A 57450-nucleotide genomic window follows, 5' to 3' on the forward strand; every position below is an offset into this window, starting at 1 on the left:
GGTGTGGACACGCATCGGGGGTTGGACAGCGGATCGGTGATGGACACAGGTCGGTGGTTGGACACAGGCCGTCGTAGGAGCGGGTTTACCCGCGAAGAGGCCGGCACAGGTTAGCGGGTCAGGTGCAGGGCCAACTGCACCAGCCCGATCAATACCGCAATGAACACCAGGGTGAACAGCCCCCCCAGCGCAATGAAATGGCTGGCCTTGCCGTGGGTGAAGTCGCGTGCGCGGTTTTTGCCGCTTTGCACGCCGAAGGCGGCAGCGAGGATGCTGTGCAGCATCTGCCAGAAGGTCGGGGGTTTGCCCTGGCTGGAATCGTCCATGGTGGCTCCTGGGGAAATCAGAGGCAATCAGGGACAGTGTAGGCAATGGTTGCGAGGTTGCCTGTGCCGGCCTCTTCACGGGTATACCCGCGAAGAAGCCAGCGCAGTCGTTTAGCTGTCATACCCCAGGTTAGGCGCCAGCCAGCGCTCGCTCACGCTGATGTCCTGGCCTTTGCGCGCGCTGTAACGTTCGATCTGGTCCTTGTCGACCTTGCCGACGGCAAAATACTTCGCCTGCGGGTGGGCGAAGTACCAGCCGCTGACCGCCGCCGCCGGGAACATCGCGAAGTGCTCGGTGAGGTATACCCCGCTCGGCCCGGTTTCACCGATGGCAGTGCCATCGAGCAGGCGGAACAGGGTTTCCTTTTCGGTGTGGTCGGGGCAGGCCGGGTAGCCCGGAGCAGGGCGGATGCCGCTGTACTGTTCCTTGATCAGCGCCTCGTTGTCCAGGTGCTCGTCGCGGGCATAGCCCCAGTGCTCTTTACGCACCTGCTCGTGCAGCCATTCGGCACAGGCTTCGGCCAGGCGGTCGGCCAGGGCCTTGACCATGATCGAGCTGTAGTCGTCGCCCTTGTCCTGGTAAGCCTTGGCCACTTCCTCGGCACCGATGCCGGCGGTGGTGATGAAACCACCTACGTAGTCGGTAACGCCGCTGTCTTTCGGTGCGACGAAATCGGCCAGCGACCAGTTGGGCTTGCCGTCCGGCTTGATGGTCTGCTGGCGCAGGTGGTGCAGGGTGGCCAGTGCCTGGCCGTCTTCGCCGTAGACTTCGATGTCGTCATCGTCCACCTGGTTGGCCGGCCAGAAGCCGAATACCGCGCGGGCGCTGATCAGCTTCTCGTCGATCAGTTTGTCGAGCATCTCGCGGGCATCCTTGTACAGCGCCGTAGCGGCCTCGCCAACCACCTCGTCGGTGAGGATGCGCGGGAACTTGCCGGCCAGGTCCCAGGAGATGAAGAACGGGGTCCAGTCGATGTACTCGGCCAGGGTGCGTAAATCGATGTCCTCCAGCACCTTGACGCCGGTGAAGGAGGGCGCCGTTGGCTGGTAGCCGGCCCAGTCGTACTGCGGCTTGGCGGCGATCGCCTGGGCGTAGCTGAGGCGCTCGGTACGGGCGCTGCGGTTGGCGGTACGCTCGCGCACGTCCACATATTCCAGGCGGGTCTTCTCGACAAAGCCCGGCTTCAGTTCTTTGGACAGCAATTGGGTGGCCACGCCGACCGCGCGCGAAGCGTCGGTGACGTAGATGACTGCGTCGTTGCTGTACTTGGGCTCGATCTTGACCGCCGTGTGCGCCTTGGAGGTGGTGGCGCCACCGATCATCAGCGGCAGTTCGAAGCCCTGGCGCTGCATTTCGCGGGCAACGTGGACCATTTCGTCCAGCGACGGGGTAATCAGGCCGGACAGGCCGATGATGTCGCACTTCTGCTCGCGGGCCGTCTGCAGGATCTTCTCCGCCGGCACCATCACGCCAAGGTCGACGATGTCGTATCCGTTACAACCCAGCACCACGCCGACAATGTTCTTGCCGATGTCGTGCACGTCGCCTTTTACCGTGGCCATCAGGATCTTGCCCTTGGCTTCCGGTTTGTCGCCTTTCTCGGCTTCGATGAACGGGATCAGGTGAGCAACGGCCTGTTTCATCACCCGGGCTGACTTGACCACCTGCGGCAGGAACATCTTGCCCGCACCGAACAGGTCGCCGACCACGTTCATGCCGTTCATCAGCGGGCCTTCGATCACTTCGATGGGGCGCGCGCACTGCTGGCGGCATGCTTCGGTGTCTTCGACGATGAACGCGGTAATGCCTTTTACCAGCGCGTGCTCCAGGCGTTTCTCCACCGGCAGCGAGCGCCACTCTTCGTTTTCCACTTCCTTGGTTGCGCCGCCGCCCTTGTAGTCGTCGGCGATGGCCAGCAGTGCATCGGTGCCATGCGGGGTGCGGTTGAGCACCACATCCTCGACCTTCTCACGCAGCTGGGCCGGGATCTCGTCGTAGATCTCCAGCTGGCCGGCGTTGACGATACCCATGGTCAGGCCGTTCTGGATCGCGTGATACAGGAACACCGAGTGGATCGCCTCACGCACCGGGTTGTTACCACGGAACGAGAACGACACGTTGGACACACCGCCCGAGCTCAGGGCGTGGGGCAGGTGGTCGCGGATATAGGCACAGGCTTCGATGAAGTCGACGGCGTAGTTGTTGTGTTCTTCGATACCGGTGGCGACGGCGAAGATGTTCGGGTCGAAGATGATGTCTTCTGGCGGGAAGCCCACTTCGTTGACCAGGATGTCATAGCTGCGCTGGCAGATTTCCTTCTTGCGCGCTGCAGTGTCGGCCTGGCCGACTTCGTCGAAGGCCATGACCACCACGGCAGCACCATAGCGCTTGCACAGGCGGGCGTGGTGCTTGAACTGCTCGACGCCTTCCTTCATGGAAATGGAGTTGACGATGCCCTTGCCCTGGATGCACTTGAGACCGGCTTCGATCACTTCCCACTTGGACGAGTCGATCATGATCGGTACACGCGAGATGTCCGGTTCACCCGCGATCAGGTTGAGGAACCGGACCATGGCCGCCTGGGAGTCGAGCATCCCTTCGTCCATGTTGATGTCGATTACCTGGGCGCCGGCCTCGACCTGTTGCAGGGCGACTTCCAGGGCTTCGGTATAGTTCTCTTCGCGGATCAGCCGGGCGAACTTGGCGGAACCGGTGATATTGGTGCGCTCACCGACGTTGACGAACAGCGACTGGCGGTCGATGGTGAACGGCTCCAGGCCCGACAGGCGGCAGGCCTTGGCGATTTCCGGAATCTCGCGCGGCTTGTACTTGGCCACGGCTTCGGCAATGGCCTGGATATGCCCCGGCGTGGTACCGCAGCAGCCGCCAATGATGTTGAGGAAGCCGCTGGCAGCGAATTCCTCGACCACCGCAGCCATCTCGGCCGGGGTTTCGTCATACTCGCCAAAGGCGTTCGGCAGGCCGGCATTGGGGTGGGCGGACACATGGGTATCGGCCTTGGTCGCCAGCTCTTCCAGGTACGGGCGCAGGTCCTTGGCGCCCAGGGCGCAGTTCAGGCCCACGGAAATCGGCTTGGCGTGACGCACCGAGTTCCAGAACGCTTCGGTGGTCTGGCCCGACAGGGTACGGCCGGAGGCGTCGGTGATGGTGCCGGAGATCATGATCGGCAGTTCGACGTTGTCGTCCTCGAACACTTGCTGCACGGCGAAGATCGCCGCCTTGGCGTTGAGGGTGTCGAAGATGGTCTCGATCAGGATCAGGTCGGCGCCGCCTTCGATCAGGCCGCGGGTGGCCTCGATGTAGTTTTCTACCAACTCGTCGAAGGTGACGTTGCGGAACCCGGGGTCATTGACGTCCGGGGAAATCGAGCAGGTCCGGCTGGTAGGGCCGAGCACGCCGGCGACGAAGCGCGGCTTGTCCGGCGTCTCCAGGGTCTTGGCATCGGCAACCTGGCGAGCGATGCGCGCGCCTTCGACGTTCAGTTCGTAAACCAGTGACTCCATGCCGTAGTCGGCCTGGGAAATCTGCGTGGCGTTGAAGGTGTTGGTTTCGAGAATATCGGCACCGGCATCCAGGTAGGCCTTCTCGATGGCGGCGATCACGTCCGGGCGGCTGAGCAGCAAAAGGTCGTTGTTTCCCTTCACATCGCTTGGCCAATCGGCAAAACGCGTGCCACGATAGTCGTGTTCCTCTAGACGGTAGCTTTGGATCATAGTACCCATGCCGCCGTCGAGGATCAGGATGCGCTCTTTGAGTGCGTTCTGGAGTGCTTGAAGACGAGCGCTGCGGTCGGACATAGGAACTACCTGGTCGGGCGAATAACAGAAGGTGCCGAATCATAACAAAGCTGCGCGGTTTTTAGGCATGTCGCCCATTTGCATGAAAACTGCTCATGTTGGACGGGCGCTGACAGCGCAAAGCACCCAGGATGACCAGGCAACAAATCGTGATGGCTTTCAAGAACCAGGACTTTCCGCACATGGTGCATCGTATCCTTGCCGGCGCCTTTGCCCTGCTCATCAGCGGCGCGGCATTCGGGCAGGCCCCCCAGTCGAGCCCGGCTATATCCTACACCCGGGACATTCAACCGATCTTTACCGAGAAGTGCGTGGCCTGCCACGCCTGCAACGACGCCGCCTGCCAGCTGAAGCTGGAAAGCCCTGAAGGCGCTGTACGCGGGGCCAGCAAGGTCCCGGTGTACCAAGGCGAGCGGAGCAAGGCGGTGCCCACAACGCGGCTTTTCTACGACGCACACAGCGAAGAGCAATGGCGCAAGAAAGGCTTCTACTCGGTGCTCGACAACCAGGGCGGTCAGGCCGCGCTGATGGCGCGCATGCTGGAGTTGGGCCACAAGACCCCGCTTACGCCCAACGCCAAGCTGCCCGAAGAGATCGTCCTGGGCCTGAGCCGCAACAATATGTGCCCGTTGCCCCATGAGTTCGACGCCTATGCCGGCGCACATCCCAAGGAGGGCATGCCGCTGGCGGTGACCGGGCTGACCGACGACGAGTACACCACCATGCGCCGCTGGCTGGCGGCCGGTGCGCCGGTGGAGTACCAGCCGATCCAGCCGAGCGCGGCCGAAGCCAGGCAAATCGCAGAGTGGGAAGAACTGTTCAACCGCCCGGGTTCCACCGAGGCGCTGGTGGGTCGCTGGCTGTACGAGCACCTGTTCCTGGCGCACATCTACTTCGTTGGCGGTGAGCAGGGCCACTTCTTCCAGTGGGTGCGCTCGCGCACGCCAAGTGGCAAGCCGGTCGATATCATTGCCACCCGCCGCCCCAACGACCCACCGGGCACGGACTTCTACTACCGGTTGATCCCGGTGCAGGGTGTGATCGTGCACAAGACGCATATCACCTACCCGATGGGGCCTCAGAAACTCAAGCGCGTGAAGCAGCTGTTCTACGCCGGCGACTGGCATGCCACCGCGCTTCCGGGTTACGGCCCGCGCCACCGGTCCAACCCGTTTGAAACCTTCGAAGCGATCCCGGCAGTGGCGCGTTACCAGTTCATGCTGGATAACGCCGAGTACTTCGTGCGCACCTTCATCCGTGGCCCGGTGTGCCGCGGGCAGATTGCCACTGACGTGATCCGCGACAACTTCTGGGCGCTGTTCCAGGAGCCGGCCTTCGATCGCTACATCACCGATGCCGAGTACCGGGGCGAGGCCACGCCGTTGCTGGCCATGCCTGGCCAGATCGATGACGTGGGCAGTGTGCTGAGCCTGTGGCACGCCTATCGGGACAAGCGCAACGACTACGAGAAACTGCGCCGTGAAGCCTATGCCGAAATGCCGGCACCGAGATGGTCGACGCTGTGGGCCGGTAACGACAATGCGCTGCTGAGCATCTTCCGCCACTTCGACAGCGCATCGGTGACCAAGGGCCTGGTGGGTGATGTGCCGCTGACCGTGTGGCTGTTCGACTACCCGTTGTTCGAGCGCACGTATTACCAGTTGGCGGTCAACTTCGATGTGTATGGCAACGTTTCGCACCAGTTGCAGACGCGCCTGTACTTCGACCTGATCCGCAATGGTGCCGAGGTCAACTTCCTGCGCCTGATGCCGGCCGACCAGCGCAAGGCGATCCTTGGTGACTGGTATCAGAACAGTGGCAAGGTGAAAATGTGGATGGATTATGAAGACATCGACACCGACACCCCGAGTGGCATCAAGCTCGACCCGCGCAACCCCAAACGCGACTTTGGCCTGAAGCTGCTGCAGCGCACCGGCAGCCTGAATGCCGCGCCGGACCCGATCAATCGCTGCCAGGGCGCGTTCTGCTCACGGCCGCAGATCAGCGAAGAGTTCCGCAATGCCGAGCAGTCGCTCAGCCGGCTGGTGTCGCGCCCGGCGGCTGGGCTGAAGGTGATCAACCAGTTGCCCGAGGCGACCATGCTGCGTATCGAAGGGCAGGACGGCCAGCGTCAGGTGTACAGCTTGCTGCGCAACCGCGCGCACAGCAACGTGGCGTTCCTGCTGGGTGAGGCTTACCGCTACCAGCCGGGGCTGGATACCCTGACCCTGTACCCGGGGGTGCTCACCAGCTACCCGAACTTCATCTTCAACATCCCGACCACGGATGTGCCGGAGTTCGTCGAGGACATGGAGTATGCGAAAGATGACGCGGCGAAGTTCGAGCGCATTGTCATGCGCTGGGGTGTGCGCCGCAGTCACCCGGCGTTCTGGCACTACTTCCACGACCTGAACAGCTATATCAAGGAGACCGAACCGGTCGAGGCGGGCGTGCTGGACATGAACCGCTACGAGAACCTCTGATCGGGTTGGCTGACTTTTCCGAGTACCTTGCGGTCGGAACGGGTGGGTGGTCTTGATCGATTGCAAAGGGGGCTGCTTTGCAGCCCTTCGCGGGTGAACCCGCTCCTACAACAGGTACGGCGCTGCTCTCAAGGCTGGCGCCGGCTTCTGCACTCGATACGGGCCTCAATGCACCGCCTAGCGCAGGGTATTCCATGCTGTATTCGCTTCAGGCACTGCGGGCGTTCGCCGCCTGGGTGGTGGTCTGCCACCATTTCATGCAGATCTTCTTCGACTTCCACGCCACCGGCCCCATCGGCCAACTGCTTGCAGACCGCGGCGCCGTAGGTGTCGACATCTTCTTCGTCATCAGCGGGCTGGTCATCTACCTGTCGACCCGCGACAAAGCCATCGAACCGCGCCAGTTCCTGCTCAATCGGGCGCTGCGCATCGTCCCGGCCTACTGGTTCTACACCGCCCTGATGGCCATGTTGCTGCTGGCATTCAGCCAATGGATGCCACATCAGGCGTTTGCCTGGCCGCACCTGTTCCTGTCGCTGCTGTTCATTCCGGCGGAAAACCCCGGTGGTTATGGCCTGTACCCAACCCTGAACGTGGGCTGGACGCTGAACTTCGAGATGTTCTTCTACCTGCTGTTCGGCCTGGCCTTCCTGGTACGCCAACGGCATCACCTGCTGTTGGTGACTGCCGCACTGTTGCTGGTCAGTGAGGGGCTGGGGCGCATGGGCGTGGTCAGCCGCTTCTACAACAACGACATCATCTACGAGTTTCTGCTGGGCATCGGTGTGGGCGTACTGTATCGCCGCGGACTGATCCGGCAGGGCAGGGTGTTGCCGCTGGCGTTGTTGGGGATGGCGGGCCTGGCGATCTACTATCTGGACGCGTCCCAGCGCTTGCTGTACTGGGGGGTGCCGAGCGCGATGATCGTCCTGGCCTTCGTGGCCATGGAGCCGCTGTTCCAGGGCAATCGGCTGCTCAAGGCCCTTGGCGACTGTTCGTACTCGGTGTACCTGATTCATGTGCTGGTGCTGTATGCCGGTTGGTTCGCCACCCAGCGGCTACAGCTGAACCCGTTCCTGACATTTGCCCTGTGCGTGCCGTCCATTGGACTAATGTCGTGGTTCAGCTACCAGTGGCTGGAGCGTGGCCTGTACCGGCGAATGCAGGCCTGGCTGACGGCGCAACGGGGGCCGGCCCCGGAATATGCGCTTTCCCGAGTCAATTGCTAGGACTTTGTTCAAAGGCCGGGTTGGCGTACACTTGGTCGCAAGTCTGTGAGGAACCTACATGAGCGCTATAACCATTACCGACGCCGCCCATGACTACCTGGCCGATCTGCTCTCCAAGCAGAATACGCCCGGCATCGGCATTCGCATTTTCATCACCCAGCCGGGCACCCAGTACGCCGAAACGTGCATCGCCTACTGCAAGCCGGGCGAAGAGAAGCCTGACGACACCGCCGTGGGTCTGAAAAGCTTCACCGCGTACCTGGATGCAGTCAGCGTGCCGTTCCTGGAAGACGCGCTGGTCGACTACGCCACCGACCGCATGGGCGGCCAGCTGACCATCAAGGCGCCAAACGCCAAGGTGCCGATGGTCAACGAAGACAGCCCGATCAACGAGCGTATCAACTACTACCTGCAGACCGAGATCAACCCCGGCCTGGCCAGCCATGGTGGCCAGGTGAGCCTGGTGGACGTGGTCGATGACGGCATTGCCGTGCTGCAGTTCGGTGGGGGCTGCCAGGGTTGCGGTCAGGCCGATGTCACCCTGAAGGAAGGTATCGAGCGCACCCTGCTCGAGCGTATTCCGGAGCTGAAGGGCGTGCGCGACGTGACTGACCACAGCCAGAAAGAAAACGCCTACTACTGAGTTGAAGGCGGCTCCCTTAGCAACAAAGTGTTACGGTTTCAACCCCTGCGACAACAGGCCGCAGCCCGTATTCAAAGGGCTGCAGGCCATCCCCGCGTTGGTCGGGTAGAACCCCTCTGGGTGTCATGCCAGAATGCCCCGGTTTTTCGACCGGCCCGTCCCGAGGGCCGGCACCTTCCCTGTAAAGGATGGTTTCATGAATGATCTTTTGACCCGGCGTTCGGTTGTCGCCGGCATGGGCGTTCTCGGGCTTGGCCTGCTGGCAGGCTGCAGCCCGGCCCGGGGGCTCGAGTTCAAGTACGGCAAGAACATGAGCAACGATATCCTCGGGCGCAAGTTCAGCCTCAAAGACCCGCAAGGTAACGTGCGCACCCTGTCGAGCTTCTACGGCAGCATGCCGATGGTCTTCTTCGGCTTCACCCAGTGTCCGGCCGTCTGCCCGACCACGCTGGCGCGTGCGGCGCAGATTCGCAAGCTGCTGAGGGGCCGCGACCGCGACCTGTTCCAGGTGGTGTTCATCACCCTGGACCCGGAGCGCGACACGCCCGAGGTGCTCGATGCCTACGTCAAGGCCTTCGACCCGACGTTCACCGCGCTGACCGGCACCCCCGAGGAAATTGCCGCCGTGGCCAAGGAGTTCAAGGTGTTCTACGAGAAGGTTCCGGCCGGAGACACCTACACCATTTCTCACTCGTCCACCAGCTACGTCTACGATACACGTGGCACCCTGCGCCTGAGCCTGGGCCATTCCCTGAACGCCAAGGAATGCGCCGAAGATCTGGTCACCCTGATGGAGATCTGCTGAATGTCGATGCAACCGATCAAACGCGGTTTGACTGCCCTGGTACTGATGGGGCTGGCGCTGCCGGCCCTGGCCCAGACCACCGTGAGTGATGCCTGGGTGCGTGCCAGCGTGCCGCACCAGCAGTCTACCGGTGCTTTCATGGTCCTGACTGCCAGCAGCGACAGCAAGCTGGTGGGCGTGTCTTCGCCCGTGGCCAAGACCGTGCAGGTGCACGAGATGACCATGAACGGTGACGTGATGGGCATGCGTGAGGTCAAGGCTGTCGAGTTGCCAGCCGGCAAGGCAGTGACCCTGGACCCGAATGGCCTGCATGTCATGCTGATGGGCCTGCACAATCAGGTGAAGGAAGGGGAGAAAGTGCCACTGACCCTGACCATCGAGGATGCCAAGGGCGCCAAGGAAACCCTGGAAGTTCAGGCGCAAGTGCGTGCGCTCAACGCCGAAGCGGGTGGTGGGCATGATCACATGCACATGAACCACTGACAGATCAAAGGGCCGCGTTCAGCGGCCCTTTTCTTTTTCAACTGCGCCTTTCAGCTACGAAAGCGCGGTAGCGGTCTGTCGAGGGTCAGTGACGTCAGGGTCTTTCGAACCTGGGCCTCATCGGCCTCCAGTGCCTTCAGGCTAGCGCGGATCTTGCCGGCGGCGGGCACATCGCCCTGCCGGTCGATCCAGTCGGCAATCTCCTTGCAGGCACTGCTCAGACAGGCCTGGCGCTGGTTCATCAGCGACAGAAGGGTGGTGAGCTCTCTTTCGGACATGGCAGGATCCTCCGTTCAGCCTTGTCAGTGTAGCAGAGGGTTGGCCAGGCTCTTGCGGCCTTTGCAAGGCGCGCTGCGGCAGCTGCAAGTGGCTGCTCTTGCGGCGCAGTAACAACTCGTTACTTATAAACAGCATGTTTAAAGTTGATGCTCGTGCCGTGCAAGGGATTCAAGGCTCGGGATCTGAAAGTGCCTGTTGAAGTGCTCAACTGCACAATCTGGTAGCTGCTGGCGGGTCTGCATGCTCGAGAGGGCGCTGCCGCCCTTTCACGCGCGTAGGGCAGAGTGAACGCAGGCTTGCCGATACGCCCCCGGGGTCACCCCATAGGCTTGCTTGAACTGCCGGCTCAAATGGCTCTGGTCAGCAAAGCCGAGGTCGAACGCCACTTGCGAAGCGGCCAGGCCGTGCTTCAGCATTTCGCGGGCGCGGGCCAGGCGGCGTTGCTTCAGCCAGGCGTGGGGTGGCAGTCCGGTGGCCTGGCGGAACACCCGGGCGAAGTGGAACGGCGATAGATTCACCGCGCCCGCCAGCGCTTCCAGTGAAGGCGGGTCGGCCAGTTGGCTTTCCAGCAGTTCGCGGGCGCGGGCTACGGCCAGGGGTTCGTGGCCAGGGGCCGAAGGCTCGGCGCACTGCCCGTGCCGCTGCACCAGGGCCAGCACCGCCTGGCGCCAGGCCGTCTGCTGCTGCAAGGCGCTGGCGCTGGCTTCGGACAACTGATGCAGCTGGCTGAAAGCGATGGCCAGGGCCGGGTCATGGATCACGCTGTCCTTGAAGCTGGGCATGCCGTGGCGGCCCAGTTCCAGTTCGTCGAGCACACCGGTCACCCGCTCGTGCTCGGGATAGAAGCCGCGATAACGCCAGCCGGCTTCATGGGCCGTAGCGCCGGTATGCAGTTCGTCGGGGTTGATCAGCACCATGCTGCCGACCGGTGCCAGGTGCTCGCTGCCGCGGTGCCAGAAGCGCTGGGCGCCCGACTCGATCACGGTGAATACATAGCCCTCGTGCACATGCGGGGCAAAGCGCTGCTGATAGTAGCGAGCGTGCAGCATCTCGACGTCGCCAAGGGCTGGCGCCTGCCAGAGGTGTGTCTGCTCGGGCAAGGGCATGCTCATGCCAGCCAGCTGCGCAGAAGGAAGAAGATCAACATGCTCACCAGCATGCTCAGCAATACGCTGCGGGTCAACAGCACCAGGGCGATGGCCACAAGGGAGCCCAGCAGGTAGGGGTTGAGCAGGCTCAGGTTGAGCTGGTGGTCAGCCATGAAGATGATCGGGCCGCAGATGGCGGTGAGCATGCCCGGCACGGCAAAGCCGAGAAACTGCCGGGCATTCGAGCTCAGGCGCAAGGGCAGGCGTGGCTCCAGGAACGCGTAGCGGTTGAGGAACACGATGGCACCCATGGCGAAAATCAGGATCCAGGTCATGCGCGGGCTCCGGCAAATTTCTGGCAGATGAACCCGGCGCTCATGCCCAGCAGGCCTGCGACCACCAGGGCGGTTTCCCAGTGCCAGTAGCTGAACAGCACCGAACAGAACAGCGACACGGCTACGCACACCACGGTGGCCAGGTTGCGTACCAGCGGCGCGATCAGGGCGACGAAAGTGGCGACAATGGAGAAATCAAGGCCGAATTGGTCCAGGTGTGGAATGTTCTGGCCCAGCAGTATGCCGGCCAGGGTGAACAGGTTCCAGGCGATGTAGAAGGTAAGGCCCACCCCCAGGGCATACCAGCGGTTGAATTGCTGCTGGTCGTACTGGCTGGTCAGGGCGAAGAATTCGTCGGTCAGCAGAAAGCCCAGGCCGAGCCGCCAGCGCAAAGGCTGGCTGGACAGCACTGGGCGCATCGACAGGCCATACAGTAGGTGCTGCGAGGTCAGCAGCAGGGTGGTGAGCAGGATAGATGCCAGGTTGGCACCCCCTTTGAGCATGCCAATGGCCACCAACTGCGCGGCACCGGCGAAGACGATGGCTGACAGCCCTTGCCCTTGCCAGGCACTGAGGTTGGCCTCAATGGCCATGGAGCCGGCCAGCAGGCCCCAAGGGGCAACGGCCAGGGACAACGGGATAATGGCAATGGCGCCGTGAAGAAAGGCTTGGCGGGCGATGTGGGGCATGATGGCTGCATTACGGCTACGTGGCAGGCCAGCATGACAGACGGTGCAGGGGATGGCTTGAACGATCTTGCTGACCGACGTGTGTTCGCCCCAACCTCAGTGGCCACCTGACAACAGGGCCGCAAAGCGGCCCCGAATGAGCCTGGGTTATGGGCGGCTGGTCAGCAGCTGGTGCGCCGTTGCGCAGCCATTGATGTCTACGGCTTTCTGCAGCAGGCTCGTGCGGTGCTGTGGGTCGAGGTCGCCAAGCAGGCGGTACACCTCGGCCTGGTAGTCGCGCTGACGCCCCCACAACATTTCCAGGCCTTGTGGCCGGCTGCGGTTGCAGGCCAGGCGTGTGGCCGGTTGCGGGTAGTAGGGGGCGTACACGGTGGCCATGCTGGGGATGGCCTCCAGCGCTGTACGGTACTCGCTGCTGACGTTGTAGGGCCGGCACCAGGTGGCGATGGCTGGCGCCGGCGCGGCAAACCCCTGTTTGAGGCTGGCTTCGAGCAACGGGCAGGCGGCCTCCGGGATTTGCGCGGCGGGCAGGTACGTCATGTAGTACAACGCCAGGCGGTACTGTGCGACCGGGTGGCCAAGCGCTACCGATTTTTTCAGCAGGGCAACCGCTGTCGGCAAGGTGTGAGCCATGGCCTGGCCCTGGCGGCTAAGCTCAGGGTCACGCCCCACTGCTGTGCGCAGCGTGCTGGCAGCGTCGCTCTGGTCATCGGCCTGCTCCAGCAGCGGCAAGGCCTGCCGGTAGAGCAAGTCGGCATGAGGGTCGATGCGTACCTCCAGCGCTTGTGCGGCCAGCGGCATCAGCGCAGCCAATAGCGGGGGCAGGCGCCGCACAAGGCTCACAGGCAAACCCCATGGATGGCCAGGTACGGAAGGACGGCTTCGGTGGTCATGGCGGTCAAGCGTGCGCCTCGGGCAAATCGTAACGACGACGTATTCTAGCCACCCAAGGGGGGTTGCCGAAAGACCACCCGGCAACTGTCAGACGAGCTTGATCGGCGTGACCTTGCGCTGCGCATGTTTTTCCTGGGCCAGCCCAAGCTTGGCGGTGATCACCTTGGCCAAGGCATTGTTGCCCAGATCGTTCAGGTGCAGGCGGTCGATGAACAGGTCGGCGCTGAACACTGGCGAGCTGTCGAGCATGCAGTTCATGTCGTAGCAGGGCACCGGGTCGGCCTGGCTTTTGATGCGGCGGAAAAATGCCGAATGTAACTGTCTGTCGAATGCGCCCTCCAGCAGCCGGTCGAAGTTCGCCGGTTGTTGCTGCAGCGCGGTCAGCATGGCTTGCTCGCCGGCGGGCAGAGTATCCCGGCACCAGGGCAGCAAGGGTTGCAGGATGAAGGTGAGCGTGGCGTGGCTGTCTGCCAGGAGGCGGTCCCATTGGCGCAAGGTACGGCCGATGTTGTCGGCGGCACGGGCCAGTCGTTTTTCCGGGGGCGACAGTGGCCAACTGACCGGAGCTGCGACCACGGGAGGGGCCAGCGCCTGGCCGATGCGCCGCCACAGCGACTGCCGACGGGGTGGTGCGCAGGGCTGCAGGCCTTCGCTGAAACTGTTGAGAAAGGCCTGGTAGGCCTTGGCGTGCTGCGGGTCGTTGGTCCCCGCGAGGACTTCGCGCAGGGCTTCGTGGGCCAGGCTGTTGAGGCCGCTGAGCACCACCACATGGCCAAGCTGGCCAAGGCGGTGCTGGTGGGTCAGGAACATCATCAATTCCTGGCTGGCATTGAGCCCGCAGCCGGCCAGGCTCAGCCACACTTCGCCCGTGAGCATCGACAGGTGCGAGGCCACGGTGTGTTCGTCGGAGCTGGCGCCGATGCCCAGGGCTGTGGAGCCGCCGACCAGCAGGTTGATGCGCGACGCACCACCGTGCTCGGCCGCTGAAAAGCGCTTGCCGGCGCAATGGCTGTAACGCAAGCCAAGGGCATCGGTGTTGATGGTGCCGGAGCGGTAGCCGGTTTCGTGCACATGCAGGGTATAGGGTGCACGGCGACTGCCCAGCAGGAGAAAACGCTGGTAGTCCTGCTGCAGCGGCGAAGGAGACGGGCGCGTGTCAGTCGTGGTCATGGTCTCTCCTTCGCTGATGCCGGGTGCTTAGCAGCAGGTTCAGGCCGCCAGTTCCTTGAGGTTGTACAGCAGGCCGCCGCCGGCGATCAGCAGCAGGGCGACGCCCGAGGCCAGGCTGATGAGGCGGTTGCTGCGCTGCGAAGCGATCTTGCCGATGGCGAAGATGTACAGGCTGAGCACGGCGAAATCGATGGCCACCCACAGTAGCGACAGCACCACCATGCTCTTGCCGAACGATTCGGTGATCTGGATGAACTGCGGGAAGAAAGCGATGAAGAAAATGATGTCTTTCGGGTTGGAAATGCCCACCATGAAGCCTTGCATCAGCCCGCCGCGCCCAGCCTTGGGGGCCTCGCTCGTCGCGTCTGACGCGGGTGCCTGCAGGGCGTCCCTCAGCGTGCCGATGGCAATGTAGCCGATGAACAGGCAGCCCAGCAGGCTCATGGTGCTGAGCCATGCCTTGTCGATGGCGGCGCTGGTGAGGATGATCCAGGCTGCCGCGCCGATCAGCACCAGTGATGCCCAGTTGGTGCCGACGGCGGTGAACATGGCCTTGCGCGAGCCGGAGGCGGCCGCAGTGTTGACGATCAGTGCCACCACCGGGCCGGGAGTGGCGATCAGTAGCAGCACGGTGAGGGCGTAGGTGGCGGTGAGTGCGGTATTCACGGTCAGTTCTCGATCAGTATGTCGGGTGTCGCCTGGTGTGCGGCATGGGCGTGGAACGGGCAGCGTGACGGGTTGAGCGAGCCTGTCTCCTGCAGTTGATACTGCTTCCACTCGTAGTTGTCGGTATCGCCGAAAAAGCCAAGGGTGTCGGGCACAACGCCGTCGTTGTAGTGATGCACGCGCTCGCGAATGCGCTCGCGGATGCGCTTGCCACTCTCGGTGTTGGCGTTGGCCACTTCGTCGAAGTTCTCCCGCGGGTTGATGACGAAGGTGATGTGCTGGCCCAGATTGCGGCTTTTCATCTGCTGATGGCCGGGGAAGTTCATGTTGATGAACAGCGGCATGCCGGCATAGCAGAACGACCAGCCGGTATCGTCGGGATCGGTCGGGATGCCTTGAGGCCAAGGGTGCGGGTCGCGCGCATGCACGCCGCGCAGTACCTTCCAGGCCAGGGCCTGCTGCTCGGCCAGGCTGCTGCCGGCTGCGGTTTCGAGAAACACCACCAAAGGGCTGCCGATGCGCTGCTTGGGGGCGATCGGTGCGACGGTGCGCACATAATTGGCCAGGCCCTGTGCGATATCATCAGCCAGTTGCTCGGCGCGGGCGAAGAGAATATGGCAGGTTTCGCCGTTTACCGCCTTGCGGCCGAACAGGCAGGGGAATTCGGGGTTGGCGAGAATACTGCGAAAGTGTTCTATGGTTTTGAACGTCCAATGTTGCATGTTGTAACCATGTTCAGTGGCGAGCTCCAGCGCATCCAGGCGATAGCAATTTCCATATCCCGTAAACATGATTTCCCCAGGCGTTGATTTAAGTGAACGTTCCAGTCACATGCAGGCAGGATCTTGGTTATGTTTGTTATTTACCTGCATTTTCCGAGACGCTCTTGACGTTGTAAAACGCGTGGAGTTATGACCTACTATTAGTCTTACTCATGCTCGGGACACCGCCATGTCGGAACGGATTCAGGCCTTGCACGCGTTGCGTGCCTTCGAGGTGGCCTCTCGCTATGGCTCATTCACCCGTGCGGCTGAAGAGCTGGCCCTGACTCAGGGCGCCGTCAGCCACCACATCAAGACCCTCGAAGCCCTGTTCGGCTGCGACCTGTTCGAGCGTCGGGGCCCCAAGCTGAGCCTGACCGAACACGGCCGTCTGCTGGCTCAAGAGCTGAAGGTCGGCTTCAAGATCATCGAAAATGCCTGCGCACTGCTGCGTCAGGATCGCTACGGCCTGCGCCTGAAGGCGCCTTCCACGCTTACGGTGCGCTGGCTGCTGCGGGCGCTGGATGCGTTCAAGAAGGTCGAGGACAACTGCAGTGTGCAACTGTCCAGCGTGTGGATGGATATCGACAGTGTGGACTTCTATTCCGAGCCCTACGATTGCGCCATTCTCCTGGCCAGCGGGCGTTTTCCCGCCGATATCGAGAGCTTCAAGCTGTTCGATGAATGGCTGATCCCGGTATGTCATCCGGATTACATGTCACAGGTGCAACCGCAACTGTCCGACCTGCCCCGATGCGAGTTCCTGCACCCGTCACCCGACCGGCGTGACTGGCGGCGTTGGCTGGCGCGAATGGATGCGCTGGACATCAGCATCGACCAGGGGCAGGTGTTCGATACCCTCGACCAGGGCATATCGGCCGCCCAGCAAGGCTTGGGTATTTCAGTGGTCGATCTGGTACTGGCCAGCACCGACCTGGCCGCCGGGCGCCTGGTCACGCCTTTCAAGCATGCCGTGGCCACCGGCGACGGTTACTACATGACCTGGCTCAAGGCCAGCCCAAAAGCGCGGCAGATGCACAAGCTGCGTGACTTCCTGCTCGGCCAGGTACCGCCGCTGGCCTACAAGGACATCAACTACCTGTACGGTTGAACACCCGATCGAGCATGAAATCGATGAATACCCGCAACTTTGGCGGCATCTGCCGCCCGGACGGCCACAGCAGGTAGAAGCTGCCGCGCCGTTCCATGAAGTCGTCGAGGACACTGACCAGTGAGCCATTGCCCAGTTCACGACCCACGTTGAAGTCCGGCAGACAGGTAATGCCGCGGTGGTTCAAGGCAAAGCAGACGCGTGTTTCGACGTGGTTGCAGACCATCGAGATGGGGATGTCATAGGCTTGCTCGGGGTGCTCCTGGCGCAGCGGCCAGGTTTCCAGCTTGCCGTTGCTGGGGAAGCGATAATGCAGGCAGGTATGCGCCGCCAGGTCGCGTGGGTGCAAGGGTGTGCCACGTTCGCGCAGGTACTCGGGCGAGGCTACCAGACGGTGCTGAAAGTGCCCCAGGAATTTGGCGCTGAGCCGAGAGTCCGCCGGCTGCCCGCCGCGCATCACCACATCGAAGCCTTCGCCGACGATATCCACCATGCGGTCGGAGAAGTCCAGGTCCAGTTCAACCTGTGGGTACAGGGCCATGAACTCGGCAAGTGCCGGCATTACCAGTCTGGTCACCTGCGGCATGCTCACCCGCAGGCGCCCGCGTGGGGTTTCGCTGGCCTGCGACAGTTCCTGCTCGGTAGCTTCGATTTCGGCAAGGATGCGCCGGCTGCGTTCGAGGAACATCGTGCCCTCGGCAGTGAGGGTGATGCTGCGCGTGCTGCGGTGGAACAGGCGCACGCCCAGGCGGCTTTCCAGGCGCGCCACGCGCTTGCCCACTGCCGAGGCACTGATCCCCAGTGACTGGCTGGCGGCAACGAAGCTGCGTGTTTCGGCCACCCGGTTGAAGACCACGAAACCGCTGAGGCTGTCCATGTCCCACTCCTGATTGCGGACGCTGATGTCCTGGGTGAGCGGCATTGTAACCGTCTTTTTCCGCAATGGCCTGGTCTTGCAGACTGTCCGCCTCGTTTCCCACTCAAGGCGTTTGCAATGTCCCAGACATCTTCCCCACCGTTGCTGGCCGCCAGCAACGAACGTCTGCCCGTTGGCGGGCTGCTGGCGCTGGCCATGACCGGTTTCATCGCCATTCTCAGCGAAACCCTGCCTGCGGGTCTGCTCGACCAGATTGCCGATGGTATGCACATCAGCCAGGCCATGGCTGGGCAATGGGTCACGGCGTATGCCTTGGGCTCGTTACTGACCGCCATCCCGTTGGTTACGTTGACCCAAGGCTGGTATCGGCGCCGGGCGCTGTTGCTGGCGATCATCGGCTTCGTGCTGTTCAACGGGCTGACGGCCTTGTCGAACTCCAACACGCTGACCCTGGTGCTGCGCTTTTTCACGGGGGCTGCGGCCGGCCTGGCATGGGGCCTGATCGCTGGCCATGCCCGGCGCATGGTGCCGGTACCGTTGCAGGGCCGGGCCATGGCGCTGGCCATGCTCGGGCAGCCGATTGCCTTGTCGCTCGGCTTGCCGATTGCGACCTGGCTGGGGGCAGGGTTGGGCTGGCGCGCGACGTTCGTGGTCGTCACGCTGGTGGCGTCGCTGCTGGTGGTATGGGTGTTGCGATCCGTACCGGACTACCCGGGGCAGGCTGCCGGCAAGCGCCCGGCGGCCATGCAGGTATTGCGCACGCCGGGGGTGTTGATCGTATTGCTGGTGATCCTCACCTGGATCCTTGGCCATAACATTCTCTACACCTATATCGTGCCGTTGCTGGCGGCAGCCGGCATGGCTGCGGACATTGGCCCTGTGCTGATGGTGTTCGGTCTGTCGGCGCTGGCCGGGATCGGCCTGGTAGGGCTGCTGGTCGACCGGCACCTGCGCAAGCTGGTGTTGCTGAGCCTGGCCGGTTTTGCCTTGGCCACGCTGGCATTGGGGCAGGCATCGTCGTGGCTTGTGTACTTGAGCATCGCCTTGTGGGGAATGACCTATGGTGGTGCCCCGACCCTGCTGCAGACAGCGTGCGCCGACGCCGCAGGCCCGGGTGGTGACGTAGCGCAGTCGATGCTGGTGACGGTGTGGAACTGCGCCATTGCCCTGGGCGGGATCATTGGCGGCTTGCTGCTGGCTGGGGCGGGCGTTGAGTGGTTTGGCGGGGTGGTGCTGGTGTTGATCGCCTTGGCCTGGCTGCTGGCCGTGGCCGGGCGCAGGAGCGGTTTTGTGGCGGGGTGGCGCTAAAACACTCATGCCAGGCACGACACAGGTAGAATAACGCCATCTACAGACAATCCAGAGGTCGACGCAGTGGAGTTGCAGCAGGGTTTTGTCCTGACCCGGCACTGGCACGATACGCCGGAAGGCACCTGCGTGGAGTTCTGGCTGGCCACCGATGCCGGGCCGCGGCTGTTGCGGCTGGCGGCGCAGGAGTCGGTGGCCTTCATTCCTCAGGCGCAGGCCGAGCATGCCCGTGTGCTGCTGGCCAACGAAACCGGGACCCAGCTCAAGCCACTGCGTCTGAAGGACTTCGAGCATCGCCCGATGCTCGGCCTCTATACCCGCCAGCATCGCCAATTGATGCAACTGGAGCAGCGTCTGCGTACGGCCGGTATCGACGTGTTCGAGGCCGATATCCGGCCGCCGGAGCGTTACCTCATGGAGCGCTTCATCACGGCGCCGGTGCAGTTCACTGGCCAGCCGGATGCGCAGGGCGTTTACCGGGAAGCCCAGCTCAGGCCGCTACCAGGCTATCGCCCGGCGCTGCGCCTGGTGTCGCTGGATATCGAGACCAGCGAGCGTGGTGAGCTGTACAGCATCGCGCTGGAGGGCTGTGGCCAGCGCCAGGTGTACATGCTCGGCCCGGCCAACGGCGATGCCAGCGGGCTTGACTTCGACCTGGAGTATTGCGCCGATCGCGCCGCCTTGATCACCCGGCTCAACCAGTGGATGGCCAGGCATGACCCGGACGCGATCATTGGCTGGAACCTGGTGCAGTTCGACCTGCGCCTGCTGCATGAGCACGCCAAGTCGTTGCAGGTGCCACTGGCCCTGGGGCGCAACGGTGCGGTCATGACCCTGCGCAGCCATGCCGGTGGCGGCCATGTCTTCGCCGATGCGCCGGGGCGGCTGCTGATCGATGGCATCGAGGCGCTGCGTTCGGCTACCTGGAGTTTTCCCTCGTTCAGCCTGGAGAACGTTGCCCAGACCCTGCTGGGTGAAGGCAAGTCCATCGACACGCCGTACCAACGCATGGACGAAATCAATCGCCGCTTCGCCGAAGACAAACCGGCCCTGGCGCGCTACAACCTGAAGGACTGCGAACTGGTCACGCGCATTTTCGCCCATACCCGGCTGCTCGACTTCCTGCTCGAACGTGCGTCGGTGACGGGGTTGGCCGTGGACCGCAGCGGTGGGTCGGTAGCCGCGTTCTGTCACTTGTACATTCCACAGATGCACCGCCTTGGCTTCGTCGCGCCCAGCCTTGGCAGCCGCCCAGACGAAGCCAGCCCCGGCGGCTTCGTCATGGATTCGCGGCCAGGGCTTTACGACTCGGTGCTGGTGCTGGACTACAAGAGCCTGTACCCGTCGATCATTCGTACCTTTCTGATCGACCCGGTAGGGCTGATCGAAGGCCTGCGTCAGCCTGACGACGCACATTCGGTCGAGGGCTTTCGCGGTGGGCGTTTTTCACGCACACAGCACTGCCTGCCAGCCATCGTCGAACGGGTGTGGCAGGGCAGGGAAGCGGCCAAGCGCGAGGGCAATGCGCCGCTGTCACAGGCCTTGAAGATCATCATGAATGCCTTCTACGGAGTGCTTGGCTCCAGCGGTTGCCGTTTCTTCGACCCGCGCCTGGCGTCGTCGATCACCATGCGCGGCCACCAGATCATGCGCCAGACCAGGTCCCTGATCGAGGCGTGCGGCTACGATGTGATCTACGGGGACACCGACTCCACCTTCGTCTGGCTCAAGGGCGCCCATGCCGAGGCAGACGCGGCGCGCATAGGCCGCGAACTGGTGGCAAAGGTCAACCAATGGTGGCAAGCCCATCTGCACGAGACCATGAACCTGCAGAGCGCCCTCGAGTTGCAGTTCGAGGTGCATTACCGGCGCTTTCTGATGCCCACCATCCGCGGTACCGACGAAGGCAGCAAGAAGCGCTATGCCGGCCTGGTGCAGCGGCCCGACGGTGCTGAAGAAATGGTTTACAAGGGCCTGGAATCGGTGCGCACCGACTGGTCACCGCTGGCCCGGCAGTTCCAGCAGGAACTCTACGGCCGCGTGTTCCGCAGCGAGCCCTACCGTGATTACGTGCGCGAGTATGTGCGGCGCACGTTGGCGGGCGAGCAGGACGAACTGCTGGTTTATCGCAAGCGCCTGCGTCGCCCGCTGGCCGATTACCAGCGCAACGTGCCGCCGCATGTGCGTGCCGCACGCCTTGCCGACGACTACAACAAGCGTCTGCAGCGCCCTCTGCAGTATCAGCGAGGGGGCTGGATCAGCTATGTGATCACCACCGCCGGGCCTGAACCGCTGGAAAACCTGCAGGCACCGATCGACTACGATCACTACATCAGCCGTCAGCTAATGCCGGTGGCCGACGCCATCCTGCCCTTTGTCGGCGATGATTTCACGCGCCTTACCGACCATCAGTTACTGCTGTTCTGAACGGGTGGTAGATAGCTAGGCGTCAGCATGACGCAACAGTCTTCAGACTCGGTCCTCCATGTCGTCGCGGAGGCAGAGATGCAGAACAATAGCAGTCAACCATCGGCTGTGGTCGATACCCTTGCCATGGCACAAGCATGCCAGGATCACTACATCGCACAGCGGCTGCCGGCCTGGATGAAGCGGCTGAGCATGGCCGAATTCACCCTGCTGAGCGAGGCGCTGGCTGAACTGCTGGCCTGCCGCGCAGGCTTGTCGTCAGCGCTGGCGCGGCTACGCAACCTGAATGCATTTACCCAGCCCTTGCTGCAGCAGGCGCTCGGTGCCCACGGCGACCTTGACGTCGATCGCCTGTACTTTCGCCAGTGGTACACCTTTCCCTCACACACGATCCATTATGTAACCAGTCGGCTTCCGGTTGTCGGTAGCGACTACTACGACATTCCTCTGCTCGAAGCCGCTTTGAGCAATTTCACCGCGGAACAGCAGCGCGACCAGCCACAGGGCAATTGTCTGGTGAGCGTGCGCGGCGCAGAGCGTCGTGAACTGTCTGCAACGGGCTTCGCCAGGCTGTGTCGAGCGCTGGATCTTGGGCAGAAATACCAGGCGCATCTGGATTCGGTACTCCAGCCCCAAGTCAGGGGATTGCTGACACGCCGGCAACGCTACAGCATGCTGGTGGATGCCCTGCAAGCCAGGGCGCAGGGCGTATTGAGCGCAGACGAACTGCAGTGGGTGGTGGCGCTGTGCACCAAGGACACGCTCGGCAAGCTCGAAGGCGCATCGGTTCGCGTGCGACAGTTGGCGTTGTTCGGCTGCCGCTTGCAGGAGATCGTCGTGCTGGACGTGATCGACGCGGGCGTGTTGTTCAACACCAGCAAGCGCGTGCTGGTCTATGTGCCGGGTGACCCGCGCGGCCCCTGGAGCGTGCGCAGCGACCTGGAAGATTACGCCCGCCGGGTGCTTGGCAAACGCCTGCGCGAAGATGACTACCGGCGTTTCTTCAACCGCTTCGTGCGCCGGCGCGATAGCCAGCGATTCTTCTCGGCTGTCAGTGAGCGCCTCGATGACGTGCCCGGCTGGGCAACCCGGGACCTTGATGAGCAGACCTTTGCCTATCGCCTGCCACTGTTCGAACACCTTGCTGACGACTGGATTGCGCGGATCAAGGACGATGCTGCGGTCATCGCCCCGCCCGTGGCCTTGCTCGATCGCGAGGTCCAGGCCGAACACGCCCGCCGTTTGCGTGCTGAAGGCTGGACCCTGTTGGGTGTTGCAGGGTTCTTCGTTCCGGGCATCGGCGCGGTGTTGCTGGGGGTGATGGCCTGGGAACTGCTTGAGCAGACGTTCCAGGCTGTAGGGGACTGGCAGGACAACGAACGCAATGCGGCACTGGCGCACCTGCTGAATGTAGGCAAGGGGCTGCTGGCTGTCGGGGCAACCGTTGCCGTCGTTGCCACGGCCCGGCGCGCCTGGAGCGTGGTGGACAAGCTGGTACCCGCGCAGCTGGAAAACGGTGGGGAAAAACTGTGGAACGCAGACCTCAGCCCCTATCGCTGCGAAAGCCCGCCAGACACGGCGGAGCCGGACATGGAGGGTATGCACCGCCTGGGCGAGCGCCGCTGGATCAGCATGGACGGGCACTGGTATGAGATGACCTGGCACGACCACGATGAACAGTGGCAATTGCTCCCTTATCAGGGCTATGCGCCGCCGCTGCGTCACAATGGGGCCGGTGCCTGGCGGCTGTGGTGCGAGCAGCCCGCCGAGTGGGGCGACACACGTCAGTTGTTCCGCCGCCTGGGCGGGCCCTTCAGCGACCTTGACGATGCGCAGATCGACCGGTCGCTGGTGATCCATGGCCTCGATGATCAGCACCTGCGAGCTTGGCATGTGTATGGCCGACCGCCGGAGGCAGCGTTGGTCGATACCGTCACGCGCGTGCGGCTCGCTGGCAGGATTGGTACGTTGGTCAACCAGCTGCGCGAGGGCGGTGTAACTGCAGACCCGCAACTGCTGGAGCGGGTCATGCGCCTTCCACAAGCCGCCGGCAAGGACGGAGCAGCGTTAGCCGATGTGGCTTGGATCGGGCGACGAGAACTTCTACAGGCGGTGTACGAAGAGCAGAATCCCGACACGGAAACGGGCCGTCTCTTACGGCAGAATTTTGCCAGCCTGCACCGCTTGGCCGCGGATGAGGTGCTGCGCGATGCCAGCGAGGATGACCTGCAGCTTTTACGTGAGACGGGGCGTGTGCCGTTGCTGATGGCCGAGGCAGCAAGGTTGCAGGTTGCGCGAATCCGAATGGCGCGTGTGTATGAGGCGCTGTGCATCGATACGCCGCAAAACCTCGACCTGGCGCGTGTGGTCCTGAATCTGCTGGTGCATGTGCCGGGGGCTGGCGGGCCGGGGTGGCGATTGTACGACGGTGATGCCAGCGAGCCGTTACTGACGGTCGAGGGATCGACGCAGACGTTTGACTTGCTTCATCGTCATGGGTTGTTCCGCCTGCGTGCCCGAACGCACACGGTTGTCGGTGAGAGGGGCGAGTTGTTCGAGACCTTGGCCGCAGCCTATGACGACGCATCGCAAGCGGCCATCGGCCAAGGCCAGCCCTTTGTGCCTGCGCTGCGCCAGGCGCTGGCCAACGTGGCTTTCGACCAACGCCAGACCGTGGTGAACCTGCTCAGGCTGGAACAGCCGAGCGGCTCGTTTCTCGCGCCGCAACGTCTGGCTGATGGCCGGATTGGTTACCCCATGGCGGGCGGCAGGCTCTGGGGGGCGTCAGGGCGAAACAGGCCAAGGGCGCTTCAGGCCCGGTTGCGAGACCTGTACCCGGCCTTTACCGACGAACAGATCGGGCGCTGGTTGGCCTCAGGTGACGCGCAGGCCAGGTTATCTATGCTGGAGCAGCAATATGGGGTGCTCAAGAGACACTTGACCCAGTGGGCACGCAGTGCCTTGCTGTCACCAGAACTGGCCGCCCGGCGTGAGTTCAGAAAGGGGCTGATCAACTGCTGGCGCTGTCTTGTGCCGGAATTGCAAGGGCAAGCAGCACTGGAGGACGGGCGCTTCATGCTGACCCAGACCATCAGCCGCTTGCGCCAGCTGCCGGTCCTGCCCGCGCAAGTGGGCTTTCCCCACGTCTCGATCCTGGCCTTGCGCGCCATGCGCGTGGAGCACGTTCCGGACGAGTTTCTGCGGGCGTTTCCCAACTTGCGCAACCTGGAAATCACCAACTGCCGACTCACGCGTTTGCCATTGCCTCTGATGCTTGTCCAGAGGCTGGAGGTACTCGACTTGTCTGGTAACCAGATCACGCTCGACCAAGGCCAGGCGTTGGTCTTGGCAGATTGCCGGTCCCTGGTGTACCTGAACCTTTCGGACAACCCGTTGCGCAGGGCATTTTCCGTCCAGGCAATGATCGAGCTGAATGCCCTCTACCTGTCGAACACTCAGTTACCCGAGTGCCCCTACGGGCTGATGGACGCGCCAGAACTGCACACCCTGAACCTCAGCGACAACCGTATTTCTGAACTGCCCGAGGGTTTTCATCAGTCGCAGTTGTGGCGTTCGGGCAGGGTCGAGCTTTCCGGCAATCCGCTGGGGGCAGCATATGACGGGGTTTCAACCTGGCATTTGCTTGAGGCCAGTCGCGTGCCTTACCGGTTGCGCATTCTGGATGCGTTGCCTGGCGAACGTCGAGATGAAATGGCGGCACTGTGGGCCCATCTGGAGGCCGAGGAGCAATCGGAAGAGTTTTTCAATACCCTGTCGATGCTGACAGAATCCGGCGCCTTCAGTTTCTCATCGACTGCATCCGCGCTGGCGGCCCGTGTGTTCGACATGCTCCAGGCGATGTCTGAGCATGATGCCCTCAGGCAAGAGCTGTTCGAGCACGCAGCGGCGACCGGTTGCCAGGATAACGCCACCGCGCGTTTCGCCGACCTGGAACTGCGAGTGATGATATGGCGCACGAGGCACAGCGGATCTGCCCGGCCTGAACGGGCCTTGCTGAAGCTCGGTGCCCGGATGTGGCGGTTGGCGGTGCTTGAGCAAATTGCCGCTGAACATGCTTATCGGGTGGGGGCGGGTGCTGAATCGATCGAATTCGCCTTGGCCTATCGAATCGGCTTGCGCAAGTCTCTGGACTTGCCTGCCCAACCCGGTGAAATGCTTTATGCAGGGATCCCTGCCTTGAGTAATCAGGACCTTCTTCTGGCCCGTGAAAGGATCCTGGCGCGACAGACTCGGGAGGGCATTGCTGATTACCTGTCACGCCAGTGGTTCTGGCAGGACTACTTGCGCAAGGCCTCCGCGGTTCGCTTGCAAGTGCCCCAATCCATGCACGCTGAGCTGGAACGGCTGATGGCGCTGGGGAATCGGGACGAGGAAATCGCGCGGCTGCAGATCCGCAATCAGCAACGCGAGCATGCGGTGTTGCTGCAGTTGACGCTGGAGGCGCTGGACCGGAATACGGTGCAGCGTCCGCTCAGCTAGCGGGTTGGCGGTTGTCTGATTGCAGGCATTAGCTATATAGCGCCTGGCGGGGAGCAGGCAACCTAGTCTGGCCTCTTTTCATGAAGAGGCCCCCGCTATGGACACCACTTTGCCGTCAGATGCGCAGGCCGCCATCGATGCCTTCCAGGACGGCATCATCGGCAGGCGCCTTCCACCCTGGTTGCGTCATGCACCTGCTGAGCAACTGCCTGAGATCGGCAGGGCATTGTCAAACAGCCTTCGCTGCTGTGAGCAAGTGAACACGGTGCTGCGAGGTATCGAGGGCATCGACCGTTTCGTCGCATCAGCCCTGGGGAAGGCCCTCGACGAGCGTTACGGGCTTGGCCGTAACCCTTACTCGCTCAGGTTTCTGGAGGGCCGCCGGGAAGCTGTGATCAACAGTCAGCCGGTGGGCGCGCACCTGACGGCCGTGGTCTATGAAGAAAAGCCGCTGCTCGAAGTGGCATTGCGCAACTTCACGGCCGCCCAGGCGCAGGAAGGTGGCCAGCCGCGTGGTAACCGCCTGCTGCTTCCACGCCACGGCACGGTCAAACCCCCTACAAGCATCGAGTTTGCCGGACTGTGTCGTGAGCTGGACCTGGGTGAGTGCTATCAACGTCATCTGGATGCCATCCTCACGCCCGCTGGCAGTGCCGAGCGCCTGGTATCGCAGCTTGTAGATGCCACGCGCTATACCATGCTTGTGGACGCCTACAAAGCCAGGCAGGAGGGAACGCTGGATGCCAGCGAACTCAATGTGATGGTGGCTGTGTGCGAGAAGGGGGAGCTGCCGCGCTTGGCGGGCGACCTTGTGCTGGCCAGGCAACTTAAATTGCTGGGTTGCCAGATCGAGCAGGTGACCGTGTTCGTTGTCATTGAGCAGGGCGTCCTGTTCAACACGACGCGTCGGGTGTTGCTTTACGTGCCTGGGGACCCTTTTTCGCCTTGGCGCGCGTTCGAGAGCATCGACAAACTGAACCGCGAACTGGGCCGTTGCTTGCGAGACAAGGCCTATCAGCGTTTTTTCAGCCGCTTCGTGCTGCGGCGTGACAGCCAGGCTTTTTTCGCCCAGGTCGCGGAGCGCTTCGATGACCTGCCGAGCTGGGCCTTTCGCGATCTCGAACCGCGCTTGCAGGCTTACCCGCAGCCGTTGTTCATCAGCCTGGCACGGGCACGTATCCACCAGATCAAGGACGATGCGGCGATGATCGCGGTCCCTGTGGCCAGGCTGGATCGTGAGGTTCAGCGCCAGCATGACCTGCGCCTTGCAGCCGAAGGGTGGGCGCTGCTCAACCTGGCCAGCTTCTTTGTGCCTGGGGTTGGCCTGGCGCTGCTGGCCGTGACGGCCTTTGAACTGCTGGGTGAGGTCTACCATGGCGTCGAGGCCTGGCAGGAAGGCGATCGCCAGGAGGCGCTCGACCATTTGACCCATGTGGCGACAGACCTTGCCCTGCTTGCGACCACGGTAGCCGGGGTGGGTGTGGCTCGACGGGTTTGGGCACGCTCTGCGAAGGTCGATGCCATGGTGCCGGCGCGGCTGGAGGACGGCACTGAGAAACTCTGGCAACAAGACATGACCCCGTTTCAAATCCAGGCACCCGTTGCAGTCTCAAGCCCGGACGCCTTGGGTATTCGACGTCAGGACGGGCTGGCCTGGATCGAAATGGACGGGCATCACTATCGCGTGACAGAGGCGGGTGATGATCAATGGCAGTTGTATCCGGTCGACGGCCACGGACCGTTGCTGCGCCACAATGGCGCAGGTGCCTGGCGGGTGTGGAGCGAGCAACCGGCTCGGTGGACTGACAGATACCGCATGTTCCGGCGTTTGGGCGAACCCTTCAATGGGCTGAATGACGAACAGATCGATCAGGTTCTGCTGTTCCACGGCCTTGATGGCGACGACCTGCGTGGCCTGCATGTACACGCCCAGGCACCGAGCCCCGGGATGATCGACAGCGTGGCGCGGGTCAGGCTTGATCAACGCATCCGCAGCATGATTGGCCGTTTGCGCAGTGGCGAGCCGGTAGAAGATACAACAGTGCTCGATCACGCTCGGCGCCTGCCAGGCGCGAGTGGCCTGACAGATCGGGCATTGGCAGCGTTGGCATGGACGCAGCGCCGAACACTGCTGCAGCACCTTTTCGAAGCCTTGCAGCCCAGCGACACCCCTGGCAGCGCAGTGCTGCGCCGGGTCTTCCCGGGGCTGAGCGCGCGCACTGCGCAAGCACTGGTACAGGCCGCCAGCAGCGTGGATCGCATGCGGCTGCTGTCCAGCGGAAGGGTTGCACTGGGGCTGGCCGAGGCGGCAAGGGGCAGTGTGCTGGCTACCCGCCAGGCTCGCGTATTTGAAGCGTTGTACCTTGATACGCCGCAGCATGCAGACCTGGCACGGGTGGCCTTGGGCATGCTGCGGTATCTACCCGGAGGCGAACAAGGTGTGCGCTGGCGCCTGTACGAAGGCTGCCTGGGCGGGCCGATACTGGCGAAGACCGAGCAAGGGCCGCGGGCGTTCGATCTGGTGTACGTTAACGGCAGGTTTCAACTGCATGGCGGCCAGGGCACGGCGCTGGGTGAGGCAGGTGAGTTGTTTGACGTCATGGCGCCAGCCTATACCGAAGGGCAACGGCAGGCGATGGGGATCGGCGATCCATTCGCGCACAACCTCAGGGTGATGCTGGCGCGCGAAGCGGCACGCCATCGTGATGAGCTCAGTCGTTTGCTTGGCGCGGTACGCCTAGGTGCTGTCCGAGGGCCCATGCGCTTGGCCGATGGACGTATTGGCTACCCGCTGGGTGGTGGCGGAGTAAGTGGTTTTGCATCAAGGGGCAGTGCCCTGAGGGCAACGCTGCGCGATCTCTTTCCGTGGTTGAGTGATGAGCAGGTCGAGACCTTCGCCGATGACGCCAGGCGTTCAGGGCATCAGATTGAACACGTACTGGCTGACCTTCGCAATGAGTTCGCGGTGCTTCGCGCCACACTGAATACCTGGGTGGCACGAGGGCAGGGCGATGTCAGGGAAGATCGAGAGGCTTTACGCCAGACGTTGTTCAATTGCTGGCGGCGGTCGGTGGGCGTGGGGGAACTGCAGATCAATGCACAGGAAAACCTCCACGTCATGTTCTGCAATTTCAGATCGAGCGGCTTGCCCAACATACCCGCACAGGTCTGCTTCAGAGGTGTGACCAGCCTGTCGCTGCTGCACCTTGACCTTCTGGAGGTGCCCAGCAGCCTGCTGCTGGCCTTCCCTAACCTGCAAACCCTCGATCTGGGTGGGAACCTGTTGACGCGCCTTCCGCAGCCGTTGCTGCAGATAGCGCAGTTGCGGCATCTGAGCCTGACCAACAACCGGATCGTCCTGAACATTGCACAAACCGCCACACTGGCCAGTTGCACGAACCTGCAGTCTCTCGACCTGTCCCACAACCCTCTGGGGAGCAGGTTCACGTTGGCGGGTTTGGCTGAATTGCGCTGGCTGAACTTGCGCGACACACAGATCTCGCAGTTTCCACTGGGCGTGTTCGACAACGCTCAGTTGGTATCTGTTGACTTGCGGGATAACCGGATCAGGCACATTCCAGAGGGTTTCTACCAGTTGCCCGTGTGGCAGCGGCGGCGGTTCCGCTTGAATGCGAACCCCTTGGGCGAGGCCCAGACGTTACGCTTGCAGGCTTCGTTGAGTAGCGTCGATCCGGCCCTCGACGAGGAGCAAGTGCTTCTGCGGCTGCAGCACGCGCGTGAAGTATGGGGGGATGCCGTGGCTCCGGAGCATCGCGGCTTGATGCTTGCTGCCTGGGACTCGCTGGATTCAGGGCAGGACGCCGAGCGTTTTTTCCGTGTGCTTCGCCAGTTGTTGCTGTCCGAAGACTTTCGTGTCAATGCGCGTGCACTGGGCAATCGGGTCATGGCGGTATTGCAAGCGATGGCCATTACGCCAGAGCTGCGGCAGAACTTGCTGTCAGTGGCCAATGATGAGTGGGGGTGCCAGGACGGTGCAACCTGGTGCTTGAGCAACCTTGAGCTGAATTTGCTGGTTTGGCAGGTCGAGCACGCGGCCCAGGGAGAAAGCGAACGCGCCTTGCTAGACCTGGGCAGACGTTTATGGCGCCAGGATGCAGTCGACAGGTTCGCTACCCGATGGGCGCTACAACATGGCAGGACGCTGGAAGGAAGCGAGGTGGGGCTGGCTTTCAGGGTCGGGCTGAGGGAGCGTCTCGACTTGCCGCTGCAGGTGGGAGAAATGAGCTTCCTGGCGATCTCAGGCGTCCTGGATGCGGACCTGGCAGAAGCAGAGGCTGCGGTGCGGGATGCAGAAACCCCGGAAGAGGTTGCCCGCTCCATGGTTGACCGTGAATTCTGGCAGGCGCACCTGGAGCGTTCTCATCCTGAGCGATTCGCTGCGGTCGACCTGCCGTTCAGAAGGCAGCTTGAAACGGTGCTTGACGATGAAGCGCTGAGCGAAGGGGCCAGGATCGACCAGGCGGATGCCATTCGCGATGCGCAGCGCGCTGCACGCAGAGGGCTGATGCTGGATATGACGGTTCAAGCGATGGAAGTGGGACCCAAAGGGCCATCGATCGATGTGCGTTGACGTGTGCTCAGGGCAAGGGGGGGCTGGCCCTGCCAAAGCGGCTTTGGGCTATGCTCAATCAAGCTGACAGCGGTTTGTACCAGCGCCGTAGTCCTGGCTTCAGGTGGCTCGGAAATCGACAGTTACTTTTGCACACCCCGTTCTGGAATGAAGTGGTTTAGGCTCCCTGTCGGATTTTTCTCCGTGATCTGTAGTCATTGGTATATCGAGACAATAAGGAGATACGCATGCTTGTCCGGTCACTGACCCTCGCAACCTTGCTTGCTGTTGCCGGCCCCCTGTTTGCCGCAGACAGTGATGCGCCTCTAGCCAAGGAACTGGGCAAGACCAGACCATTGGTGGTTATCGCTCCCAGCAGTGCCGACCCGACGTTGCGAGGGCTGAACAAGGCGCTCGAGGACCCGGCCACCCAGGCTGCGTTCAAGGAGCGCAACCTTGTCCTGTACAGCGTCGCCAACATGATGGGCAAGCGAGAGGACAAGAACCTTGAGCAGCAGACCACAATGGCCCTGATTCGGGAACTGAAGTTGGGCGCGAGCAAGGGGACCAAGGTGATTCTGGTGGGCAAGGACGGTGAGCGGCACATGCTCAAGGACGACGACAGCGGCGAGGTCATCGACCCGCAGGTGATCTTCAAGGCGGTCGATGAACTGCCTGCCAGTGAAAAGGCACTGGCGGCGCCCGAGCCCGTAGCGGCGACCCCGCAAGGCAAGGCCAAGGACAGCAAGCCGGCCAAGCCCGCAGCCCCGCCCAAACCGCTGGAAGACTGATCACACCTCATGGCCCCAAGGCACCTTGGGGCCAGTTGCCGGGTGTCGTGTATCGCACTGTATCTGCCTGTGCAGCAGACCTACTGCCATACAAAAGCACGCCTGACACGATACATCCCCGACAAACCGCAACGGCCTAATGGCTCCACTATCCAACCCCAGTGGAGCTGCATCATGACTCAAGCAAAAAACACCCTCGGCCTGCTCGGCGCCGCCCTGATCGGCAGCATGGCATTGAGCAGCAGTGCGTTCGCCGTCGAGCCGCTGGCCCAAGGTTACCAGCTGGCTTCGGCCAAAGTGGCCGGCGAGGGCAAGTGCGGTGAAGGCAAGTGCGGCGGCAGTGGCAAGGCTTCCCAAAGCGAAGGCAAGTGCGGTGAGGGTAAATGCGGCGCCGGCGCCAAGGCCGGGGCTGAGGGCAAGTGTGGTGAAGGCAAGTGTGGCGACGCCTCGTTCGCCAAAACCGACAGCAATCACGATGGCAAGGTCTCGCGCGATGAGTTTCTGTCGGTGGCCAAGGACCGTGCCCGTGATTTCGACACGATCGACCGCAACCATGACGGTTTCATCTCCGAGCAGGAAGCGGCGGATCACCTCAAGGCGATTTATCAGGCCAATGGCAAGGCCATGCCTGATGGCTTGTTCAGCCACCTGACCGGCAAGCCCTAACTTTCTACCCCATGAAACGCTACAACGCTCCTCCTGCTGGCCAGGTGGGGCGTTGTGCCTGTTGGAGAGCTTTTATGTTTCCTGCAATGTTGAACATCGGGCTAGGCCTGCGTCGCGGCCTGTTGCCGGAACTGCTGGCCATGGAGGCGGGTGCAGTGGACTTTCTCGAGTGTGCGCCGGAAAACTGGATTGCCGTGGGCGGCGCCTACGGCAAGGGCCTGGCCCAGCTGGCGGAGCGCTTTCCTGTCACCTGTCATGGGTTGTCTTTATCGCTGGGTGGCAGCGCGCCGCTGGACCGCCATTTTCTCGAGCAGACCCGGCAGTTTCTTGACCGGTATCAGGTGCGACTGTACAGCGAGCACCTGAGCTACTGCAGTGATGACGGGCACCTGTACGACCTGATGCCCATCCCGTTCACCGATGAAGCCGTACGCCATGTGGCTGCGCGCATACGCCAGGCTCAGGAGCAGCTGGAGCGGCGCATTGCCGTGGAGAACATCAGCTACTATGCCGCGCCGTATCAGGCGATGAGCGAACTCGACTTCATCCGGGCGGTGCTTGATGAAGCCGATTGTGACCTGCTGCTGGACGTCAACAACGTCTATGTCAACGCCTGCAACCAGGGTTACGACGCCCGGCAATTCCTTGCAGGCCTGCCCCAGGCGCGCGTGGCCGGGATGCACGTTGCCGGGCATTACGATGAAGCGCCGGACCTCAAAGTGGATACCCACGGGGCCGCCGTGAAGGAAGATGTCTGGACGCTGTACGCCACCGCTTGTGCGCGCTTCGGCGTACGGCCGACGGTGCTGGAGCGTGACTTCAACTACCCGCCCTTGGCCGAACTGTTGGCCGAGACGGCGCGTATGCGTGCTGTGCAATGCGCTGCCGGAGGGCAAGCAGATGAATGAGACCTTGCGTGCGCAGCAGTATGCCTTGGCCCGTCACCTGCGCGACCCGCAGCGCCATGCCCCGCCGCCCGGCGTCGAGGCCCGCCGCCTGAGGGTTTACCGCGAGTTGTTCTATGGCGCCATCGAAGGCTTGCTGGCTGGCAGCTTCCCGGTCATGCGCCAGGCGTTGGGCGAGCAGCGCTGGCATGCGCGAGTAGGTGATTTCTACGCCAGTTACCGTTGCCAGACGCCATTGTTTACCGAAATTGCCGAAACCTTCGTCGACTACTTGCAAGGTGTGGCGCTGGACACCCCTTGGCAGTTGGAGCTGGCGCATTATGAGTGGGTCGAGGCGCAGCTGTACCTGAGCGACGCCGAGGACCCGGCGCATGACCCTGATGGTGACCTGCTGGATGGGCAGCCGTTGTTGTCTTGTGTGGCGCGCGTGTTGGCCTATCGTTGGCCGGTGGACAGCATTGGCGTGGACTACCAGCCAACGGCTACCCCGGCGTCGCCAACCTTGCTGCTGGTTTATCGCGATGCCCGGTTGCAGGTGCGCTTTGCCCGGTTGGCCCCTATGGCGTACCGGTTGCTGGTGGAGCAGGGGACTGGAAGAGAGCGGCTGCAGGCATTGGGCGGGGATGTGCAGCAAGGGTTGGCATTGTTGCAGGCATTGCGCGAGCAGGGTGTCATTGTCGGAACCGTTTGAAGGCATTGGGGGCTGCGCAGCAGCCCCCGGTCCTCATCTGCCGAACCGCGTGCCAAGCCAATGATCGAGGCTAAGGCGCCCGGCGCCCTTGAGTAGCAGTGGCAGCAACGCTATCAGGTAGATCAGCGGCAACTTGTAATTGCCGAAGCCCTGGTCGGTAATGGCATAGCCTTGGGCCAGCTCCGCCAGGCCCGACCAGTGCGCCGGCCAGTGCACTGCCGCTATCGCTACAACGGTCACCACCATCAAACCCAATGATGCCAGCCGGGTACCCAAGCCCAGCAACAGCAGCAACGGCAGTACCAACTCGGCCCACATCGACAGCTGCCAGTTCAGCTCTGCGGGCAGCAGGTTGAAGGGGAACGGGAAGCTGGACTGCAGGTCGGCGAACCAGTTGCTGCCGTTGAATTTCTCCAGGCCGGATTCGAAAAATTCCCAGGCCAGAAATACCCGTAATGGCAAGTCGGCGCTCCAGCTGCCGATGCGATCGACGGTGGTCAGGGTACGGGTCAAGGTCGTCATGTGCGGTGCTCTCTTCAGGCAAGGGCGCGGGTGCTGCGGCGTTGTTTACGGGCCACTTTGGCGGTGAGCTTGACGGCGATGGCGCTGAACATCAGGGCGAACGCCAGCGGGTACCAGCCCCCCATGGGGATGCGTTTGTAGAACGACAGGCAGAACACCCCAGCCAGTACCCACATGCCGCTGCTGTGCAGCGCTTGCCAGGCACGACCGCCCAACAGTCGCATGGGGGCCTTGAACGAGGTGGCGGTGAGCAGCAGCAAGAACAGGTAGCCGACCGTGCCGGGCAGGCTGGACGTGAGCGTGCGGCCGGCCCAGAACAGTTCGGGGAATTGCTGGGCGTAGCGATAAATCAACACACCATGCACGGTGTGGGAGAACGCGAATGCCAACCCCAGGTAGCGTCGCTCCTGAAGGATGCGGCGGCTTGAGGTGCCAGGCAGCAAGGTCACCAGCGACGAGGCCAGGAACGCCAGCAAGAACAGTGCGAACGAGCTGCGTGCGGTGGCACGAATGGCACTGCGCAAGCCGTCCGGGTCAGGTTGGCTGGCCAGGACCACGGCGCTCATCGCCAGGGTCAGGCCGGCAAGGGCGGCGAACAGCTTCCAGCCGGAGGGCAAGGTGAAGGCTTTCATGAGGGTCTCCCGGGGTGTGGTTGTGTGACCGGGAGTGTCTCGAGGCGGGGTATCTGCAGTGTGTCAGGGGGATGCAGTTGTGTATCTGTTTGTAGAGGCGACCTCGCTTTTTACAGGAGCGGCCCGATCGAGATCCAAGGCCGTTCCTGCCAACGATCGCAGATGCACTTCAGGTGAGTTCGATCTGCGCGCACAATCCGCCCTGTTCGCGGTTGCTCAATGTCAGCCGCCCCCCCATGGCCTGGATCAGCTGGTGGGCAATGGCCAGTCCCAAGCCGGTGCCACCCGTGCTGCGATTGCGTGAGCCTTCCACCCGGTAGAACGGCTTGAGCACTTCATCCAGCTCGTCACCGGGTATCCCTGGCCCGTTGTCGAGCACGCGGATGATGGTGGTACTGCCCTCGCGGGACACTTGCAGCTCGGCAGCACCTGCAAACTTCAGGGCGTTGTCGACCAGGTTCACCAGTACCCGACGCAGCGCATGCGGGCGGGTTTCCAGCAGGGTACCGCTGTTGCCGTGGCGTTCGACCTGGGCGCCGCTGTCCTGGTAGTCGAATACCAGGCTGTCGAGAAAGGCATCAAGGTTGACCCGGCATGTCGCTTCGGTGCTGCTGTCCATGCTGCGGGCATAAGCCACGCCTTCGCGCACCAAGTGTTCCATTTCATCCAGGTCGTTCCAGAACTTGTCCCTTTCGACCCCCTCATCCATCACTTCGACCCGCAACTTCATGCGAGTGATCGGTGTTTGCAGGTCGTGGGAAATGGCCGCCAGCAACTGCATGCGTTCCTTGAGGTGGGCAGCAATGCGTGCCTGCAGGGCGTTGAAGGCCACGGCAGCGTAGCGCACTTCGCGCGGGCCGCTTTCATCCAGTTGCACGCCGGGCTGGTCCGGGTCGAGGTTGTCCACGGCCTGGGCCAGACGTGTTAGCGGGCCGATGGCCAGGCGTACGGCCAGCCAAGTGCACAGCAACAGCACAGCGAGCTGAATCAGCAGCACCACGGGCAACCAACGGGCTACCGGGACTGGTGTTGGCGTTACGTCGATGGTCAGGGGCGCGCCGTCGGCCAGTTTCAGGTGTGCCTGGAAATGCGCATTGGGCCCAGGGATTTCCAGAAAGGTCAGGCGGTAGTCGCTGCCAATGGCCTTGACGATCGACGCGGCGGCCATCGGTGGGTCACTGCTCGGCATCGCTTCGCCGGCCAGGCCTTGGTCGAGGCGATAGCGATAGGTGCGCCGTTCCAGGCGCGGCAGCCAGGCGGCACGCTCGGCTGCGGGCAGGCGGTCAAGGATGGCAACCGAGGTCGCCACGTCCTGCTCGAGGTTGCTGAGCATCATCGAGCGGCTGCTGATATAGCGCTCATAGGCCTGCAGGCCAAACGACAGACCATAGGCCAACACCAGGCCGGTGAAGAAGATCAGTGCCAGGCGCGAGGCCAGGGTGCGTGGCCATTTCATGAGGGGGACTCGAGCAGTTGCACCGGCAGCGAGAACACGTAGCCCTCGCTGCGCACGGTCTTGATGCAGCTAGGCTCGCGGGCATCGTCACCCAGGCGCTGGCGCAGGCGGCTGACCAGCAAGTCGATGGAGCGGTCGAAGATGTCGGCTTCGCGGCCCTGGGTCAGGTTAAGCAACTGTTCGCGGCTGAGCACCCGCTGCGGGTGGTCGAGGAACACCCGCAGCAGGCGGTATTCGGCGCCGCTCAGGGCCACCAGGGTGCCTTCGCTGTCGAGCAGGTGGCGCGCGGTGGTGTCCAGGCGCCATTGACCGAAACCCAGCAGGCGGCTGCTTTCACTGATGGTCAGGTTGGGTGGCAGCATGCGTGTGCGGCGCAGCACAGCGTTGATGCGGGCGAGCAGTTCGCGGGCCGAGAACGGTTTGGTCAGGTAATCGTCGGCGCCCATTTCCAGGCCGATGATGCGGTCGGTTTCGTCATTGCGGGCGGTCAGCATCAACACCGGCGTGTTGCGGTGCTTGCCGGCGCGCAGCTCGCGGCACAACAGCAGACCGTCGTCGCCGGGCATCATGATGTCGAGCACGATCAGGTCGACGCTGTTGGCTTCGAGAAAGGCGCGCATCTGCCGGCCGTCGGCAACGATGCTGGTGCGCAGGCCGTTCTTCTTCAGGTAATTGCCGACCAGTTCGCGGATCTCGCGGTCGTCGTCGACGATCAGGATGTGATCGACGTGTTCCATGCGCTGGGTTCCTGTGCAAAGGGGGTTGGGCGCAGTGTACCGAGCGCGTTCGCCCTTGCCTGCGGGAGTTTGTATTGCAGTGTATCTGGCACGGGCAGGGATACAGCAGGAAGCACATCACAACGTTGGGCGACACATGCGGGATACCTGACAGGCGTGAAATGGCTCTCGACCGGGGAGTAACACTCCCCACCCCCAAGAGTTACCAGGAGAGATGCCATGAACGTCAAGACTATCGCCAGCGCCAGCCTGTTCGCCGTGCTCAGCTTCGGCGCTATCGCTGCCCAGGCCGCCACTGCCCCGATGCAGGATGGCGGGGTCATGCAGTACCGCTACGGTGAGCCTCTGGATGTGAAGAAAGTGCTGTCGGTGCAGGATGATCAGAGCAACGCCTGCGGCCTGGTGAATACCCGAATGGACTACCTTGACTCCCATGGCCAGCGGCAGAGCGTGCAGTACCGCACCTACGCCACGGGCGGTTGCCATGACAACTGATCGCCGCCGGACGCTCAAGGCTGGCGGTTTTGCGCTGGCGCTGATGGGGCTTGGATTGGCTGGGCACCTGAAGGCCCGCGACAGCTACGGCGCCATGCCGTCGCTGTCCGGCGCCAGCCAGTGGTTGAATTCGGCGCCTCTGGATGCTCCGGGGCTCAAGGGCAAGGTGGTGCTGGTGGACTTCTGGACCTGGGACTGCATCAACTGCCGGCGCAGCCTGCCGCATGTGAATGAGTGGGCGCGGCGCTATGCCGATCAAGGGCTGGTAGTGGTGGGGGTGCATACGCCCGAGTACGACTACGAGCATGATGTGGGCACTTTGCGGGACAAGGTTGCCCGGTTGGGTATCGGGTATCCGGTGGCGGTAGATAACGACTACAAGGTGTGGAATGCCTGGGGCAACCAGTTCTGGCCGGCGCATTACTTTGTCGACCGCAAGGGGCAGGTGCGCCATGTGCACTTTGGCGAGGGGGATTATGGCGGGCAGGAACAGGTGATACAGGCTTTGCTGGATGAAAAAGAGTGATTCTCCTGTACCGGCCTCTTCGCGGGCATGCCCGCACCCACAGGGAGTGCAATCAGTAACGTTTGCGCAGTACCTGTGGGAGCGGGCGTGCCCGCGAAGAAGCCAACACTTTTCTATCAGGTGAAACTGGCAAAGTGCGCCTGCATCCGCGCCGCATCCGCCTGCCGCCCGCTGAACAGCTCGAATGCCTTCACCGCCTGGAACACCGCCATGTTGCTGCCATCCAGCGTGCGGCAGCCCAGTGCCCGGGCTGCGCGCAGCAGTTCGGTCTCCAGCGGGAAGTAGATAATCTCGGCCACCCACAGGCGGGGATGCAGCAACTCCACCGGCAGTGGCGTGCCCGGTAGCTTGGCCATGCCCACTGGCGTGGTGTTGACCAGCCCGTCCGCCTCGGCCAGGGCTGTGGCCAAGTCGGTGCCAAGCACGGCGCGCCCTGCGCCGAAATGGCCGTTCAGGTTATCCACCAGCGCCTGCGCACGGGCTGCGTCCACTTCGAACAGCACCAGCCGCTCTACCCCTTCACCCAGCAGGGCATGGGCCACGGCCGAGCCAGCGCCACCGGCACCCATCTGCACTACCTGGCGCCGTGCTGCACCGGGCAGGCCGCGGCGCAAGCCTTCGGCAAAGCCCAGGCAGTCGGTGTTGTGGCCGACGCGCTTGCCGTCCTTGAGCACCACGGTGTTTACCGCACCGATACCACGGGCCTCGTCGGACAGTTCGTCGAGCAACGGCAGGATAGCCTGCTTGAACGGGTAGGTAATGTTCAGCCCGGTGAAACCGGTATGTTGCGCGGCTTCGAGCAGGCCGGGCAGGGCGCTGTCGTCCAGTTGCAGCTGGTCGGCGTCGATCAGCCGGTACAGATAGCGCAGGGCCTGGGCGTCGCCTTCGTGTTCGTGCAGGGCCGGCGTACGTGACAGTTGGATGCCGCGGCCGATCAGGCCGGCGAGGATGGCTTGCTGGCTCATGCCGCACGCTCCTGCAACAACTCGGCGAAGTGGCTCAGCGCCATGCGGTAGCCGTGGCTGCCCAGCCCGCAGATGACACCGACGGCGATGGACGATACGAACGACAAGTGACGGAACGGCTCGCGTTTGTGCACATTGGACAGGTGCACCTCGATCACCGGCAGTTCGCTGGCCACCAGGGCATCGCGGATGGCCACCGAGGTGTGCGTCCAGGCGCCGGGGTTGATCACGATGCCGGCGCAGCGGCCACGGGCAGCGTGGATCCAGTCGATCAGTTCGCCTTCGTGGTTGGTTTGGCGAAACTCGATTTCCAGGCCGTGGGCGTGGGCAGTGTCGGCACATCCCTGAGCCAGGTCAGCGAGGGTTTCGTGGCCGTACTGGGCAGGCTCGCGGGTGCCCAGCATGTTCAGGTTGGGGCCGTTGAGCACGAGAATAAGGGGCTTCATGACGGGCATCGCTTTGTTGTTGTTGAATGTCCGTAGTTTTGTACTGACTGGTTAGTTTCGTCAATTGGACAAGATCGTCGCACCGGGAAAGTGGGCGATTATCGAACTTCTTGGGCGTTCACCGTCCTGTACCCAGCAGCACAGGGCTGCGCCTGCAAAGGCCCGCAGTGCGTCATTACAAAATTGTAATCTTGCCGCCACCGCCCCGATAACCGGCCCTTTCTACAGTCCCTCGCCTACGCTTCGCCGAGAGGACCTGTTTCGTGCCCATCCCCCGCAAGATCGCCTTGCTCTGGCTGTTGCTGGCCAGTGCCACCGGCGCCCAGGCCAGCCAGGCGCTGAGCCTGCCCCAGGCGCTTACCGCCGCTTTTGCCCAGAACCCGGAGCTGGCTGCAGCCGGCCGTGAAATTGGCATTGCCGATGGCGAACGGCGCCAGGCCGGGCTGATCCCCAACCCGGAGCTGGCCTGGGAGGTCGAGGACACCCGTCGCGACACCAGCACCACCACCGTCACCCTCAGCCAGCCGCTGGAACTGGGCGGGAAACGCGGCGCGCGTCTCGCCGTGGCGGGGGCCGGCCAGGCCATTGCCCAGCTCGACCTGGAGCGCCAGCGCAACGCCCTGCGGGCCGATGTGGTGCAGGCTTTCCACGCTGGCGTGCGTGCGCAGACCGCGCTGGAGCTGGCGCAGCAGTCGCAGGTATTGACTGAACGCGGCCTGCGGGTGGTGCAAGGGCGGGTTACGGCAGGCCAGTCATCACCGGTGGAGGCCACCCGTGCCCAGGTGCAACTGGCCCAGGCCCAGACCGAAGTGCGCCGCGCGAAAACCCAGCGCAGCGTGGCCTACCAGGCCTTGGCCCGGCTGATGGGCAGCCCGCTGGCAAGCTTCGACCGGTTACAGGCGGCCAACCTTTCGCCAGGCATCGCGCCGGGTGCCGACACCTTGCTTGAACAGGTCGAACAGACCGTCGAATGGCGCCTGGCCGCTGCCCAGGTCGAGCGCGGCGATGCGTCCCTGGGTTCGGAGAAAGCCCAGCGTATCCCCAACCTCACCGTCAGCCTTGGCAGCCAGTACAGCCGCGAAGACCGGGAGCGGGTGAACGTGGTTGGCCTGTCCATGCCGTTGCCGCTGTTCGACCGCAACCGGGGCAATGTCCTGGCGGCTGCGCGCCGTGCCGACCAGGCGCGCGACCTGCGCAATGCCGTGGAGCTGCGTCTGCGCAGTGAAACCCGTAGCGCCATCAGCCAGTGGGAGACGGCGATGCAGGACGTTGAAGCCTATGACCGCACCATCCTGCCGGCTGCGCAGCAGGCCGTGGACACCGCCACCCGCGGTTTTGAAATGGGCAAGTTCGCGTTCCTCGATGTACTCGACGCCCAGCGCACGCTGATCGAGGCGCGCGGGCTGTACCTCCAGGCGCTGGCCTCGGCGACCGACGCGCGCGCACACGTGGAGCGGATCTACGGCGATCTCGATGGCCTGAGCAACAAACCCGATAGCAGGAGCAACAATGACTAACTCACGCAAGCTAGCCCTTCTGGCCACCGCCATTGCGGCGCTTGGCCTCGCTGGCCTGGCCTGGACCGGCACCCTCGGCCAGGCGTCCAAGGCTCAAGCCCCCCATGACGACCATGGTCAAGACAGCCACGGCCACGCTGCAGAGCAGGCCGCCGAAGGCCATGCAGAGGAGGGGCATGGCGAAGAAGAAGGCCAGTTGCACCTGTCTATCGCCCAGATCGAAACGGCTGGCGTGCAACTGGCTGCCGCTGGCCCCCGTGAGTTGGGCACCGCCATCAGCTTCCCGGGTGAGATCCGCTTTGACGAGGACCGCACCGCACATGTGGTACCCCGCGTGCCGGGTGTGGTCGAAGCGGTGCAAGCCGAGCTGGGCCAGGCGGTCAGGCGCGGCCAGGTACTGGCGGTGATTGCCAGCCAGCAGATCTCCGACCTGCGCAGCGAACAGCAGGCCGCCCAGCGTCGTCTGGAACTGGCGCGATTGACCTTTCAGCGGGAGCAACAGCTGTGGCAGGAGCGAATCAGCGCCGAGCAGGATTACCTGCAGGCGCGCCAGGCCCTGCAGGAGGCCGAGATCGCTCTGGCCAACGCTCGGCAGAAGGTCGCGGCGGTGGGCCCGGCCGGTGCCGGCAACCGCTATGAACTGCGCGCACCCTTCGATGCGGTCGTCGTGGAAAAGCACCTGACCGTGGGGGAGGTGGTCGACGCGACCAGCAACGCGTTCACCCTGTCCGACCTGAGCCGGGTGTGGGCGACCTTCGCCGTGGCCCCTCGTGACCTGGACAAGGTGGTAACCGGCCGCGATGTCACGGTCAGTGCGCCGGACCTGGGCGCCCAGGTCCAGGGCAAGGTCAATTACGTCGGCAGCCTGCTCGGCGAGCAGAACCGCGCCGCCACTGTGCGCGCCACACTGGCCAACCCCAATGGCGCCTGGCGCCCCGGGCTGTTCGTCAATGTGGCGGTCAGCGTCGACCGCTTCGATGCCGCCGTGGCGGTGCCGGAAAGCGCCCTGCAAACCTGGGAGGCGCAGACCGTGGTGTTCGCCCGCACTGCGGAAGGCTTCGAGGCGCGCCCGGTGAAGACTGGTCGTCGCGATGCTGGCCAGGTGGAAATCACCAGCGGCCTGGCCGCCGGTACTCAGGTTGCGGCCGCCGGCAGCTTTGTCCTCAAGTCGGAACTGGGCAAGGGCTCGGCCGAGCACAGCCACTGATCACGGGGACACCTGCATGTTCGAACGCCTGATTCAATTTGCCATCGAGCAGCGCCTGGTGGTGATGCTGGCCGTGGTCCTGATGGCCGCGGTGGGTATCCACAGCTACCAGAAACTGCCGATCGATGCTGTGCCGGACATCACTAACGTCCAGGTGCAGATCAACACCGCCGCCCCCGGCTATTCGCCGCTGGAGACCGAGCAGCGCATCACCTTTGCCATCGAAACCGCCATGGCTGGCCTGCCAGGGCTCAAGCAGACCCGCTCGCTGTCGCGCTCGGGCCTGTCGCAAGTCACGGTCATTTTCGATGATGGCACCGATATCTTCTTCGCCCGCCAACTGGTCAACGAGCGCCTGCAGGTGGCCCGCGAGCAATTGCCTCAGGGCATCGAGGCGGGCATGGGGCCGATCTCCACCGGGTTGGGGGAAATTTTCCTGTGGACGGTGGAAGCCCAGGAGGGGGCGCTCAAGGAAGACGGCACACCGTACACCCCAACCGACCTGCGAGTGATTCAGGACTGGATCATCAAGCCGCAGCTGCGCAATGTGCCGGGTGTGGCCGAGGTCAACAGCATCGGTGGCCATGCCAAACAATACCTGATTGCACCAGAGCCCAAGCGCCTGGCGGCCTACAAGCTCACCCTCAACGACCTGATTGCAGCGCTGGAGCGCAATAACGCCAACATTGGCGCTGGCTATATCGAGCGCAATGGCGAACAGTTGCTGATTCGCGCACCCGGCCAGGTGGCCTCGGCCGAAGACATCGCCAACATCGTTATTTCCAGCGTCGACGGTACGCCGATCCGCGTCAGCCATGTCGCCCAGGTTGGCCTGGGCCAAGAGCTGCGCTCGGGGGCTGCCACCGAAAACGGTCGGGAAGTTGTGTTGGGCACGGTGTTCATGCTGATTGGCGAGAACAGCCGTACGGTGTCGCAGGCGGTCGCTGCAAAACTGGTCGAGATCAATCGCAACCTGCCCAAGGGCGTGGTTGCAGTCACGGTATACGACCGCACCCACCTGGTGGAGAAAGCCATCGCCACGGTGAAGAAGAACCTGATCGAAGGTGCAATCCTGGTGATTGCCGTGCTGTTCCTGTTCCTCGGCAACATCCGTGCTGCGCTGATCACGGCCATGGTTATCCCGCTGTCGATGCTGTTCACCTTTACCGGCATGTTCAGCAACAAAGTCAGTGCCAACCTGATGAGCCTGGGCGCGCTGGACTTCGGCATCATCGTCGACGGCGCCGTGGTGATCGTGGAAAACGCCATCCGTCGCCTGGCCCATGCCCAGCAGCGCCACGGTCGCATGCTGACCCGCACCGAACGGTTCCATGAGGTGTTTGCCGCCGCCCGCGAAGCACGCCGGCCGCTGATCTATGGGCAGTTGATCATCATGGTGGTGTACCTGCCGATCTTTGCCTTGACCGGGGTCGAGGGCAAGATGTTCCACCCCATGGCCTTCACCGTGGTCATGGCCCTGTTGGGTGCGATGATCCTCTCGGTCACTTTCGTACCGGCGGCCATTGCCCTGTTCGTCACCGGCAAGGTCAAGGAGGAGGAAGGCATGGTGATGCGTACGGCACGTCAGCGCTATGCCCCAGTGCTGGCCTGGGTGCTGGGCCGGCGCAAACTGGCGTTTGCTGCTGCCGCTGCCCTGGTGCTGCTGTCCGGCGTGATGGCCAGCCGCATGGGCAGCGAGTTCATCCCCAGCCTCAGTGAGGGTGACTTCGCCCTGCAGGCCCTGCGTGTGCCGGGCACCAGCCTGTCGCAGTCGGTGGACATGCAGCAGCGCCTGGAGCAGGCGATCATGGCCCAGGTGCCCGAGGTGGAGCGGGTGTTTGCCCGCACCGGTACTGCCGAGATTGCCTCCGACCCGATGCCGCCGAACATTTCCGATGCCTACGTGATGCTGCGCCCACGCGAACAATGGGTTGACCCTGGCAAGCCACGGGATGAACTGATCGCCCAGGTGCAACGCGCCGCTGCCAGTGTGCCGGGCAGCAACTACGAGCTGTCGCAGCCCATTCAGTTGCGCTTCAACGAGCTGATTTCCGGGGTGCGCAGTGATGTGGCGGTGAAGCTGTTCGGTGACGATATGGAGGTGCTCAACCGCACTGCCGCGCAGATCGCCACCAGCCTGCAAGGGGTGCCAGGCGCGTCCGAGGTGAAGGTGGAGCAGACCACGGGCCTGCCGGTACTGACCATCGACATCGACCGTGACAAGGCCGCCCGTCATGGTCTGAATGTGGGTGATGTACAGGATGCCATCGCCATTGCCGTGGGTGGCCGCACCGCCGGTACGCTGTATGAAGGCGACCGCCGTTTCGACATGGTCGTGCGCCTGTCGGAGACCTTGCGTACCGATGTCGACGGGTTGGCCAGCCTGCTGATTCCCGTACCGGCCAGTGCTGCTGAGGGGGCCGGGCAAATCGGTTTCATCCCGCTGTCGCAGGTAGCCACGTTGAACCTGCAACTGGGCCCGAATCAGGTGAGCCGCGAGGATGGCAAGCGCGTGGTGGTGGTCAGTGCCAATGTGCGTGGACGTGACCTGGGCTCGTTTGTGCAAGAGGCCGAGCAGACCCTGATCGGCCAGGTGCAGGTGCCACCGGGGTACTGGACGCGTTGGGGAGGCCAGTTCGAGCAGTTGCAGTCGGCGGCCGAGCGCTTGCAGGTGGTGGTGCCGGTGGCCTTGCTGCTGGTCATGGCGCTGTTGCTGATGATGTTCAACAACCTCAGGGATGGCCTGTTGGTGTTCACCGGCATCCCCTTTGCCCTGACCGGCGGGGTGCTGGCGCTGTGGGCGCGTGATATTCCGCTGTCCATTTCTGCCGGGGTCGGGTTCATTGCATTGTCGGGAGTGGCAGTGCTGAACGGGCTGGTGATGATTGCCTTTATCCGCGGGCTGCGCGAGGAAGGGCGCACGCTGCGGGCGGCGGTCGAGGAGGGTGCGCTGACCCGATTGCGGCCGGTACTGATGACGGCGCTGGTGGCCTCGCTGGGGTTCATTCCGATGGCCTTGGCCACCGGGACCGGTGCGGAGGTGCAACGGCCACTGGCAACGGTGGTGATTGGCGGGATCTTGTCCTCTACAGCGCTGACGTTGCTGGTGTTGCCGGCGTTGTATCAGTGGGCGTATCGGCGGGAAGAGCAGCAGGAAGGCTGAGCATTCGGGGCTGCAAGGCAGCCCCGGAAATCTCAGACGGTCTTTCGGGTTCCGGCCCGCACACCGTCCATGCTCATGTCCTCATGCAAAGAAATCCGCGAAGTTTCCGGCAACGCCAAACCGCCCACCAACGCCACCAGCGCAATCACCACCAGGTAGAACGCCGGTGCCAGGCTGCTGCCGGTTTGGCCGATGAGCCAGGTTGCCACCAGCGGCGCAGTGCCGCCAAATAGCGTGTAGGCCACGTTGTAGGTAATCGCCGAAGCGGTATAGCGGGTACGGGTAGGGAAGCTTTCCGACAGCAATGCTGCGGTAACCACGCCACTGCACAGTGCCCCCACCGCTAGCAGGATCACCCCCAGCAACGCACCCGACATCGAGCCAGAGCTGGCCAGCCAGTACGCCGGGAACACGCTAAGCATCATCCACAGGCAGGTAAAACCTATGGTCTTGCGCCGCCCCACCCGGTCCGAAAATGCACCGGCCAGCGGGCAGCCCACGGCGGCGAACAGCAGGGCCACGGTGGTCACCAGCAGTGACTGCGCACGGGTCAGGTTGCCGACCAGTTGCAGGTAGGTGGCGAAGTAGGTGGTGAACATGTAGAACGACAACGCGGTCAGCGAAATGAACGCCCCCAGGTTGCGAATGACCCGGCCATGGTGGCGCAGGGTTTCCTTCAGCGGTGAGTGCTCGTGCTCCTTGCCCTGGGCGACGGCTTCGCGGAACGCCGGGGTTTCCTCCATGCGCCAGCGCAGGTACAGGCCGACCAGGCCCAGCGGTGCGGCAATCAGGAACGGAATGCGCCAGCCCCAGGCATTCATCGCCTCGGTCGACAGGCTGGCCTCCAGGCCATAAGCGATCACCGCTGCGCAGGCAAAGGCGGAAAAGGTCGACACAGGTACGAAGCTGCCATAAAAGGCGCGCTTGTCGTCAGGCGCGTGCTCCATCAGGTAGGCGCAGGCCCCGGCATATTCGCCACCGGCAGAAAACCCCTGCAGGCAGCGGGCCAGGGTCAGCAGCGCCGGGGCTGCCAGGCCGATGCTGGCGTAGGTCGGCAGCAGGCCGATCAACGTGGTGGAGCCGGCCATCAGCAGGATGGTCAGCGACAGGATGCGCTTGCGACCCAGTCGGTCGCCCAAGGCACCGAAGACGATGCCGCCCAAGGGGCGCAGGGCGAAGGCCACGGCGAACACCGCGAAGGTTTTGAGCAAGGCCACGCTGGCGTCTTCGCTGGCAAAGAACTGGCTGGCGATCAGCGTGGCGAGAAAGCCGTACACGGCGAAGTCGAACCATTCGACGAAGTTGCCGATGGCCGAGGCGGCAATCACCCTGCGCAGGGTGGCGGGGGATACCTCATGATGTGCGGACATGCGGGAGCTCTCCGGTTTCCTTTGGCAGCCATGATGAAAGTGGCGCGGTAGGGCCGCGCCATCGTTATTGTGCTTGCCAGTAGATAGCCGGGCGCTGCAAGGCGCTTTGTCGAGGGCGACCTCGGTATACCTGATTCGACCGGTGCAGCAGGTTACAGCCGGAGTGCCCCAAAGGCCTGTCAGGCCGCACGCTCAAGCACATCCAGCAAATCGCCAAATTCCAGGGCCAGTTTATGCCGTGGCGCCAAATGCACCAATGGCACCGAGGCATGGTGCGATTCACGCATCTTGATCGAACTGCTCAGGTACACCGGCAGCACCGGCAGGCCTTCGTTGCGCAGTTGATCGACCAGGGTCTGGTGCAGTGCGGTGCGGCCGGCGAACTGATTGACCACCACACCTTCCACCTGCAGCGCGGGGTTGTGGTCCTGGCGCAGTTCTTCGACCTCGGCCATGACATTGTGCAGGGCCTGGCGCGAGAAACTGTCGCAGTCGAACGGGATCAACAGACGCTCGGCCGCCACCAGCGCGCTGAAGGTGTAAAAGTTGAGTGCGGGCGGGGTGTCGATGTAGATCCGCTCGTAGTCCTCGCCAAGCGCCACCAGCAACTTGCGCAGCTTGTTGATCTTGAACTTGCTCTCCAGCTTGCTTTGCAGGTCGCTGAGGTCAGGGCTGGCGGTGACCAGGTGCAGGTTGCTGTAGCGGGTTTCGGTGATTGCCACGCGGTGCTTCTTGCCGGCGGCAGTAACCGGCGACAAGGTCTGGCGGAAGAAGTCGGCGATGCCGGCAGGAATGGTGTCGTTGGCCAGCCCGGTCAGGTAGAAGGTGGCATTGGCCTGTGGGTCGAGGTCGACCAGCAAGGTCCGGTAGCCCTCGGCGGCACTGGCTGCGGCGAGGTTGCAGGCAATGCTGGATTTGCCGACGCCACCTTTCTGATTGAAAACCACACGACGCATGAGACGCTCATCCATGAAGTGAAAATGTCAGGTCGAGGTCAATCCTATGACTGAAACGCTGCAGTTTTATGACAGGAATTGTTACAAGCCACCGATTCATCGTTGCCTGTATCGGCATTTTCACGGGCAAGCCCGCCGCCATGGTTACAACACAAGGCGTTCAGGCAAAAGCGACCCGGTTGCGCCCCTCTTGCTTGGCCTGGTAAAGCGCCCGGTCAGCCTCGCCCAATGCGTTCATGGGCTCGCCGTGCGTCTCGCCATCCCAGTGCGTCACCCCCAGCGAAATTGTCACTGCCCCCACCGGTTCCACCGGCATATCCTGTACGGTCACACGCAACCGTTCAGCCACCGCGGCCGCCACGTTCAGGGGGGCCCCAGGCAGCAATATCAGGAACTCCTCGCCGCCGGTCCGACACAACAGGTCGCCCTCGCGGCAACAACGGCGCATGAGCTCCGCCAGGTGGCGCAGCACCTGGTCGCCCACTTCGTGTCCATGGCTGTCATTTACCCGTTTGAAATGGTCGATATCCAGCGCAATGACTGCAAACTCCCGGTTTTCAGCTTCCAGTAACGACAGGCTGAATTCCAGGCTGCGGCGGTTGCCCAGGCCGGTCAGCGGGTCGGTCTGGGCGTCCCGATTGAGCCGGCCGATGCGCTCTTGCAGCAAGTTCAGGCCGAACAGTAACGCGCGTTTGAGCTCTGCCGCCTCAAAGTACCAGGCCCGCACATGATGCAAATGTTCGGCGGTACCGGCGCGGTCCATCGTGCGGGCACTTGCGGCCAGTTTCCACAGCGGCCGGGCGATGGTGCGGGCCAGCCACCACAGCAGCAGGCTGCCAACCAGCGCCAAGGGCGCCGAACTGGCGACCACGTTCAGCACCAGATGGTTCAGCGGCGTCACCGTCTGCGCCAATGGCTGCTGCGCTACCACGCCCCAGCCGGCGCTGGGCACAGTGGCGAAGCCGGCGAGCATTTCCACGCCCAGGCTATTGGTCAGCTGCCGGGTACCGCTGTCCAGTGTCCCCAGCTGGTCGACCAGCGCATTGCCCTCCACCACCGTGCCTACCCGTTCGCTATTGGGGTGGTACAGCAGGCGTCGTTTGCGGTCGACCACATACAGGTACGAACCGTTCTTGTAGAAATGCTCACCCAGCAGGCTGTTGAGGATGTTGTGTTCACGCAGGTACAGGCTGCCACCCACATACCCCAGGTAGCGGCCGTTGTCGTCGAAAATGGGTTGCGACAGCACCACCATCAGGTTGTCGGCCGCCGACAGATAGGGTGTGGAAACCAGTGGACGGCGTTCGTGCAGGGCTTCCTGAGCACCGGGCGACTGCACGTGGGTGCCGAGCAGGTGGCGTAGCGGGGCGGGGGATACCGCCAGCAGTACACCGTTGGCATCGATCACGAAGGTGGAGTTGAAGGCCATGCTCTGGCCCAGTACGCGGTCGGTTTCCACCTGCAGCGCTGCGGTGTCGCTCAACTGCCGGCTTTGTACGCCGGCGCTGAACATCAGTTGCTGCAAGGCGTTGCCAATGAAGGTGTCGGTAATGCTGGCCAGCTTTCTCGCATACACCCGATTGGCTTCCAGGGCATTGTCTATCAGTAGCTGGCGCTGCACCCGATAGCTGGCGAAATAGCTGGCGCACAGCATGACCACTGCGGTCAGGGCGCAGAGCACCAGAATGAGTGTACGTAGATCCAGGCGCAATCCGTGCTTGGTGTGTGGCAATCCTGACCTCTGTGATCGTAAAGGGCTGCTGAACGGAAGTTACCTTGGCGGGCAGCGCTCAAGAGCCTGCCTTGTCCAGCGCATCAAGCTCATCTTCCACCTGTTGCATGCGCTGCTCGACCAAGGCCTGCACGTTCACATCGCGGGCGGTTTCGCGCATCAGGGCGGTGAGTTTTTCGCTCAAGCGTTTGCCGGCTTCGGTGTCTTCCAGGGCGCGCGCTTTGGCGGGGTCCTGGGTGGCGGCGACGATGGTTGCGAACTCGGCGTCGCTGAAGTTCTTTTCGCTGTACAGGCGGAACAGGTCCCGGCGTTGGTCCTCGACGGTGAGGTGCTTGCGCAGTACGTCCTGGATGGTCGCTTGCGACAACTGCGGGTGAGTGCGGCCCAGCAGCGCGGACATGCGCTCGATGTTGTGCGTGTAGGCGTCCTGCAGCGGCAGCTGGGCAAGGATCTGTTCTTCACGGGAGGGCTTCTGGTCGCAGGCGGCGAGTGCAGCAGCCAGCAACAGGGGTAACAGCAACTTCGGGAGGCGAGGCATGGTATGGCCTGGTCGGGCAGTGAAGGCTGCCGATTATACCGATGTCCGCCTTGCCGCGACGAGCCCTGTGATTTGCCTTGAGCGGCACGCTGCGGTAGAACCGTACGCTCCCAACCACACTGGCAACCGCCCAATGCCGAACTGGACCTTGCAACCCGTGGCGCGTGACGCCATTGCCGAAGTGCTGGCGTTTGTCGACAGTGCCCGCCGAGCGCTTTTTCCGATGCTCGCCAATGCACCCTTGCCGCGTGACCTGGCGCAGTTCGCTGACACTTACCTGGACGGCGCGGGCTGTTTTCTGGAAGCCCGTGAGGGTGGGCGGCTGGTCGCGGTGATAGGTTACTTGCCCTATGACCATCGCTTTGCCCAGCTTGATTACCGCGCTGAGCGGGTAGTCGAGGTGGTGCGGCTGTTCGTGTTGCCGGCCTACCGCAGGCATGGGCTGGCGGCTGCCTTGTTTGGCGCCTTGCGCGAACGGGCGATGCAAGCCGGCTTCGACTGCCTTTACTTGCATACTCATCCGTTTCTGCCGGGTGCCATCGCGTTCTGGGAGCGGCAAGGGTTTACGTTGGTGGATGTGGAGCAAGACCCGGTGTGGCAGACCACGCACATGCAGTTGCGATTACGCTGACCGCTGGGAACGTGCCTGTTGGCGATGAAGATCACGCCGCGCGTCACTGGGTCGAACACGTTGCGGTTGAGAAGGTTCCAGTTGCCATCCTCGGTAAAGCCATTGCTTTGCAACTGGGCGACGCCGGCCAGGGCGTGAGCGACCCGAATAGCTGGCTCATTGCCCAGCTTCGAGCTTTTGCAACTGTGCGGCAAAGCGGGCTTTGGCCCGCGCCGGCAAGCTGGCCGGCAATTCGGCGGCAGGCGCGTCACCGACCTGGATCACCATGACCATGCCCATGGCCACGTGCGGAATGCATTGGATACCGTACACGCCCGGCACGCTGAAGGTGTGCTCGAACGGCTGGTTCAGCCTGCTCTTGAACGGCTCGGCCCCGGTGGGTAGCAGGCCCGCCACGCTGGCGGCATTATGCCCGTTCTGGGTCGGCAGGAAGCGAACGCTGTCGCCGGGTGCAATGCGCAAGTGGTCGGGCTCGTAGACCATGGCACCGTCGCTGCCACGGTTGAGCATTTTCACTTCATGCACTTCGGCCAGTGCGGTCGGGGCATGCAGGGTGCTGGCGAGCAGCAGGGCGACAGGGCGCAACAGCATGGGCAGGGCTACCTGGTTCAGGGGGCGCGAAAGCGCAGGATGCGCGCGCCGTCGAAAGGGTCGGTGAGGTAGTGGGCGTGGACGCCGAAGGTGCTCAGCAGGCGCTTGGCGGTAAGCACTTCGAAGGGTTTGCCAAGGGCGACCAGGCGGCCCTTGTCGATGACCGCGACACGGTCGCAGGTCAGTGCCTGGTTGAGGTCATGCAGCGCTACCAAGGTGGTAACCGGCAGCGCCTGCACTTGTTGCAGCAGGCTCAGCTGATGCTGGATGTCCAGGTGGTTGGTCGGCTCGTCCAGCAGCAGCACCTGCGGCCGTTGGGCCAGCGCGCGGGCGATGTGTACACGCTGGCGCTCGCCACCGGACAGCGACCCCCACAGGCGCGTGCGCAGGTGCAGGGCGTCGAGGTCGGCCAGGGCTTGCTCGACGATGGCGCAGTCTTGCCGGGAGAACGGTGCCAGGGCCGAGAGCCACGGCGTGCGGCCCAAGGCAACCGCGTCGAACACACTGATCGCATCGAGGGTGTCGGCCTGTTGCTCGACCAGCGCCAGCGCTTGGGCAACACGGCGGCGGGGCATCTGTGCCAGTGGCTCACCCATGAGCTGCACGCTGCCGCAGGCCGGTTTGCGCAGCCCTGCCAGCAACTTCAGTAGCGAGGATTTGCCCGAGCCGTTAGGGCCGACGATGCCCAGGGTTTCACCGGCGACAACGCTGAGGTCGATATCGCTGAGCACGGTATTGCCGGCCAGTTGCAGCCCCAGCCCATGGCAGGCCAGCGGAGGGATGCGAACTGCTGTCATGGCGGTCATGGCGGTCATGGGCGCCCCCGACGGCTGACCAGAATCAGCGCGAATACCGGGGCACCGATCAGCGCCGTAACCACGCCCACCGGGATCACCTGGCCGGTGATCAGTGTGCGCGAAAGAATATCTGCCGCAATCAGGAACAGTGCACCGCCCAGTGCGCTGGCGGGCAACAGACGGCTGTGCCCGGGGCCGAGCAGAAGGCGCAGGGCATGGGGTATAACCAGCCCGACAAAACCGATGGCGCCGACAATGGACACCATCACAGCCGTCACCAGCGCTGCACAACTGATCAGCAGCAACTGGGTGCGCCGCACCGGGATGCCCAGCGAGGCGGCCGAATCGGCGCCGAAGGTGAAGGCATCCAGCGCACGGCGATGCCACAGGCACACCAGCAAGCCGAAAATCGCCACCGGCACAGCCAGCCACACCGAAGGCCAGCGCACGCCGCTCAGGTTGCCCAGCAGCCAGAACAGGATACCGCGCGCCTGCTCGGCGGTGGCCGACTTGGTGATCAGGAAGGCGGTCAGTGCATTGAACAGTTGCGAGCCGGCGATACCGGCAAGGATGACTTGGGCATTGTTGCTGCTGGGGCCGGCCGCGCGAGCCAGCACCAGTACCAAGGCGAATGCGGCCACGGCACCGATGAAAGCCCCTGCGGACATGCTTAATGCCAGGCTACCCAGGCCCAGCAGGCCGACGAGTACCGCGCCGGTCGAGGCACCGGCAGACAGCCCCAGCAAGTAGGGCTCGGCCAGTGGGTTGCGCAACATCGCCTGCAGGATGACACCGCAGGTGGCCAGCCCGGCGCCACAAGCGGCTGCGACCAGGGTGCGGGTCAGGCGGTAGTTCCAGACGATGCCGGCGTCGATCGGGTCCACCGGGTAGGCGGCTTGCCACAGGTGGTTGGCCAGCACCTGGCCGACCACGCTGGGCGACAGGTTGGTTTCGCCGATGGCGGTGCCGGCCAGCAGGGCGGCCAACAGGGCGCCCAGGGCAACCGCGATGCAGGGTAACAGGCGGATCATCACGGGGCTGCTTTACCGCTGGCGAAGGCCGTGGAGAGCGTCTGCACGCCCCGGAACAGGCGGATGCCGGCCTGCATGGCGTCGGCGTCGAGGATAATGATGCGGTCGTGCTTTACCGCGTCCATGTTGCGGGTTACTGGATCACTGCGCAGGAATTCGAGTTTTTTCTGGTAGTCGTCGGCGGGGAAACGGCGGCGGTCCATGCGTGCGATGATCAGCCAGGTCGGATTGGCCTTGGCCAGGGTTTCCCAGCCAACGCTTGGCCATTCTTCGCTGGACTCGACCACGTTGCGCACACCGAGGGTGCGCAACATGAAGTCGGCGACACCCTGGCGGCCGGCCACATAGGGGTCGATGTCCAGGTCGGCGCTGGAGAACCAGAACAGCGCCGAAGTTGCCGACAGGTCCTTGCCGGCCAGTTGTGCCCTGGCGCTGTCGAGGCGCCCTTGCAACTCGGCGTTCAGTGCTGCGCCGCGGTCCTGAACGTCGAAGATCTCGGCCAGTTGGCTGACGCTCTTGTAGATGCTGTCTACCTGGAACGCTTGCAGGCGGGTGCCGTCTGCACCGACCAGGTTGTCCTTGCCCTCGCAGTCCGATGGCAGCACGTAGGTGGGGATCTTCAGTTCATCGAACTGCTCGCGGGTGGCGACCACGCCCTGGGCACCGACCATCCATTCGAACTGCACCGCGACCAGTTGCGGGCGCTTGCCGACCACCGCCTCGAAGCTGGGGTCGTTGTCGGCCAGGCGCGGCACCTTGGCGTTCACCGCCTGGTATTCCGGCAATACGTTGTTGAACCACAGCGACGTGCCCGCCAGCTTGTCACCCAGCCCCAAGGCATAGAGCAGCTCGGTTCCGGCCTGGCCGATGGTGACGGCGCGCTGCGGTGCCTGGGCAAAAGTCTGCGGCTTGCCGCAGTTGTCGACCGTCAGCGGGTAGTGGGTAGCAGCGGCCTGGGCCAGGCCGGTGAGGCCTAGGCCCGCGAGCAGGGTGGCGAAACGGGGCAGCATGCTGGGCGATCTCCTATCGGACAGTTCTGGTGAGGAACGCACGGACAGGCATCGCCAAGCCCCCAGCGGGTGGCTGGGGCAACACGGATGGCCAATCCCGGACACCCCGCCGGTTGGTGAATGAAGGCCGGCAGGTCTCCTGACTGGTGCGTCACGGCCCGGCTCCCGCCTTCCCGGGCGGTAGGCCCAGTGGCATCGATGGAGCAGGCTCGGCACCTACAGTTGCGGGGGCAGTTCCGATTGGCCTGTATTGGCAGGCCTGGGATTCCCTGTTAGTTCCATGGTGGAAACCGGCGGCCCGCATGGTAGACCATCGCGCCGCCAGGTGAAAACGCTTTTCAGAAGTACTTCAGCCAACGGATGTCGCGGCGACGCTGCTTCAGGCGGGCGAACCCGCGCACTGGCAGGTACAGCGAAACCGCCAGCAGCACCGCGCCCAGCCACACCGCTGCAATACCGTCGAAACCGAAGTAGTCGCCATGGTTGAGCCCGAACAACGCCACACAGGCCAGGTACAGCAGCTTCAGCACATACAGGTGCAGCAGATAGAAGAACATCGGTGCCGCACCGAACACTGCCAGTGCAGTGATCCAGCGCGCCTGGCCGGCCCGTTCGAACGTGCGCAACAACAACAGGCCGCAGCCCAGGGTCAGGGTCAGGAACAGAAGCGACGGTGGGTATTTGGTGATGTTGAAGAAGCTCATCAGGGTTTGCGTGAAGGTTGGGTAACCGCTCCACGGTGCCTCACCGTAACCGTTGAACATGCGCAGCAGGATAAAGCCAAGCAGCGCGAGCAAACCGGCCACCAGCAGGTGTTGCTGGCGTTGTCCGGCATCGCTGCCGCGACCGAACCAGGGCCCCAGGCCGTAGCCCAGGGCGATGACGCCGATCCACGGCAGCACCGGGTACGACGTGCGCAGGTGCAGGTTCTCGGAAAACGCCAGCCAGCCACGATCATGCAGGATTGCCCACGGCACATGCAGGGCTGACTCTACGCCGAAGTGCACGCCGTCGAGCAGGTTGTGGCCGGCGACGATGATGGCGCCCAGGGCGAGCAGCGCGGCGCGTGGCAGCCACACCAGCAGCGACAGGGCGATCATGCTGACGCCGATGGCCCAGATCACTTGCAGGTAGATCACGCTGGGGGGCAACTGGAAGGTCCAGGCGAAGTTGACCAGGGTGAACTCCAGCAACACCAGGAACAGCCCGCGTTTGAACAGGAAAGCCGAGACGTCGCCACGGCCCTGATGCTTCTCGCCATACAGCCAGGCCGATAGGCCGGTCAGCAGGACGAACACAGGCGCACACAGGTGGGCGAGGGTGCGGCTGAAGAACAGCACCGGTTCCGTGGTGTCGATGGCCATGGGGTCGCTGACCTGGCGGTGCAGGAGGAAAGTCTCGCGGACATGGTCCAGGAGCATGAACAGGATCACCAGGCCGCGCAGGGCGTCGATGCTCTGCAGCCGCTGGGTGATCAGAGTGGGCGTGGCGATGGCGCTTGTCATGGGTGAACGCTAATAGTAATGAATGTCATATAAAACGTTATCTTATAACTAGCCGGTGACGGGTTGGTAGCGGTTTTTGTGCTATCCGTGCCGTGAAGAGGTATTCAGGTCAGAAGCTGTAATCCACCGTCGCGAAGTACGACCGCGGCATCCCCATCAACCACTGCTGCCCGCTGAACGCCGACTGCACATACTCGCGATCGAACAGGTTGTTCAACTGCAACCCCAACTTCACATCCGGCAACACCTGCCAGGCGATGTTGGCATCGACCACGGTGTAGCCGGGGGCGCTTTGGGTATTGGCGGTATCGGCATAACGCTCATCCACATAACGCGCCCCCAAGCCGGCCTCTACCTGCTGGCCGAAGCCTTTGCTCAACCAAAGGTTGGCGGTACGCCGTGGCACGTTGGCCGGCCGGTTGCCTGCGCGGTCCTGCGGCAGGCCGCCGACCATTTCGTCGAAGTCGTCGTACTTGGCGCGTACCAGCGATGCATTGGCCGACACCTGCCACTGATGGGCCAGGGCCAGCTCCAGCGTCGCTTCCAGGCCATCGGAGGTCTGCTGCCCGGCTTGTTGCTTCTCGTGCGTGATCGGGTCGTCGACCAGCAGTTTTTTCTTGACGATGTGGTAGGCGGCAAGCGTCCATTCGCCACGCCCCTCCCAAAAGCGCTGCTTGATGCCGGCCTCGGTCTGCTTCGCCTCGGTCAGGTCATAGTGCATCTGTGCGGGGCTGAGGCTGATGAGGTTGTTGACCCCGTCCTCGCTGGTTGAGTACTGGCCGTACAACGACAGGTCGTCGTTGAGTGCAAACACCAGCCCGACACGCCAGTTGCCACCTTGCAGGCTACGATCGCTGCGGCTGTCGTTGGTCAAGTTATTGCGGTCGATGTGGTTCTGGTCGCGACGCACGCCGGTAACCAACGACAGGCGATCGCTCAATTGCAGGCGGTTTTCGGCAAACAGGGCAAAGGTATGGGTGGTCGAGAGCGTTTGCGGCCGCAACGGCGAGGCGCTATGGAACCCGCCGGGCTGTGGCTGCCACGGGTCGATATAGTCGCCGCCGACATCGTTGTAGGGTGAATTGCTGTCGACGTTGAATCGCACCTTGTTGTACTCGGCACCGAGCACGGTCTTGCTGGCCAGGCCGAACAGGGTGTGGTCGAAGGTGAAGGTCTGGCGGTCACCGAACTGTTCCTGGTTGTGCTTGATCTCCAGGTAGCTGCCGCGCAGCAGCTGCTGACGCCCGCTGTCCCAGCTGTAGTCCTCGGCGTTGCGCCAGTGACGGCGGCTTTTGATGTAGTACAGCTGGTTGCTGGCGCTGAGCTGGTCGTTCAGCGCCCAGTCGGTCGTGAGCCGGGTCCATTCATCAACGTACTGCTGCACGTCGTTCTGTACGTTGTAGTTCTTTTTGCGCAGGCTGCTGCGGTAGTGGCCGTCGATCAGCGGGGTGCCGTAGTAGTTGGCAGGTTGTGCATCGCCGCGATCATGGGCCAGCGTGAAGCTGAGGTCGTCACTGGCATCGAAACGCAGTGCGGCACTCAGGGCCAGGCTACGTGAAGCGGTGCGGTCGACCCAGCCATTGCCGGCCTGCTGGTTCAGCGTCAGGCGGTAGCTCAGGCGCTCGCTGAGGCTGCCGCCGCTGTCCAGGCCGAGCTGCTGGCGGTCCCACGAGCCGTAACCCAGGCGCAGGTGGTTGCGCACCTCGCCGGCAAAAGGTTTTTTCGGGATCACGTTGATCACCGCGCCGGTGGCGCCTTCGCCATGCAGTACCGAGGCCGGGCCGCGAATCACCTCGATGCGTTCGACCATCCACGGGTCGACCGGGAAGGTCTGGGTGCCGGCACCGGTGTACAGGCGCGCGCCGTCGAACAGGGTCATCACCGAGCTGTGGCCGGCAAAGCCGCGGGCAGACAGGCCTGTACCGCCGTCCCCCGGTGAGCCGACGAAGGTAATGCCCGGCGAACGGGTCACTGCATCCTGCACCGTGAGGTTGTTGCGCTGCTGAATCTGCCGTTCGCTGATACTGCTGGTGCTGGCCGGTGTTTCCAGGGCGCTGAGGCCAAGGCGCGAGCCGGCCTGGGTCGGCGTGGCCAGGTCGATGGCGCG

The 57450-nt window shown here is 63.2% G+C and carries 47 protein-coding genes and 1 riboswitch (1 of these 48 only partly in view); of the genes, 20 read left to right on the top strand and 27 right to left on the bottom strand.

Annotation, left to right across the window (positions count from 1 at the left end; all coding sequences use genetic code 11):
* Window positions 1-110: 110 nt before the first annotated feature.
* Together ACF8EF_RS20200 and metH are read right to left on the bottom strand one after the other, a co-directional pair.
* The gene (locus ACF8EF_RS20200; RefSeq protein WP_020193229.1) at window positions 111-326 is read right to left on the bottom strand and encodes a DUF2970 domain-containing protein; all 216 of its coding nucleotides are present in this window, start codon (window positions 324-326) and stop codon (window positions 111-113) included.
* A gap of 111 nt (window positions 327-437) precedes the next feature.
* The gene (metH, locus tag ACF8EF_RS20205) at window positions 438-4145 is read right to left on the bottom strand and encodes a methionine synthase (RefSeq protein WP_010953333.1); all 3708 of its coding nucleotides are present in this window, start codon (window positions 4143-4145) and stop codon (window positions 438-440) included.
* 182 nt (window positions 4146-4327) lie between these two features.
* Between metH and ACF8EF_RS20210 the strand changes: the two genes are divergently transcribed.
* The 5 genes from ACF8EF_RS20210 (at window position 4328) to ACF8EF_RS20230 (ending at window position 9788) form a co-directional block, all read left to right on the top strand.
* Complete coding sequence (locus tag ACF8EF_RS20210) at window positions 4328-6628, top strand: fatty acid cis/trans isomerase (protein WP_392461827.1); 2301 nt, start codon at window positions 4328-4330, stop codon at window positions 6626-6628.
* 194 nt (window positions 6629-6822) lie between these two features.
* Window positions 6823-7857, top strand: a complete 1035-nt coding sequence (locus ACF8EF_RS20215) for an acyltransferase (protein WP_209964938.1) — start codon at window positions 6823-6825, stop codon at window positions 7855-7857.
* Window positions 7858-7915: 58 nt separating this feature from the next.
* Window positions 7916-8500, top strand: coding sequence for a Fe-S biogenesis protein NfuA (gene nfuA / locus ACF8EF_RS20220; RefSeq protein ID WP_003250416.1), 585 nt, complete (start codon window positions 7916-7918; stop codon window positions 8498-8500).
* Window positions 8501-8696: 196 nt separating this feature from the next.
* Window positions 8697-9305, top strand: a complete 609-nt coding sequence (locus tag ACF8EF_RS20225) for an SCO family protein (protein ID WP_392461786.1) — start codon at window positions 8697-8699, stop codon at window positions 9303-9305.
* On the top strand, window positions 9306-9788 hold the full coding sequence (locus tag ACF8EF_RS20230) for a copper chaperone PCu(A)C (RefSeq protein WP_392461788.1): 483 nt from the start codon (window positions 9306-9308) through the stop codon (window positions 9786-9788).
* 50 nt (window positions 9789-9838) lie between these two features.
* On the opposite strand, the gene ACF8EF_RS20235 is transcribed toward ACF8EF_RS20230, so the two are convergent.
* The 8 genes from ACF8EF_RS20235 to ACF8EF_RS20270 all read right to left on the bottom strand — a co-directional run bounded on the left by ACF8EF_RS20235 (window position 9839) and on the right by ACF8EF_RS20270 (window position 15700).
* On the bottom strand, window positions 9839-10066 hold the full coding sequence (locus ACF8EF_RS20235; RefSeq protein ID WP_003250422.1) for a hypothetical protein: 228 nt from the start codon (window positions 10064-10066) through the stop codon (window positions 9839-9841).
* Window positions 10067-10333: 267 nt separating this feature from the next.
* On the bottom strand, window positions 10334-11179 hold the full coding sequence (locus tag ACF8EF_RS20240) for an AraC family ligand binding domain-containing protein (RefSeq protein ID WP_392461790.1): 846 nt from the start codon (window positions 11177-11179) through the stop codon (window positions 10334-10336).
* Window positions 11176-11490 (bottom strand): AzlD domain-containing protein, encoded by a 315-nt coding sequence (locus ACF8EF_RS20245; protein ID WP_020193370.1) that lies wholly within the window; start codon window positions 11488-11490, stop codon window positions 11176-11178. The genes ACF8EF_RS20240 and ACF8EF_RS20245 overlap by 4 nt, the downstream gene beginning before the upstream one ends.
* Window positions 11487-12179 carry an AzlC family ABC transporter permease gene (locus ACF8EF_RS20250; RefSeq protein ID WP_021782839.1) on the bottom strand — a complete coding sequence of 231 codons (693 nt, stop codon included), beginning with the start codon at window positions 12177-12179 and terminating at the stop codon, window positions 11487-11489. Before ACF8EF_RS20250 ends, ACF8EF_RS20245 begins: the two co-directional genes overlap by 4 nt.
* A gap of 147 nt (window positions 12180-12326) precedes the next feature.
* Window positions 12327-13022 (bottom strand): sel1 repeat family protein, encoded by a 696-nt coding sequence (locus tag ACF8EF_RS20255; RefSeq protein ID WP_176683896.1) that lies wholly within the window; start codon window positions 13020-13022, stop codon window positions 12327-12329.
* Between the two features lie 138 nt (window positions 13023-13160).
* Window positions 13161-14243: a hypothetical protein gene (locus tag ACF8EF_RS20260; protein ID WP_176683895.1), complete on the bottom strand. Its 1083-nt coding sequence runs from the start codon at window positions 14241-14243 to the stop codon at window positions 13161-13163.
* Window positions 14244-14282: 39 nt separating this feature from the next.
* Window positions 14283-14909 (bottom strand): LysE family translocator, encoded by a 627-nt coding sequence (locus tag ACF8EF_RS20265; protein WP_209964947.1) that lies wholly within the window; start codon window positions 14907-14909, stop codon window positions 14283-14285.
* A gap of 2 nt (window positions 14910-14911) precedes the next feature.
* The gene (locus ACF8EF_RS20270) at window positions 14912-15700 is read right to left on the bottom strand and encodes a YqcI/YcgG family protein (RefSeq protein WP_176683893.1); all 789 of its coding nucleotides are present in this window, start codon (window positions 15698-15700) and stop codon (window positions 14912-14914) included.
* Window positions 15701-15860: 160 nt separating this feature from the next.
* Between ACF8EF_RS20270 and ACF8EF_RS20275 the strand changes: the two genes are divergently transcribed.
* A complete protein-coding gene (locus ACF8EF_RS20275; protein WP_176683892.1) occupies window positions 15861-16781 on the top strand; it encodes a LysR substrate-binding domain-containing protein in 921 nt (306 codons plus the stop codon).
* Here the strand turns inward: ACF8EF_RS20275 and ACF8EF_RS20280 are convergent.
* The gene (locus ACF8EF_RS20280; protein ID WP_392461829.1) at window positions 16762-17658 is read right to left on the bottom strand and encodes a LysR family transcriptional regulator; all 897 of its coding nucleotides are present in this window, start codon (window positions 17656-17658) and stop codon (window positions 16762-16764) included. The two genes, ACF8EF_RS20275 and ACF8EF_RS20280, sit on opposite strands and share 20 nt — an antisense overlap.
* Before the next feature lie 117 nt (window positions 17659-17775).
* Here ACF8EF_RS20280 and ACF8EF_RS20285 point away from each other — a divergent pair, with 117 nt between their 5' ends.
* The 8 genes from ACF8EF_RS20285 (at window position 17776) to ACF8EF_RS20320 (ending at window position 33516) form a co-directional block, all read left to right on the top strand.
* The gene (locus ACF8EF_RS20285) at window positions 17776-18966 is read left to right on the top strand and encodes an MFS transporter (protein WP_176683891.1); all 1191 of its coding nucleotides are present in this window, start codon (window positions 17776-17778) and stop codon (window positions 18964-18966) included.
* Between the two features lie 66 nt (window positions 18967-19032).
* Window positions 19033-21393, top strand: coding sequence for a DNA polymerase II (locus tag ACF8EF_RS20290; RefSeq protein WP_392461792.1), 2361 nt, complete (start codon window positions 19033-19035; stop codon window positions 21391-21393).
* A 78-nt stretch (window positions 21394-21471) separates the two neighbouring features.
* A complete protein-coding gene (locus ACF8EF_RS20295; protein ID WP_392461794.1) occupies window positions 21472-25893 on the top strand; it encodes an NEL-type E3 ubiquitin ligase domain-containing protein in 4422 nt (1473 codons plus the stop codon).
* 97 nt (window positions 25894-25990) lie between these two features.
* Window positions 25991-30484: an NEL-type E3 ubiquitin ligase domain-containing protein gene (locus ACF8EF_RS20300; protein ID WP_392461796.1), complete on the top strand. Its 4494-nt coding sequence runs from the start codon at window positions 25991-25993 to the stop codon at window positions 30482-30484.
* Window positions 30485-30711: 227 nt separating this feature from the next.
* Window positions 30712-31254, top strand: a complete 543-nt coding sequence (locus ACF8EF_RS20305) for a DUF4174 domain-containing protein (RefSeq protein ID WP_176683887.1) — start codon at window positions 30712-30714, stop codon at window positions 31252-31254.
* Between the two features lie 174 nt (window positions 31255-31428).
* On the top strand, window positions 31429-31920 hold the full coding sequence (locus ACF8EF_RS20310) for an EF-hand domain-containing protein (protein ID WP_176683886.1): 492 nt from the start codon (window positions 31429-31431) through the stop codon (window positions 31918-31920).
* 74 nt (window positions 31921-31994) lie between these two features.
* A complete protein-coding gene (locus ACF8EF_RS20315) occupies window positions 31995-32828 on the top strand; it encodes a DUF692 domain-containing protein (protein ID WP_176683885.1) in 834 nt (277 codons plus the stop codon).
* Window positions 32821-33516 carry a DUF2063 domain-containing protein gene (locus tag ACF8EF_RS20320; RefSeq protein ID WP_176683884.1) on the top strand — a complete coding sequence of 232 codons (696 nt, stop codon included), beginning with the start codon at window positions 32821-32823 and terminating at the stop codon, window positions 33514-33516. Before ACF8EF_RS20315 ends, ACF8EF_RS20320 begins: the two co-directional genes overlap by 8 nt.
* A gap of 33 nt (window positions 33517-33549) precedes the next feature.
* Here ACF8EF_RS20320 and ACF8EF_RS20325 read toward each other — a convergent pair whose 3' ends face one another.
* The 4 genes from ACF8EF_RS20325 to ACF8EF_RS20340 form a co-directional block, all read right to left on the bottom strand.
* The gene (locus tag ACF8EF_RS20325; protein WP_021782826.1) at window positions 33550-34038 is read right to left on the bottom strand and encodes a DoxX family protein; all 489 of its coding nucleotides are present in this window, start codon (window positions 34036-34038) and stop codon (window positions 33550-33552) included.
* A gap of 14 nt (window positions 34039-34052) precedes the next feature.
* Window positions 34053-34670, bottom strand: coding sequence for a ferric reductase-like transmembrane domain-containing protein (locus ACF8EF_RS20330; RefSeq protein WP_021782825.1), 618 nt, complete (start codon window positions 34668-34670; stop codon window positions 34053-34055).
* 169 nt (window positions 34671-34839) lie between these two features.
* The gene (locus ACF8EF_RS20335) at window positions 34840-36126 is read right to left on the bottom strand and encodes an ATP-binding protein (RefSeq protein ID WP_392461797.1); all 1287 of its coding nucleotides are present in this window, start codon (window positions 36124-36126) and stop codon (window positions 34840-34842) included.
* On the bottom strand, window positions 36123-36863 hold the full coding sequence (locus ACF8EF_RS20340) for a response regulator (RefSeq protein ID WP_003250463.1): 741 nt from the start codon (window positions 36861-36863) through the stop codon (window positions 36123-36125). The genes ACF8EF_RS20335 and ACF8EF_RS20340 overlap by 4 nt, the downstream gene beginning before the upstream one ends.
* A 219-nt stretch (window positions 36864-37082) precedes the next feature.
* Between ACF8EF_RS20340 and ACF8EF_RS20345 the strand changes: the two genes are divergently transcribed.
* On the top strand, window positions 37083-37358 hold the full coding sequence (locus ACF8EF_RS20345; protein WP_004573749.1) for a DUF2790 domain-containing protein: 276 nt from the start codon (window positions 37083-37085) through the stop codon (window positions 37356-37358).
* Complete coding sequence (locus ACF8EF_RS20350) at window positions 37348-37884, top strand: thioredoxin family protein (RefSeq protein ID WP_392461800.1); 537 nt, start codon at window positions 37348-37350, stop codon at window positions 37882-37884. The genes ACF8EF_RS20345 and ACF8EF_RS20350 overlap by 11 nt, the downstream gene beginning before the upstream one ends.
* A 116-nt stretch (window positions 37885-38000) precedes the next feature.
* On the opposite strand, the gene ACF8EF_RS20355 is transcribed toward ACF8EF_RS20350, so the two are convergent.
* Both ACF8EF_RS20355 and aroQ read right to left on the bottom strand, forming a co-directional pair.
* Window positions 38001-38849 (bottom strand): shikimate dehydrogenase, encoded by an 849-nt coding sequence (locus ACF8EF_RS20355; RefSeq protein WP_176683880.1) that lies wholly within the window; start codon window positions 38847-38849, stop codon window positions 38001-38003.
* On the bottom strand, window positions 38846-39295 hold the full coding sequence (gene aroQ / locus ACF8EF_RS20360) for a type II 3-dehydroquinate dehydratase (RefSeq protein ID WP_003250469.1): 450 nt from the start codon (window positions 39293-39295) through the stop codon (window positions 38846-38848). Before aroQ ends, ACF8EF_RS20355 begins: the two co-directional genes overlap by 4 nt.
* Before the next feature lie 263 nt (window positions 39296-39558).
* On the opposite strand from aroQ, the gene ACF8EF_RS20365 reads away from it, so the two are divergent.
* The 3 genes from ACF8EF_RS20365 to ACF8EF_RS20375 are packed head-to-tail and all read left to right on the top strand — an operon-like array spanning window position 39559 to window position 45182.
* On the top strand, window positions 39559-40812 hold the full coding sequence (locus ACF8EF_RS20365) for a TolC family protein (protein ID WP_392461802.1): 1254 nt from the start codon (window positions 39559-39561) through the stop codon (window positions 40810-40812).
* Window positions 40805-42019, top strand: coding sequence for an efflux RND transporter periplasmic adaptor subunit (locus ACF8EF_RS20370; RefSeq protein ID WP_392461804.1), 1215 nt, complete (start codon window positions 40805-40807; stop codon window positions 42017-42019). The genes ACF8EF_RS20365 and ACF8EF_RS20370 overlap by 8 nt, the downstream gene beginning before the upstream one ends.
* 16 nt (window positions 42020-42035) lie before the next feature.
* Entirely contained in the window at window positions 42036-45182 is a 3147-nt protein-coding gene (locus tag ACF8EF_RS20375) for an efflux RND transporter permease subunit (protein ID WP_392461806.1), read from the top strand.
* A gap of 32 nt (window positions 45183-45214) precedes the next feature.
* Here ACF8EF_RS20375 and ACF8EF_RS20380 read toward each other — a convergent pair whose 3' ends face one another.
* The 4 genes from ACF8EF_RS20380 to ACF8EF_RS20395 all read right to left on the bottom strand — a co-directional run bounded on the left by ACF8EF_RS20380 (window position 45215) and on the right by ACF8EF_RS20395 (window position 49778).
* Window positions 45215-46552 carry an MFS transporter gene (locus tag ACF8EF_RS20380; protein ID WP_176683876.1) on the bottom strand — a complete coding sequence of 446 codons (1338 nt, stop codon included), beginning with the start codon at window positions 46550-46552 and terminating at the stop codon, window positions 45215-45217.
* A 179-nt stretch (window positions 46553-46731) separates the two neighbouring features.
* Window positions 46732-47508, bottom strand: coding sequence for a ParA family protein (locus tag ACF8EF_RS20385; protein ID WP_392461808.1), 777 nt, complete (start codon window positions 47506-47508; stop codon window positions 46732-46734).
* A 160-nt stretch (window positions 47509-47668) separates the two neighbouring features.
* Entirely contained in the window at window positions 47669-49240 is a 1572-nt protein-coding gene (locus tag ACF8EF_RS20390) for a sensor domain-containing diguanylate cyclase (RefSeq protein ID WP_176683874.1), read from the bottom strand.
* Window positions 49241-49298: 58 nt separating this feature from the next.
* Window positions 49299-49778 carry a hypothetical protein gene (locus ACF8EF_RS20395; RefSeq protein ID WP_176683873.1) on the bottom strand — a complete coding sequence of 160 codons (480 nt, stop codon included), beginning with the start codon at window positions 49776-49778 and terminating at the stop codon, window positions 49299-49301.
* 133 nt (window positions 49779-49911) lie between these two features.
* Between ACF8EF_RS20395 and ACF8EF_RS20400 the strand changes: the two genes are divergently transcribed.
* Complete coding sequence (locus ACF8EF_RS20400) at window positions 49912-50409, top strand: GNAT family N-acetyltransferase (RefSeq protein WP_176683872.1); 498 nt, start codon at window positions 49912-49914, stop codon at window positions 50407-50409.
* A 156-nt stretch (window positions 50410-50565) separates the two neighbouring features.
* On the opposite strand, the gene ACF8EF_RS20405 is transcribed toward ACF8EF_RS20400, so the two are convergent.
* From ACF8EF_RS20405 to ACF8EF_RS20430, 6 genes are all read right to left on the bottom strand, one after another.
* The gene (locus ACF8EF_RS20405; protein WP_176683871.1) at window positions 50566-51000 is read right to left on the bottom strand and encodes a pseudoazurin; all 435 of its coding nucleotides are present in this window, start codon (window positions 50998-51000) and stop codon (window positions 50566-50568) included.
* 17 nt (window positions 51001-51017) lie between these two features.
* Complete coding sequence (locus tag ACF8EF_RS20410; protein WP_176683985.1) at window positions 51018-51806, bottom strand: ABC transporter ATP-binding protein; 789 nt, start codon at window positions 51804-51806, stop codon at window positions 51018-51020.
* Between the two features lie 5 nt (window positions 51807-51811).
* Window positions 51812-52828, bottom strand: coding sequence for an iron ABC transporter permease (locus ACF8EF_RS20415; protein WP_209964977.1), 1017 nt, complete (start codon window positions 52826-52828; stop codon window positions 51812-51814).
* Window positions 52828-53838: an ABC transporter substrate-binding protein gene (locus ACF8EF_RS20420; protein WP_176683869.1), complete on the bottom strand. Its 1011-nt coding sequence runs from the start codon at window positions 53836-53838 to the stop codon at window positions 52828-52830. The genes ACF8EF_RS20415 and ACF8EF_RS20420 overlap by 1 nt, the downstream gene beginning before the upstream one ends.
* Before the next feature lie 111 nt (window positions 53839-53949).
* Window positions 53950-54148: riboswitch (cobalamin riboswitch) on the bottom strand.
* 28 nt (window positions 54149-54176) lie between these two features.
* The gene (locus ACF8EF_RS20425; RefSeq protein WP_176683868.1) at window positions 54177-55343 is read right to left on the bottom strand and encodes a DUF1624 domain-containing protein; all 1167 of its coding nucleotides are present in this window, start codon (window positions 55341-55343) and stop codon (window positions 54177-54179) included.
* A gap of 109 nt (window positions 55344-55452) precedes the next feature.
* Window positions 55453-57450, bottom strand: the 3' portion of a protein-coding gene (locus ACF8EF_RS20430) for a TonB-dependent receptor (protein WP_392461810.1). It continues 129 nt past the right edge of the window; only the last 1998 of its 2127 coding nucleotides appear in the window; its start codon lies beyond the right edge, outside the window; it ends in the stop codon at window positions 55453-55455.

Source organism: Pseudomonas sp. zjy_15 (assembly GCF_043101865.1).
GTDB lineage: Bacteria > Pseudomonadota > Gammaproteobacteria > Pseudomonadales > Pseudomonadaceae > Aquipseudomonas > Aquipseudomonas putida_Y.

Bases quoted from the DNA above. Each gene is read 5' to 3' on its own strand.
- ACF8EF_RS20270 (WP_176683893.1), bottom strand. From the start codon at position 15,700: ATGTTTACGGGATATGGAAATTGCTATCGCCTGGATGCGCTGGAGCTC.
- ACF8EF_RS20380 (WP_176683876.1), bottom strand. From the start codon at position 46,552: ATGTCCGCACATCATGAGGTATCCCCCGCCACCCTGCGCAGGGTGATT.
- ACF8EF_RS20250 (WP_021782839.1), bottom strand. From the start codon at position 12,179: ATGCCCCACATCGCCCGCCAAGCCTTTCTTCACGGCGCCATTGCCATT.
- ACF8EF_RS20225 (WP_392461786.1), top strand. From the start codon at position 8,697: ATGAATGATCTTTTGACCCGGCGTTCGGTTGTCGCCGGCATGGGCGTT.
- ACF8EF_RS20215 (WP_209964938.1), top strand. From the start codon at position 6,823: ATGCTGTATTCGCTTCAGGCACTGCGGGCGTTCGCCGCCTGGGTGGTG.
- ACF8EF_RS20330 (WP_021782825.1), bottom strand. From the start codon at position 34,670: ATGAAAGCCTTCACCTTGCCCTCCGGCTGGAAGCTGTTCGCCGCCCTT.
- ACF8EF_RS20355 (WP_176683880.1), bottom strand. From the start codon at position 38,849: ATGAGCCAGCAAGCCATCCTCGCCGGCCTGATCGGCCGCGGCATCCAA.
- ACF8EF_RS20370 (WP_392461804.1), top strand. From the start codon at position 40,805: ATGACTAACTCACGCAAGCTAGCCCTTCTGGCCACCGCCATTGCGGCG.
- ACF8EF_RS20345 (WP_004573749.1), top strand. From the start codon at position 37,083: ATGAACGTCAAGACTATCGCCAGCGCCAGCCTGTTCGCCGTGCTCAGC.
- ACF8EF_RS20200 (WP_020193229.1), bottom strand. From the start codon at position 326: ATGGACGATTCCAGCCAGGGCAAACCCCCGACCTTCTGGCAGATGCTG.
- ACF8EF_RS20310 (WP_176683886.1), top strand. From the start codon at position 31,429: ATGACTCAAGCAAAAAACACCCTCGGCCTGCTCGGCGCCGCCCTGATC.
- ACF8EF_RS20320 (WP_176683884.1), top strand. From the start codon at position 32,821: ATGAATGAGACCTTGCGTGCGCAGCAGTATGCCTTGGCCCGTCACCTG.
- ACF8EF_RS20240 (WP_392461790.1), bottom strand. From the start codon at position 11,179: ATGAGCATGCCCTTGCCCGAGCAGACACACCTCTGGCAGGCGCCAGCC.
- ACF8EF_RS20235 (WP_003250422.1), bottom strand. From the start codon at position 10,066: ATGTCCGAAAGAGAGCTCACCACCCTTCTGTCGCTGATGAACCAGCGC.
- ACF8EF_RS20385 (WP_392461808.1), bottom strand. From the start codon at position 47,508: ATGCGTCGTGTGGTTTTCAATCAGAAAGGTGGCGTCGGCAAATCCAGC.
- ACF8EF_RS20415 (WP_209964977.1), bottom strand. From the start codon at position 52,828: ATGATCCGCCTGTTACCCTGCATCGCGGTTGCCCTGGGCGCCCTGTTG.
- ACF8EF_RS20285 (WP_176683891.1), top strand. From the start codon at position 17,776: ATGTCCCAGACATCTTCCCCACCGTTGCTGGCCGCCAGCAACGAACGT.
- ACF8EF_RS20405 (WP_176683871.1), bottom strand. From the start codon at position 51,000: ATGCTGTTGCGCCCTGTCGCCCTGCTGCTCGCCAGCACCCTGCATGCC.
- ACF8EF_RS20315 (WP_176683885.1), top strand. From the start codon at position 31,995: ATGTTTCCTGCAATGTTGAACATCGGGCTAGGCCTGCGTCGCGGCCTG.
- ACF8EF_RS20260 (WP_176683895.1), bottom strand. From the start codon at position 14,243: ATGACCACGACTGACACGCGCCCGTCTCCTTCGCCGCTGCAGCAGGAC.
- ACF8EF_RS20305 (WP_176683887.1), top strand. From the start codon at position 30,712: ATGCTTGTCCGGTCACTGACCCTCGCAACCTTGCTTGCTGTTGCCGGC.
- nfuA (WP_003250416.1), top strand. From the start codon at position 7,916: ATGAGCGCTATAACCATTACCGACGCCGCCCATGACTACCTGGCCGAT.
- ACF8EF_RS20410 (WP_176683985.1), bottom strand. From the start codon at position 51,806: ATGACCGCCATGACAGCAGTTCGCATCCCTCCGCTGGCCTGCCATGGG.
- ACF8EF_RS20340 (WP_003250463.1), bottom strand. From the start codon at position 36,863: ATGGAACACGTCGATCACATCCTGATCGTCGACGACGACCGCGAGATC.
- ACF8EF_RS20325 (WP_021782826.1), bottom strand. From the start codon at position 34,038: ATGACGACCTTGACCCGTACCCTGACCACCGTCGATCGCATCGGCAGC.
- ACF8EF_RS20280 (WP_392461829.1), bottom strand. From the start codon at position 17,658: ATGGACAGCCTCAGCGGTTTCGTGGTCTTCAACCGGGTGGCCGAAACA.
- ACF8EF_RS20420 (WP_176683869.1), bottom strand. From the start codon at position 53,838: ATGCTGCCCCGTTTCGCCACCCTGCTCGCGGGCCTAGGCCTCACCGGC.
- ACF8EF_RS20395 (WP_176683873.1), bottom strand. From the start codon at position 49,778: ATGCCTCGCCTCCCGAAGTTGCTGTTACCCCTGTTGCTGGCTGCTGCA.
- metH (WP_010953333.1), bottom strand. From the start codon at position 4,145: ATGTCCGACCGCAGCGCTCGTCTTCAAGCACTCCAGAACGCACTCAAA.
- ACF8EF_RS20375 (WP_392461806.1), top strand. From the start codon at position 42,036: ATGTTCGAACGCCTGATTCAATTTGCCATCGAGCAGCGCCTGGTGGTG.
- ACF8EF_RS20230 (WP_392461788.1), top strand. From the start codon at position 9,306: ATGTCGATGCAACCGATCAAACGCGGTTTGACTGCCCTGGTACTGATG.
- ACF8EF_RS20335 (WP_392461797.1), bottom strand. From the start codon at position 36,126: ATGAAATGGCCACGCACCCTGGCCTCGCGCCTGGCACTGATCTTCTTC.
- aroQ (WP_003250469.1), bottom strand. From the start codon at position 39,295: ATGAAGCCCCTTATTCTCGTGCTCAACGGCCCCAACCTGAACATGCTG.
- ACF8EF_RS20295 (WP_392461794.1), top strand. From the start codon at position 21,472: ATGCAGAACAATAGCAGTCAACCATCGGCTGTGGTCGATACCCTTGCC.
- ACF8EF_RS20275 (WP_176683892.1), top strand. From the start codon at position 15,861: ATGTCGGAACGGATTCAGGCCTTGCACGCGTTGCGTGCCTTCGAGGTG.
- ACF8EF_RS20300 (WP_392461796.1), top strand. From the start codon at position 25,991: ATGGACACCACTTTGCCGTCAGATGCGCAGGCCGCCATCGATGCCTTC.
- ACF8EF_RS20425 (WP_176683868.1), bottom strand. From the start codon at position 55,343: ATGACAAGCGCCATCGCCACGCCCACTCTGATCACCCAGCGGCTGCAG.
- ACF8EF_RS20210 (WP_392461827.1), top strand. From the start codon at position 4,328: ATGGTGCATCGTATCCTTGCCGGCGCCTTTGCCCTGCTCATCAGCGGC.
- ACF8EF_RS20350 (WP_392461800.1), top strand. From the start codon at position 37,348: ATGACAACTGATCGCCGCCGGACGCTCAAGGCTGGCGGTTTTGCGCTG.
- ACF8EF_RS20400 (WP_176683872.1), top strand. From the start codon at position 49,912: ATGCCGAACTGGACCTTGCAACCCGTGGCGCGTGACGCCATTGCCGAA.
- ACF8EF_RS20245 (WP_020193370.1), bottom strand. From the start codon at position 11,490: ATGACCTGGATCCTGATTTTCGCCATGGGTGCCATCGTGTTCCTCAAC.